Below are 57671 nucleotides of genomic sequence, written 5' to 3'. Positions count from 1 at the left end.
ACCGAACAGCAAAACAACCCGCTTAGCTGGCTGGTTCGCTGATAAAGCCTAACTTTAATAAACCCGATTGCTGCACAGCCGCCATAGTTTTGAGTACATGTTCATAAGGCGCGGCTTTATCACCCCGTATATGCACTTCAGGTTGCGGCTGCTTTTGCGCTTGTTCAGCGAGTTTTAGCTCGAGCGCAGCAGCATCAATAGCCGTATCGTCCCAAAATACAACACCATCTGCTTTGACTGTTAAAGTGACAGTTTGAGGTTTAATTTCCTGCTTTTCATTGCTGACACGAGGTAAATCTACCTTCACGCTGTGAGTCAACACCGGCACTGTGATAATAAAAATAATCAGCAGCACCAGCATCACATCGACCAGCGGTGTCATATTAATTTCGCTCATCACTTCATTGTCTGGATCAAAACCGCCACCAAAAGCCATTTATTTTGCCTCCTTTAATGGCACTACCACTTTGCTGCTTTTTGGCGCTGCGCCTGTCAGAAAATAGGCATGCAACTGATGAGCAAAACGATGCATTTTATTCAGCACATCTTTGTTACCACGCTGCAAAGCGTTGTAACCAAGCACAGCAGGAATAGCCACAGCCAGACCAAAAGCCGTCATGATCAGCGCTTCCCCAACAGGGCCAGCGACTTTGTCGATGCTGGCTTGTCCCGACACGCCAATACCCACCAGTGCATGATAAATACCCCAGACGGTGCCAAACAAACCGACAAAAGGCGCAGTTGAGCCGACAGACGCCAGAATGGCCAGACCCTTTTGCATCTGCTCAGCACTTTCATCTATGGCGCCGCGCAGGCAGGAGGTCAGCCACTCGGTTAAAGGTAAATTGCCATGTAAATCCTGCTGATGACTTTGGTGGTGATCCAAAGCTGCCTGGCCTTCATCAGCCATATAGCGAAACGGATTCATAGGTCCTGTTGCTGAATCGGCTGAACTTAAGATCCGCAAACCTTCGGTAAAACTGTGCGCATGCCAGAAATCATTGCTGGCTCTGCTAATACGTTTTAAGCGCCATAAACTGATGGCACGGATCACAATCACAGACCAGCTGGCGACAGACATCAGCAACAGCATCACAGCCACAGCTTTGATAACAAAGTCGCCTTGTGCCCAGAGTGCGGCAACGCCATAGGGATTTTCTTGCATGATTTACTCGCTAATGAATTGAATTTAAATTAAAAACTACAGGCTGTACAAACCAGTAATCTATCGGCTGGCCTAGTTTCAGCGCAGGTTGGTAAGTCCAGCCGCGCACTGCGTTTAATGCCGATTGATCCAGTCGTGCAAAACCCGAACTTTGTTTCAGTTTTAACTGCCCTACTTTGCCGTTTTTCAGCACCAACACCTGTAAATAGACTGTGCCCTGCTCTTTTAACCGGCGCGATAACATCGGATACAGAGGCGCTTTATTCAGTGCTTTATTGGCAGAGGCCACTGGTGGTGTTGCTTGAGGTTCAGGTTCTGATGCCTTAGCAGCAGCTTTGTTATTTGCCGCTTGCGCCACAGGTTCTGGTGCACTGACAGCTTTAGGTGAAGCTTCTGCCACTGGTGCTGGTTTTACCGGTGCTGGCTTTGGCTTAGCCACTGCTTTTTTCGCTTCAGCTTTTTTCTGTTTCAGCGGTTTGGGCTTTGGCTTTTTAACAGGTTCAGGCTGAACTGGCTTAGGTTTAGGTTTTTCTGGTTGTGGTGCTACAGGAGCCGGAATAATAACTCCTTCAATGGCTTTTTCGACCGCTTTGGCTTGAGGTTCACTGGTTTGACTGACCACAGCAGCAATTAAACTCAAATGCACCATCAGCACCATTAAAAACAACGAGACAGATCGTTTCACAGCTCAGCCCATAAACGCACTAAGTTATGGTAATGCCCGGTGAGCGCCAGCACTTCTGCCGTGTCGCCATGCTGTGAGCGTAGCTGTTGTATGGTTTGATCCAGTTCAAACAACATTGAACGCTGTTGATCGTTACGCACCATACTTTGGGTCCAGAAAAAGCTGCATACCCGCTCGCCACTGGTCACAGGCAATACCTGATGCAAACTGCTGGACGGGTATAAAATCAAATCTCCGGCAGGCAGTTTAATTTCATGCAAACCAAAGGTATCCATGATTTGCAATTCGCCGCCCTGATAGTCATCAGGCTCAGACAAAAATAAGGTCGAGGACAAATCTGTTCTTAAACTCAAACCAGAACCAGGCAAACCACGGATAGCACCGTCGATATGCAAACCATAATGTTCGCCGCCCTGATAGCTGTTAAATAAAGGAGGTACTGTGCGAAGCGGAATGGCAGCCGCCATAAAAAGCGGATGCTGATACAAGGCTTGTAAAATTACAGCCCCCAACTGTTTCGCCAGCGGGGATTCGATGGGTAACTGTTTATTTTGTTTAACCAAAGCACCTTGTGGCCCAACGGTAGCACGACCGTCAGTCCAGTCTGCTGCATCAAGTAATTGCCTGAACTCTGCCACCTGGGCTTTGCTTAGAACTTCCGGTATATGGATTAACATGCTGAAATCCTGCAAAGGGCCTCAATCAAGAGGCTTATACCCAAACTGCGTGATGTTGCAGGGCGGCGACAAGCTCGCAAGACCCCAGGAGCATAGAAGATCCTATGTGACTGGGGCGAGTGAGCGCAGTCAACAAAGCTGCAGCTTCACGCAGGAAGGGTATTGTTATTTAGAACTGTACATTGACACCCAAACGGAATGAACGTGGTGTGCCCAGATAATAACGCGAGCCACCATTGTTCAGAGCTGACATATACTCCTCATCTAACAGGTTATATACGTTCAACTGCACATCGACATAAGGAGTTACAGGGTAAGAAGCCATGGCATCTACCACCCAATATTCCGGTACTTCAACTACTGAAGTCTTCGCCAGATTTAAAGTAGTGCTGCTGGAACGGGATACGGTATCAACATAACGCACGCCGCCACCTAAGGTCAGGCCTATTGGCAACTCATAGGTATTCCATAAGGTGAAGGTCACTTCAGGTGTCCACTGGATCACACCGCCATCTGTAGGGTTGGTACCAGCCTGATTACCACGGCTAATTTCAGAGTCCATATAAGCGGCACCGGCACTGATTTGCCAGGCTGAGGTAATAGCACCCACTACACCTAACTCAATACCACGCACCTGACGCTCACCTACTTGCAGTGCAGTGCCATCCGGATCCGTGGCAATTTCGTTTTCGTTCGTGCTTTCAAACACTGCAGCTGTCACCGCCAGTTTGTTATCCAACAGATCCCACTTAGTACCCAACTCTAAATTGGTGCCTTTTTGTGGATCCAGATTTGGATTATTGATGTTGTTGGCTGTTGTGCTTAACGTAAAGTTAGCACCACCCGGTGGTAACTGGCTGGTGGCATAGGACAAATACACACTGCCGTTTGCTGCAGGTTTATATAAAGCACCCAGTTTGTAGCTGGCCAGATTGTCTGATGCTTCTACAGCAGAACCTAGCTTAGTGCCTACAGGAATATTCTGTGGTGTTGAGGTACCCTGAATAGTCACTATATCGGTTTCAGTTTTGTAGTGCTCAAAACGCGCACTGGCGTTTAATTGCCACTGCTCGTTTAAATGAATAGTATCAAGTAAGTAGATACCCGAAGTTAAAGTACTGCCATCAGTGCTGGCACCGGTATGCACCGGATTAACAAAAGCATCATCCGTACTTGGGTTGTACAAGTTAGCTGCCACCTGAGTCGTACCTGCAGGCAAAGCCAGGGTATTGTTACGCTGACTCTCATAAATAAACTCTATACCTGAACTGATATCGTGCGTAAGGCCAGCCACTTCTACAGAAGTTGTCAATTGGGTCTGGTTGGTTAAGATCTGGTTTTGCTGATCTTTACCCTGACGGCTGCGGGAAATGGTCCAGTCAGCAGGATCTGCGATAGCTACCGCAGCAGCACCAGTGCCCGTTGTCGTCGTAATGGCATTTACACCAGTCAGTAAATAATCCTGCGTGGATTGGCCAAAACGTGAGGTGTTACGGATAGTGGTTTTATCGCTTAAGTCATGCTCAATTTTGGCTGTGACCATAGTAGCTTTGACATCGTCAAAGTCATTTTTAGAACCGTAAAAATTGCTGGTATCCACAGGAGCCAATGTTTTACCGGCGTTAGGGCCACCATTAGGGAAATTTGTACTAGAGTCAGCATCAAAAGCAGCGTTGTAATAGCCTTCCAAACCTACAGTTGGAATACCACCGTCTGGCAGATTCTTTTGATCAACATGAAACAGGTTTAAATAAGCACGGGTTGTTGTGCCTAGACCTAAGGCCAAAGAAGTGGCAATACCGGTTTTGTCATCTTCCACTTCATCACGATCTACAACGCCTGAATCCTGTTTTAACAGGTTCACACGAATGGCTGAGGTATCAGATAACTGACGATTCAAATCGACAGTGGCTCTTTTGTGCGAGCCAGAACCTAAAGTCAGATTACCTGTAGTGAATTCTTCTTGTGTGGCTTGCTTGCTCGACAAGTTAATGTAGCCGGAAGAAGAACCACGACCATTATCAGCACCGGCAGGGCCTTTGGCGATTTCAACTTGTTCAGTATTAAAAGTATCACGGCTGATGGTGCCTAAATCACGGATACCATCGACAAAAATGCTGCCTTGGGTATCAAAACCACGCATAAAAATGGAATCACCAGTGGCGGTGTTACCATTTTCACCCATCAGCATAGTGATACCAGGTGTATTGCGTAAGGTATCGGACAAGGTGGTTGCAGCCTGTTGCTGGAACAACTCTTTTTTCACCACAACCAGAGTTTGTGGAGTGTTCACCAAAGGCTGAGTCAGCTTGGTTGAACTTGCTTTTTCAGCTTTGTATTTTGCTTCCACTGCATCTGCTGTAACAACCACAGCGTCCAGTTGAGTGTCATTTTGCGTTGCAGTATTTTGTTGATCAGCAGTTGCTGTTGCCGGTAACGCCAAAGCGAAAGCTGAAGCTAACAAAGTGGTATTAAAACGGGCCACCTGCTGATGCTTTTTAGCGGTGATAAAAGCCATCGAATAAAGTCCTTCTATGAAAATAGAGTGTTAACAACAAGGTTTTCGGTATCGGCGCTGATCCTGCTGCGCATGCTATCGAGAATCATTCTTGTTTGCAAACAATTTTCATTAAGATGGAACTTTTTTTAAATCTGCTACGGCCTAAGTACTAAGCAGTCTTTAACAACGACGGATCAGTAACCTGACACCCACTACTGTGGTCAACATGAGTAAGATTAAGCCAAGCACACCCAGTACCTGATCCAGAGTTTTTTGTCCTGTCCATTGCAGGTAATGAGCTTTGTACAAATTGTTAATTAATTCAGTATCTTTTCCTTGCTGTGACAGACTTAAGCTGGCCCAGTCCAGTTGGATCTGTACTCCGGTATCTGTGACAAAACCCTGCTCTGTTTTCAGCAGTTGTTCGCCATATCGCTTTGGATCAACACTGATTGCGTCTTTAACCAGCAGTTGTAAGTCATCAGCCGAAGGTTGGGGTCGCACTGTAAAATCCTTCGGGCTCAGTTGCTGCCAGCTGCCTGCCTGTTTCACCATCAAATGGGTGCCCAGCACAGTTTGTAGCAATTTGATTTCCTGCCACTCTGGTTGCGGCTTCAGCTGAATAGCAGTGTTGATGGGGTAAGTTTTAACAACAAGATAAGAGAACGCAGCCTGATAACCGGGCTTTATAAAAAATACTAAGCCAGTTAGAGCCCAGACAAAAAATGGCAGAATTAAACACCAGCCTAAAATACGATGGATACGACGGGGTAAGGACATAAGAATACATAGCTCAACTGCATGAAAAACAAAAGTTTAACAGCAATAAGAACAAAGTTAACCGTAATTTTTCCCGCTTGAGTGTGGCAGGTCTGGTGCAGTGTAAAGCTGATTACCTCCTGCTTGTTTAGCCTTATACATAGCCCGGTCAGCCGCTGCTAACAAACAAGCCTGATCCTGACCATGCGCTGGAAATAAAGCTATACCTATGCTGGCGGAGAGTTGTAGCTGGTGCTGTTCAAATAAAAAAGGCTGCTGAAGTTTAGTTAAAAGATGCAGCAAGGTGCTGACTACGGCTGATGGCTCTGTCACCGCATCCATCACAATAACGAACTCGTCCCCGCCTAAACGGGCCACTGTGTCGGTTTCACGCACTGAATACAGCAGAAGCTCTGCTACTTTTTTCAGACACAAATCACCAGCGGCATGACCATACTGATCATTCACTTCTTTAAACTTATCTAAATCAACAAAACACAAAGCCAACATGCCTTGCTCACGCCGGGCGCGCGCTAATGACTGCTGCAACCGGTCGTCAAACAAGGCTCTGTTGGGTAATTGGGTGAGTGGATCGTAAAAGGCAATATGCTGCAACTGCTCTAACAGTTGTTTATGTTTGGTGATATCACGGGCTACAGCCACCCGCACCTTTTGATCTTCAGACCAACGAGCCGACCATTGGATATAAGCAATCTGTCCATCTTTACGGATATAACGATTTTCAAAATCAATTTTCTGATCACCAGCCATAATTTCGCTGGCAGCAAGCAAGGTGCGCTCCCTGTCGTCCGGGTGCACTAACTCAATCATAGGCCTGCCAATCATTTCGCTACTTTGATAACCAAAGATCCGCTCACAGCCGGAACTCAGATACAAAAAGTGGCCATTGGCATCCACTACACAAATAGCTTCAAGTAACTGATCGATATAATCACTTAACGAGGCTAACGACGGGCTTGGCATACAACTCCTGCTTGATTTGTTGAACTGCAATAACAAGTGCTATTACAAGCTCAACCAAAAATGACTCAAAGCCTTGTAACTATAGGTCAGCTTCAGTGCTCATACAGAGGAAAATAGCAGAGTAAAAATAAAGAAACAATGAATATGATAAAATTGAAACAAGAGTGAGAGTGAGAACCAAAGCTGATTAAAACAAAAGAGCCAGATCCGGCTCCTTTGTTGTGTCGTTAAAGGCTACTTTTGTACAAACGATTAATCCCAGTCAGGCGCAAAATCCGGATTGGCAAGGCGCTCGTTTCTGTCTAACCCAGACAATGCATTCATATTCCCAGCCGTTAGCTTCAGCTCTACAGCCGCTAAGTTTTGTGCCAGGTTAGCTCTTTTGGTCGATGATGGGATCACAACAAAACCCTGCTGTAATGACCAGGCTAATGCCACTTGTGCCGCTGTTACCTGATGCTCTGACGCTATTTGTTGTATCAAAGGCTCAGTCAAAACCTTGCCATAAGCTAAAGGCATATAAGCGGTAATTTGAATGCCCTGCTCCTTTGAATACTCCACCAGTTTGCGGTTTTGTAAAAACGGGTGCACTTCCACCTGATTGGTGGCTATCTCCGCCACACCCACTGCATCTATCGCAGCTTTAGTTTGCGCAATGGTGAAGTTGGATAAGCCCATCAGCCCAGTTAAGCCAGCTTGTTTAGCTTCAGCCAGAGCTTCCACATAAGACTGCACAAGAACAGCATCCGGCAAAGGCCAGTGCACTAAAGTTAAATCAACTTTATCCAGCTGCAACTTTTCCAGACTTTGTTCCAGACTGGCTTTAAGTTTGTTTTTGCTTAAAAACTCAGTCCAGATTTTTGTAGTGACAAAAAGCTCTTTGGCTTTTATACCGCTGTCGCGAATAGCGCGGCCTACGTCCTGCTCATTGCCATAAATCTGAGCTGTGTCTATATGGCGGTAACCCAGCTCTAAAGCGGTGATCACTGACTGATAGGCATCATCCCCTTTTAAACGAAAAGTACCGGCCCCTAACACAGGGATAGTGTTTGCAAGAATAGTGTTCATGATCTGGTTCTCCGTTGAAGTTGGCAGTAGCATACAACAAGCAAGGCTTTGAATAATCCAGGCCATCAACAAAACACTTTTGCTCTGACGGCAACAAAGGTTCTGATTTATGCGATTTAACAACATAGTTGTGCTGACAGGGGCTGGCGTATCTGCACAATCGGGTATTAAAACTTTTAGGGATAACAATGGCTTGTGGGAAAACCATCGGATAGAAGACGTCGCCACACCTGAAGGCTATCAACGCGACCCAGTCTTGGTACATCAGTTCTATAACCTGCGCCGTGCACAGTTATTGGACGCAAAACTAAAACCTAACGCGGCTCATTTGGCTCTGGCGCAGTTTGAACAGCAGCATAAAGCCAAAGGTGGCCGCTTTTTATTGATCACCCAAAATGTGGATAACCTGCACCAAAGGGCTGGATCAGAGCATGTTATTGCGATGCACGGTCAACTGCAAAAAGTGAAATGCCCTGTGACAGGCAAAAACCAAAGCTGGCTAAAAGATTTAACTGCCACTGACTTATGCCACTGTTGCAGAACACCACAGCCGCTTAGACCCGACATTGTATGGTTTGGTGAAATGCCTTATCAGATGGATGAATGTGTAGATGCGCTGATGCAGGCTGATTTATTTATTTCTATCGGCACTTCAGGCCAGGTTTATCCGGCTGCTGGTTTTGTACAAATAGCAGCAGAGTCAGGCGCTCATACGGTGGAGCTGAATATGGAAGCCACCCGTGGTGATTTCGCCGAAGGGTATTATGGTCCGGCCGCTAAAATAGTACCTGCTTACCTCGCCAAATTAAGCTGAAACTATTTTTCAGCTTCAGCTTCGTATCACCTCAGCTTACAACAACTGAAATAAATTCTTTCGCATTTGATTTATCAAAAAAAGGGACTATGGTTTTGTAGCCAATCCAGCTAATGTTTCTACGATAGAAACTTAAGCATCATGTTTACACTACAAAAAGGATCCTTGTATGCGTTCCGCTCTGCTCAAAAAATCACCTAACAAAAACAGAGGCCTGCAGCTGGCTTTGAGTATTCTGCTGCTGTACTGCACACAAGCTGTTGCTGACGGCTCTTATCGTATCAGCGTAAAAGATTTCTCCGCCGACGCTGCCAAGGTAAAAGCTCTGCGACAAGGTATAGAACGGATGAAAGCTGCGGGTCAGGCTAATCCAACCTCAGCTGATTTTCGCACCAGTTTTACCTACTGGGCTAATACCCATGGCTATTTCGGTACCGGGCCCCATGCAACCAATCTGCAGACTTACACAGAAGCCAGAATGCAGCGTTGCCTGAAGATCTACGATAAAGCGACCTGCAACTCATACTATGCTCATCTGGCCAATGTAACTGTGCCTGAAGATGGCTTTACCAAAGATGTTTGGGGCACCTGCCAGCATGGTACCTCTGAGTTTTTGCCATGGCACAGGATGTATTTGTATTTCTATGAAAAAACACTAAGAAAACATGTGGGTGATGCCGGTTTTTCATTGCCCTACTGGGATTATCTGCAAAATGTGACTCCTGATGCGAAACGCATGGAACTGCCGCTTCTGGTAAAAGGCCAGCAAGCCGGCTCTTTGTATGATCCATTTCGTACTCCAGGATTAAATGAAGGCACCACCTTCATGGACCCTGATGACGCCAGCGCAGCACAAGCATTTGAAAACAATACCTTTACTGGTTTCTCTGACAGCCTGCAAGGCCAGCCACACGGCACTATGCACTGTGCTGTAGGCAAAGTCTGCGGCATACCAAATATGGGTTTTGTGCCCGTTGCAGGTAACGATCCGGTATTTTATATGCACCACGCCAATATAGACCGCTTATGGCAGTGCTGGCTGAATAAAAAGGCAGCTGGAAAAACCATAGACTTGGCCTGGGCCAAAGCGAACTTAGGTATGCCAGAAAACTGGTTTAGCACCAGCTATAGCTTCGCCGATGAGAATGGTAACAAAGTCAGTATGACCATAGCCGATGTCTTTACTCCAGGGAAAATTCCGGTGCGTTACGACAAAGATATGAATTGCGCTGTTCAGCCTGGACAGAAACAAGAGCAACAACTACTGAGTCAGGCAGCCACAGCATTCAAAGCTCATGCTCCGGTCAACAGCAATAAAGTGGTGACGCTGCAAGGTTTAACCACCCAGGTGGCTTTGGATCCGCAGCAGCCAGCTCAGTTGAAGGCTGCAGAAAACATTTCAGCTCTGGCAGTACCTTCAGCCAATACCTATCTGATTTTACAAGGCGTAAAAATGCAGGGCATGCCTGCTGTTACTTACAAAGTCTATCTGAGCAGTGAAAAACAACCGAAGCAAAAGCTTTATGTAGCCACCATCAGTTACTTTGGCATTGGCGATCATGCACACGAAGGTCATGACACAGGTGATATGGGAACTTTGGTCTACACAGTAACAAAACAGGCCAGACAACTGGGCACTGCAGCGGCTGATCTGATGGTACATTTTGTACCTACAGACCACAGCGCAACCCCAGTGCAAGAAACCCTTTCAGACAGTGGCCTCACTGTCGAACAAATCCGACTGGAAACAGCACCAGCTAAGTAACACAGGTATCAGACAAAACCCGGAGTATTCCGGGTTTGTCCTATGTCATTCACACAGGAGTTTTTATGCCAGACCTTATTCTTCGCCGTGCAGTTAGTCTTGCACTTACAGGGGCTGCTTTGTGCAGTTTTGTATTGCAGGCCGATCAACCTCGTCCCTTGCAAGACCCGCCCCTATTGGATATTAAAAGAGCCTTATTGGCACCACTGACCAAAGCACAACAACAAGCCGGCGCGCCACAACCTGATGAAGCCAGTCTGAACTGGGATGTTGTGTTTACCCCCAGTCAGTTGTGGAACCCGAACACCAACAGCTGGGATAAGGTGAATTTACGCAGCTATCAGGGCAGTAAAATTGATCCTAAAGCGCCTTTTGTCGCTCCTACTTTGCGGGTATTTCCTGGCGAAACCATCAGAGCAACCTTAAACAACAAGTTGCCTGCAGATCCAAGTTGTATCAGTCATGAGAAAGGCGTCAATGTGCCACACTGCTTTAACGGTACCAATATGCACACCCATGGCTTATGGATTAATCCAGCCGGCAACAGTGACAACGTGCTGATATCGATAGACCCTACTGTGTCTTTTCAGTACGAATACAATATTCCGGCTGATCATCCGGCTGGTACCTTCTGGTATCACCCCCACCGTCACGGCTCTACAGCCATTCAGGTGGCCAGTGGTATGGCCGGCGCTTTAATTATTCAGGGCACCCGCCAGCCGACGAAAGACCGCACTGGTGACATCGATCTGTTGTTAACCAGCTCTGCCAACCAGACCTTTAAAGAACGCACCATGGTGTTTCAGCAAATTCAATATGGTTGTTACACCAAACCGACCAAACCAGGTGAAAAGCCAAAGCTGAAAATGGACCCAAATGGTGCTTATATCTGTGATCCGACTGATGTCGGTGAGATACGGGATTACGCCGGATTTGGTCCGGGCGGCTGGAGTAAATCTGGCCGCTACACCAGTATCAATGGTGCAGTACAACCCTTTTTTGCCGACGCCAAAGCAGGTCAGGTCGAACGCTGGCGTATGGTGCATGCCGGGGTGCGGGATAGTATTAACTTAAAAGTCGTAAAACTGACTGGCCAGCCGTTGCAAGGCCCGGTTTCTGCTGCTGATGAGCAAAAATTACTGCAAAAATCCTGTACCGGTGCTTTAGTGCCACAGCATCAAATTGCAGCAGATGGCTTAACGCTCAGCGAAATAGATTCCACTGAAGTCACTGTATTTCAGCCGGGTTATCGCTGGGATACATTGATGATGTTTCCTGAAGGCGGGCAATATTGTGTCATAGACGATGCAGCCGCAGCGTCGGCCAACGTTGATCAAACGCCTTCAGAACCGCAGCTGCTGGGCATAGTACAAGTGGCAAATTCAGCAGGGCCAGTGACCTCTACTATAGGTCAGCAACTGATCCAAAGCGCAAAAGTGAATATCAGCCCTGATATGCAAAATGCCGTGATAAGCGATCTGCAGGCAGGCCTGAAACTAAGTCATTTTGTGCCACATCAGGATTTGCCGGAAACCCCAAATAAACAGCATCTGGAGTTTAATATCGAGACAGTGGTGGATAGCGAAACTAAGGAAAAAGTGACCCTTTTTGAAATAGATGGTGAACCTTACAAACCTGGTCGTATCGACCGCGACCTGATTTTAGGTAATACGGACGAATGGATTTTAACTTCAAAACTGGCCAGCCATCCGTTTCATATTCATGTGAATCCGTTTCAGGTGGTAGCTGTATTGGATCCAAATGGCAAAGACGTCAGTGGCGATGACGCTGTGGATGATTTTGATACCAGCAAAAAATTTCCAGATCCTCAGTACAGAGGCCTAAAAGGTAAATGGAAAGATACCTTGTGGGTAAAAAATGCCATGGGCAAATCTTACACTGTGATAGTCCGCACTAAATACCAGCGCTATATCGGTGATTTTGTATTGCACTGTCATATTCTGGATCATGAAGATCAGGGCATGATGCAAAATGTCCGGATCAACTTGCCAAGCGCCACGGGTGGAGTCAGCAAAGGCCATCACTAAAATCCAGTACGCAGTGTGACAAAGCTCACACTGCGTTTTCTTCGATTCAATCCACAGCTGCCATTTGTCATATAAATGTCGAATAGACGTCTTTATTTTATCAACAAAAAGTAACCTTACTGAAACAAGCAACAGCTCTAATGTCGCGTGCAGATTTTTAATTAAACCGACATCGGAGTCAAAATGCAGAACAAAAATTTCCAGATTGATAACTCGGGCATAGATCCACAAACGAACTTTTCAGATAACCCGGATTTTCAATCCGTTTTGGCTTCACGCCGCAGCTTTTTAAAAGGCTCATTGGGCGCCGCCATAGCCACCATTATGGGCACAGCTTTAGTAGGTTGCAGCAGCGATACCGCAGAACCTGCCACAGGCCCTGTGGCTGTAAAACCTGAACCTGTTCCGGTATTATTAGGTTTTACTGCTATTGCAGCCAACCGTTTAGATACGGCAACAGTTCCTGCTGGTTATACGGCACGTCCATTTTTACCTATGGGCACCCCACTTTTAGGCAGTTACCCGGCTTATCTGGTTGATGGCAGCAACAGCGGCGCCGATATGGAACAGCAAGTGGGCGCACACCACGACGGTATGCACTTTTTCCCGTTAGATGCGCGCAGCAGCAATAAAAATAGCGACGAAGGTGTACTGGTATTTAACCATGAATACCTGGATGCCAACGTATTGCACCCTATGGGTCCTACAGGTTTACCGCGTCCTGCTGATGAAGTGCGTAAGGAAGTGGCAGCACACGGCGTGACTGTGGCTCATATCAAAAAAGACGCACAAGGCCAGTTCCAACTGGTTCAAGGCAGTCCGCTGAATCGTCGTATCACTGGTGCAACCCCTATGGATATAACAGGGCCAGTACGTGGTGATGCCAAAGTCGTCACTAAGTACAGCCAGGATGGTACCCGCACCCGCGGTACCTTAAACAACTGTGGTAATGGCTATACGCCTTGGGGCACTTATTTAACCTGCGAAGAAAACTGGGCAGGTTATTTTATGAATGCCGATGCCACTAAACCTCGTGAACACAGCCGTTATGGCGTCAGTAGCAGCAATGGCCGTTATTTTTGGGAAACGGCAGATTCAGGCGCCGATCAGTACCAGCGCTTTAATGCATCCAGCCTGGGCGCTGATGCAACCGAAGATTACCGCAACGAGCCAAATACTTTTGGTTGGATAGTAGAGATTGACCCATTTAACCCGGACAGCGTGCCACAAAAGCGCACAGCGTTAGGCCGTTTTGGCCACGAAGGCATTATTTTTGGACCAGTAGTTGAAGGCCAGCCCATCACAGCTTATTCAGGTGATGATTCTACCTTTGAATACATCTACAAATACGTATCCAAAGCAGCCTACTTTGCCGCTACAGCTGGTGGTCATTTATTAAATGACGGTACTTTGTATGTGGCTAAGTTTAATGCTGACGGTTCTGGTGAGTGGCTGGCATTAGATATCAATAATCAGGATCTGATGGCGAAAGCTGCTTTAGCTGGCGTTAGTTTCGACAGCCAGGCCGACTTATTAATCAACACCCGTCTGGCCGCCGATATCGCTGGCGCGACTAAAATGGACAGACCTGAGTGGGGCGCAGTGCATCCAACGACAGGTGAGGTGTATTTTACACTGACCAACAACACAGGCCGTAAACCAGAGCAAATCGATGCTCCTAACCCACGCGCCAATAACACCACAGGTCATATCATTCGCTGGAAAGAAAACGCTGCGACTCAGGGTTTAAGTTTTAACTGGGATATCTTCTTGTTGGCTGGTGACGTAGGTACTGCAACACCGGGCACTAATCTGACGCTGACAGCAGATAACCATATGGCAAGCCCGGACGGTTTAATGTTCAGTGCCAACGGTTTGCTGTGGATCCAAACCGATATGAGTGGCTCTCAACAAGGTGAAGGCCCTTATGGTAATAACCAGATGCTGGTCGCAGACCCTGTAACCCGCACCGTAAAACGTTTTTTTGTTGGCCCAGTGGATGCAGAAGTAACAGGCATAGCTTTTACACCAGATTTAAAGACTATGTTTATAAATATCCAGCACCCGGGCGATCGCTCAACCCCAACCCAGTTCACCAGTAACTGGCCAGCCAATGACGGCACCAGCAGACCACGTTCTGCAACTGTGATTATCACCAAAGATGATGGCGGCGTGATAGGTTCTTAAGACCTTCTTGCTATGATAAAAACGCCGGTTTAATACCGGCGTTTTTTTGTGCTTTTATTGCTGAGTGACGTTTAAGGTGTTTCGACAATCAACGCAGTCAACTTGCGCACCAGTGGTAATATCAACAGCAACACCGGATAAGCCACTACCCAGGACAATCCCCAGGCCCCCAACCAGATATTCAGCTCAAAACCGCTAAAGCCAGTACTTTTTAATGTACTGATCAAAGATACAATACAGCTCATAATAATGGATAAAATCAGTGGCATCACATAAGCCATAGAGCGGGCAGGCAGTTTTCTAAATACAGATTTTGACATGTTCAGGACCAGGTAACTAAATAAGCCCTTATGATAGGGTTACCCTCTTCCTTTACACACCAGACAAGATAGATTTGCGACTAAAAGATAAAAACACAAGGTGGTTTCTGACGTTTTGTCTTTATCGCAAATGAATAGCTAATCCAGGCCAGAGTATCCGACAAATCAAGCTGCATTAAACAACTGTGACGACAGCACTTCTGCCTGCTACAGTTTTTCTAATTCACCGACGTTTTTTGAACACAAAGCAAAATGCAGCAGGAGTATGCTTATGTTTAAAGTCAGATTTCACCTTTTATGGCTAGCATTGTTCCTATCCGCCTGTGGTGGTGGCTCGTCAGACAACACAGCACCAACTCCCCCACCACCTGCCAGCACCAATGTGATTTGGCATGCCACCTCTGGCAATGGCTGGCAAAGCAGCACGGCAGAAGCAGAGAACTTTAATAGAACAATTCTGGACCAAGCCTTTCAAAGTGGGGAAAACCTGCCCTCCCTGTATGCGATGGTCGTGGTTCGCAACGGCTTATTAGTAGGTGAAGCCTATTACCACGGCAAAACTTCAGCAGATTTATTACAAACCCGTTCTATCACTAAAACTGTGATGATGTTATTGATTGGAAAAGCCATTTCGCAAGGTCATATTCAAAGTATTGAGCAACCCATCTCTGACTTTCTGGAGGAGGATTATGCGGCTTTACTGACGGACAAAGCGGATATCAGGATACGGCATTTATTGACCATGACGTCAGGCATCAGCTGGGATGAAAGTACCACTGCAGGTTACAACAACTGGGTCTTGTCGGAGGATCCAACCCGCTATGTGTTACAGCGAGCGATGAGTAGTGCAGCTGGTGCCAGCTTTAACTACAACTCAGCAGCAGTGCATTTGTTGTCGGTCATAGTGCAAAAAGCGACAGCGATGCCGACCTCAGACTATGCACAACAGGAATTATTTAGCCCTTTAGGCATCAACAGTGCGGAGTGGGAATTATTAAAGGATGGATACATTAATGGAGGCGCAGGTTTAACCATCAGCGCCCGGGATTTGGCCAAAATTGGTTTATTGATACAACAGCAAGGTCAGTGGCAACAGCAGCAGCTTGTTCCTGCGAATTGGTTACAGCTGGCAGCCAGCCCACATACTACAGCTCGCAATCAACTCGCCAACCTGAACCTGTCCAACTATGGTTATTTATGGTGGTTAGGCAGTTTGTCAGGGCAACAGGCGCAGCTTGCCTGGGGTTTTGGTGGTCAGTTTATTTTAACCTTGCCTGAAAAAAATCTGACGCTGGTGCTCTTGCAAAACCACAGTTCAGGCACCAGCAGTCAACAGCAGCAACAAGGCATGCAGCTGCTACAGCAAATTTTGACATCAGCGCTGTAAAATCTTAATCCAGCTTTGGTGCATCAAAGTTTTCTGGTTCATCCGTGTAAACACAGACATTCCAGTCCTGAGCTAAACCCGTCTCAGCCAGGCAATAGGTCTGGAAAAAGTCTTTAATTTCATTGCGTTGGCAATGGGCTTCAAAGCTTTTCATATCAGCCCAAATTTCATTAAAGACAATGGGGAAACTTTTACCTTCGGCAAAAGGGCTTGGAATGTGACGGGTGACTCTGTAGTGCAGGCAGGCATCTTCACGTAAGGTATTGGCTTCCAGGCCTTGCAGCACTTTAAAGAGTTCAGCTTCTTTGCCGGGCTTAGGTAAAAACTGGGCGATGCAATAAACTTTTTTAGACATTAGTTTTCCTTCGACTCTGTAGTAACAGGCCAGCTTTGTAGCTGGCGGCTTGATTCAAATTGATGATCCAATCCAGTGGCCGGATCGGTAAAACTTAAGTGCCTCGCCAGCAATTGCAAAGGTTGTGTGAAATCCAACTGCTGCCCTGGCTCTTTTGGTAATAACTGTGGGTAGTATTTATCAAATAAAATAGGGCAACCCAAAGACAGCATATGCAAGCGCAACTGGTGAGTTTTACCTGTATGGGGGCTTAATTCAAACAAACCAAGTTCAGCACGTTTGTCTACCAGACTAAGGCTGGAAAACGCATTGACCTCCCCTTCCACTTGCTGCATTAAAAAAGCTGGTGTGGATTTTTCCAACCGGTTTTTAACCTGCCAGTGCTGTCGTAAATCCAACTGCTGTAGTGCTTCAGATAAAAGGGCGACTGCCTGATAACTTTTACGGATCTTGCCATCAGCAAACAGCTGATAATACAAAGGCCGGCTTTGGCTATTGACAGAAAACAGCACCAAACCCGCTGTTTCTTTATCTAATCTATGCACTGCGACTACATCCTGTAATCCGGTATCCCGCTTTACCCGTTCGAGCAGGCATTCGTTGACGAATTCACCACCAGGTGTCACAGGTAAAAAATGCGGTTTGCAGGCGACAACTATATGTTCGTCCTGATAAACAATCTGATGCGCAAAAGGAATAACAGGCTCAGCTGCGACTTCACGGTAATAACAGACTCTGCGGCTGGGTAAAAAGGCGGTGTTGGCATGGATCACTTCACCACCAAACCAATGCACTTTGCCATCCGCTACTCGTTGTCGCCAAATGGCTTCGTCGATGCGGTTGAATTTTTCAATCAGAAAATGCAGCACAGTACCCCAACCCAGATCTTTGGGTGGCAAGGTAATTTCGGAAGCTTGCTTTGCTTTGACTGTATTGCTGCTCATAAGCCCTCGCATTAGAGGGCCCAGAGTTAAGACGTTTCAAAGGGTTGAGTCAACCAGTTTTAGCTTTTCTGGTCAAATAAAGCGGGCAACATACGTTTTAAGGTGTTGTCTTTTAATCTGTAATGATGCGCCAGCGCACCCAAAGTATGCACTGCAATAAGCACATAACCTGCAGTGCCTATTAACTCATGAATTTCTTTAATGGAACCAGCCAAATCAGGATCCGGCCCTATCAGCGGCGGCAATTGAAAACCCCAGAACGGGATCACTTTATCGCCAGCACTTAATATCAGCCATCCAAGCAATGGCATCAGCAGCAAAAAGCCATAAAGTGCCAGGTGCATCAGGCCAGAAATTTTAATAGCCATAGCCGAAGGCGTCGGCTCTATTGCAGGAATAGCACTAAAACGCCGTACCACAAGACGCAGCAAGGTAATCAACCACAAGCTTAACCCCAGCACAAAATGCACCTCTTTGATCAGGTCACGCTCTGCTGTGCCTTTTTCAAAAATGCCTCTGAATTCAATACTGGCATAAATGGCGATAATCAACAGCGCCGTTAGCCAGTGCAAACGTACCATCCAGTTGCTGTAACTTTGTTGTGAACCCGACATACCTACCTCTTGTTTTAATTACTTCTTTAATTCTGCAAGTGAAAACTTAAGGCAAACTGAGCTTCTGCTTGCGTAATGTGTTTGCTTTTAGCTAAAACGAAATAACAGAAGCCCCACTAGCCCAAGCGCAAACATGGCCGCTGTGATACGCAGTGCCAGAGTCTGAGTACCGACCACCCATACCATGGCTGTTTTCACCAGTGAATTACTTAAGATGGCAATACCAATAGCGGTGGCGGCCAAATCAACAGCCTGACTGCGACCTGCATAATCCGCTAAAGATAAACTAATGGCATCGACATCCGTTAAGCCTGCTAAAGCGGCTAACCAATACACCCCCTGACCCGGCGCATAATGCTCTGCCAGCTTCACCAACAGCAACACCAGCGCAAAAAGCAAAGCAAACTGAATAGCCGACCATAAGCTAAAAGGATTTTTCACAGACACATCAGCCGCCGATAATGCTTGCAGCCTGTGTCCTGCCAGAAAAAATGCGGTCGCCAAGCCTGCCGTTAATAAAGCCAACCCCAGCAAAGGCCAGAGTAATTGCTGCATTAAAGGCACAGAGACGGCGGTCACAATCAGCAATACCCGGCCAAACATCACCAGCCAGGACACTAAAATTCCGGCTGCTAATCTGTTGGCTGCGCCGCTGTCGGTTTCTGTTTTACTGCTGCGGGCGAAACTTAAGGTCATAGCGGTAGACGACACCAGGCCACCAGTCAGGGCTGTGATCATAGTGCCTTTCACTGAACCAAAAAAACGTACCGCTATATAACCCACTAAAGATAAACCGGAGATTAAAATCACCAGTAGCCAGAGTTTATAAGGATTCAGTGCTTGCCAGGGATCGACGGCTTCATTAGGTAATAAGGGCAACACAATAAAACTGGCAATCAGAAGCTTTAAACCCGCGTAAAGATCATCAGCACCAATTTTACTGACCAGTCCGTGCAAAGGCTCCCGAAAAGCCAGAATAGCCGACGTTAAAATAGCCAGAGACACGGCAATTTCGGCAAAACCAAAAATCACAGCGCCACCTAATAAACACACAGTAATAGCAGACAACTCACTTGTTAAACCCAAAGCCACAGGGTTGTTTTTATTTTCCAGATAATAAGAGCTCAGCACTATCACAGACACTGCAGCTAAAGCCGCGATAAACAACCAGGGGCTTTGTAAAAATACCGACAACCAAGCACTGACGGCGCCTAGCTGAGCAAACAGAATATAAGTACGTACGCCAGCAAAAGAGCCAGGATGGTTATTGTTTTTGTGTTTTTCCCGCTCAATCCCGACCAAGGCACCAATCAGCAGAGCAATCAGGAAGTTCTGCGCCAATGTAACGTCAAATCCGGCCATAATTCATAGTCTTAGTTGTTTAATCCCAGCATAGCTGAATTTAGCCCTGTTCTATTGATCTGCCGCAACTTCACAGTGTCTTACTAGCTTAACTTGCTTTTATCCATCGCAAAAAACGGAGTGCTCAGCTGCGAAATCGGACTAAATACAGCAAAGCACTTGAATCCATACCTCTGCGCACCCATTGCACTATTACTTTTATACCAAACGGTATTGAATGCAATATTCACAGCATAGCGGAGCACTGATGATCCCTTTTTCTATTTTAGATTTAGCCCCTGTCCCTTCAGGCAGTACCATTAGCGATAGCTTTGCCAACAGCAAAGCCTTAGCACAACAGGCAGACAACCTGGGCTACCATCGCTACTGGCTGGCTGAGCATCACAATATGCCGGGAATTGCCAGCGCTGCGACTTCTTTGTTGATAAGCCATCTGGCGGCTGCCACTTCACGCATCCGTTTAGGAGCTGGTGGCATCATGCTGCCAAATCATTCACCTTTGGTCATCGCCGAACAATTTGGCACTTTGGCGACCTTGTATCCGGACCGCATTGACTTAGGTTTAGGCCGGGCACCAGGTAGTGATCAGCTGACAGCACGGGCTTTGCGGCGCAACAGAATGGAAACTGAAGATCAGTTCCCAAGCGATATCCTTGAATTGCAGCAGTATTTTGGTCCAGTCAAACCAAATCAGGCGGTACAGGCCGTACCTGGGCAAAACCTGAATGTGCCTTTATGGATTTTAGGTTCGAGTTTATACGGCGCTCAACTGGCGGCCCATATGGGTTTACCTTATGCATTTGCCTCGCATTTTGCCCCAGCCATGATGGAACAGGCGGCAGCTTTGTACCGCAGAGAATTTAAGCCATCGGCTCAACTGGATAAACCTTACCTGATGCTGGCGCTGAATGTATTTGCTGCTGAAACTACAGCAGAGGCTCATCGACTCTTTACGTCACCGCAACAGCAGTTTGTCAATTTAGTCCGGGGCGTACCAGGTTTACTGCCTGCGCCAGTCGGGGATATGGATCAGATTTGGCAAACTCATGAAAAAGCCTATGTGGAAAAAGCTCTGGCCTGCTCTGTCATTGGCAATCCGGCTGAAGTAAAACAAGGTATTCTGAATTTTATTGCAACACATCAACCGGACGAACTGATGCTGACAGCAATGATGCACGACCCCAAAGCACGGCAAAAGAGTTTTAAAATTGCAGCAGAACTGATCGCTGATTAGTCCTGCTATTGAGCAGTTTTTTGCATTTCTAAGATCGCTTGCTTTTTTACCAGTCTAAGCGGTCTGCAGTCATTTTTCGTACAAATTGCTGTACATGCTACCGCTTACATTTAATTACATTTGAAAACAAAGTTTAATAATTTGATTGATTTTCCATAGCAAAAAATGGCATTTAGAAGTTGCTGATACACAGCACGAATGCGACAAGACTCCAATTTATTGCGACAAAAGCACAACAGATGCATAAACGCAGTGGAGAATATAATAATAAGCAATGGGAACAACTCAATGAAAATCAGTAAGTTAAATAAAATTTCATTCGCTACTTTAATGGCTTTAGGCTGCACCACTGTGGCAGCAGCAGATCGGGTCATTATTCAGGTCGACAATGCCAACAAAGGTATCATCACAGCGTTAACAAAACAGCTGGGGGGTGAAGTAAAAGTGGATGCAGATGGTTTTATCGCCGCTCAGTTTAATGGCAGATCGGTAGATGAAATCAAAGGTATTTTGAAGAACCCTCATATCAAACTGGTTGAAGAAGACTTAGTACGTAAACCAATGGCGTTATTTAATGACGACGCTGGTGACCCAATGCAACAACAAATCACGCCTTATGCTGTGTACCAATCTCAGGCCAATCAGGTGCAATTTAACCCTGGTGCAGGTATTAAAGTCTGTGTCATCGACTCAGGTTTAGATCAATCCAATCCTGACTTTAACTGGGGCAGCATCACTGGTGATAACGACTCAGGCACTGGCAACTGGAACGTCAACGGTGGTCCACATGGTACTCATGTTGCCGGAACCATTGGTGCTGCAGACAATGGCGTTGGTGTTATTGGTATGGCCCCTGGCGTACCTATGCATATCATCAAAGTATTTAACGCTGAAGGCTGGGGTTATTCGTCGGATCTGGCTTATGCAGCGCAAAAATGCAAAAACGCAGGTTCTGACATTATCAGCATGAGCCTAGGTGGTGGTGGCGCCAATACCACTGAATCCAACGCCTTTAAAACCTTTACCGACGCTGGTGGATTAGTGATAGCTGCCGCTGGTAACGACGGCAACAACGTCCGCTCTTACCCTGCAGGCTACCCTTCTGTCATGATGATCGGTGCTAACGACAATAACAACAATATCGCAGACTTCTCACAATTCCCAAGCTGTACTGCTAACGGCAAAACGGATGAGACTATTTGTGTGGAAGCCACTGCAGGTGGTGTAGATACCTTATCCACTTACCCTGCCGATATGGCAACCAGCGCAACCTTAAGCGCCAACGGCACTCCTTATGCAACTTCTGCGATGGAAAACCCAGGGACTGCCAGCGCCGCCACATTTTTTATGGGTACAGCAGAAGCGGTAAATTCAGGCGCTGCCGGTAAGATTTGTATGATTGACCGTGGTGTGATCTCTTTCCACGATAAAGTGAAAAACTGTCAGAACTCTGGCGGTGTAGGTGCTGTGCTGATCAATAATACGGCAGGCATGTTATACGGCACCTTAGGTGAAGGTTCAGCCAATACTACATCCATCCCTGCTGTAGGTGCAGCTTTTGAAGATAGAACTGCGCTGCTGGCAGCAACTACTGCTTCAATCAATATTGGCACCAGCGATTACGGCCTGATGAGTGGTACTTCTATGGCAACACCTGCAGTTTCAGGTATTGCTGCTCTGGTTTGGTCAAATCACCCAAGCTGTACCGGTACTCAGATCCGTAATGCATTAAAAGCTACAGCTAAAGACTCTGGTGCTGCAGGTAAAGATGTGTACTTCGGTTACGGTATTGTTCAGGCAGCAGCTGCGCACCAATACCTGACGACCAACGGTTGTGGTGGTGGAGCTACGACTCCGGGCATCAGTCTGACATTACAAGCTTTTACCAGTAAAGGTAAACGTTATGTCGACCTGACTTGGGGTAGCGCGACAACCAGTTCAGTTGACTTGTACCGCAACAACGTAAAAGTACTGACTACGACTAACGACGGAGCTCACCGCGATGGCCCGTTAAACCGTGGCAGCTATAGCTACAAAGTCTGTGAAGCGGCAAGCACAACCAAGTGCAGCGCCAGTACTTCTATCAGTCTGTAATTGATGACTCAGGGGCTGACTACTCAGCCCCTTTTTTCAAAACTTAGCGCCTATGCTGAGTTTTTGATGTAAATCACGACTGTCTGCAGATAGTCCGGAGTATTCAGGCAATACCACATCAATTTTTGACCAGTCTAAATCGACTGAAAATGACAAACGAATACGCTCCGTCAGATAATAATGCAAACCTGAACTCAGGTTTATTTCCTGTTTGAATTCAATGTATTGCACCGGCTGATTAACAGGTTTTAAGTAACTGCCTTCACTGAATACCTCAAAACTGCTCTCAGGCCATAAATAACGCAGATCCCATTCCAGCTGCACATGGCGAAAATCCAGGCTTTGCCTGTCACCAAGAAACAGCTCAAGACCCTGCGTTTCTTTAAAGTAAGTTCGCTTTAAACCAGCCAACGCAATAAATTCAACCCGCAATTCAGCTGTGTCATAAAAGCTGTAACCCACACCTGAGCTCAGATCCATATTTTTATAATCGGATGCAATAAAGTCCTGCGCATAATCCACTTTATTCCGCCAGAACAGTTGCGGCTGGAAAAAATAGTCAGCGCCGGGATTGAGCAGATACTTGTGAGTTTTCTTTAACGAGTTACTGGTTTCGTAATCGTATTTGCCATCAAAGGTCAGCCGCATATTGTCATCACGTTGCTCAAAGGCGGTTTTAAAGCCTAAGTTGTCGGTGCTGCTACTACTGCGTTTTTTTCCTGCGGTTAAATCCACACTGTATTGCCTAACCGGCTGATTTTTAATCACCACAGCTTCAGTTTCAACAGCGACAACTGCGGGGATAACAGGAAGCAGCTTTTGCTGTTCAATGCGCTCAATCTGAGTTCTGGGTAATTGCACCTGTCCCGAATAAGGCAGGTTTAAAAATACGATATCTTTGTCTTGTTGAGTGATAATGCCTGTTAATCTGTCGCCATTCTTCATCCAAATCACAGCACTGTGCCCTGTCGAAGCATGACAAAAAGTGCACCACAATAGAAGAGTTAACAGCAGCGCTCTACTCACAGCCATCATCCTTGTACAGATAAAACTAATATTTAATAACATCAGTTTAACAGCAGTGAATTAGTCTACGCAGCTCCCCTCACCAAAAAGGCAAAGAAAAAAAGGAGCACAAGGCTCCTTTACTCTGATTAAAAAGCAACTATTCAGGTAAAACGACAGAGTCAATCACGTGAATAACACCGTTACTGGTTTCAATATCAGTACTGATCACCTTAGCGCCATCGACATAAACAACACCCTCTTTAACCGCAATGTTCAGCTCTTGTCCTTGTACTGTTTTGGCCGATGTTAACTTCACTACATCAGCAGCCATCACTTTACCTGCCACCACGTGATAGGTCAGTACATTGCCAAGAGCCGCTTTGTCTTTTAACAACGCCTGTAAATCTGCTGCCGGAATTTTAGCGAAAGCTGCATCATTCGGAGCAAATACAGTAAATGGACCTGCACCTTTTAAGGTGTCGACCAAATCTGCTGCTTTTACGGCAGTCACTAGCGTGTTGAAGCTACCTGCAGCCACTGCAGTATCAACGATATCAGCTTTGGCTGACGCATAAGATGCAGCAGAGACGACTAAAGCTGCAGAGAGCACGGTTAAATTCAATAATGAGCGAAATTTCATTCTGATTTCCTTTTAGTTGAACATAAAACCCGCAATAGAAAACGGCGTCGCTGTTTAAAAAGATCAGAAGTATATTTATTAATTTTCGGTAAACTTAAGTTGAAAAACCTCGTACTACGTTGCGAATATCAGATGGTTTATTCGTATTGAATTTTAGCAATTTAGCTTTTAGGCTCCGGTGTTTTCGGAACTTTCCAGCAGCGTGATTCATGTCGGGTCACAGAACCAAAATTGATCGAAAAGCCTTGTTTTACCAGTCCAGCCAAAGCCTCGTTTTCATCGTTAGTCGGATGAAAAACCTCAGTGGACGTAAAGGCATTTAAACTTTTTAAAGTCTGCTCTACTTGCCAGCGCCCTACAGAGTCCGGCGGTAGCAATACGTATTCCAAAGCTAAACCCCGCTTTAAATCCAGCTGTAATAATTGCTCTATCAATTTCTGGTTTTGCACCGCAGTGACTGACCACTGGCGCAAATCCACAATACGAGCCCAAGGGTTACCATGCATAGCCTGGCAGAACAGCTCTAAGGCTTCGGCATAACGGGCCGTCAGATAATCTTCATGAATGCCGGTAAAACACACATAAAGCGCATTTTCGCTACTACGAAGTTCCAGTGACGATAAAAAACTATGCATACCCATTCCCGCTCACTGTGCCTGCTTTGAACGTCTGTTTTGAGCATAGCAGCAGACAAATGTACCGGGCAGAACAAAATAAAAGTTGCATATCGAATAGTGACGATATATATTTCGCTGCATCGCGATATATAAATATGGATTAAACGATGAGCTCTGCAGAACTCGACGAGATGATCAAAGCCCTGTCCCACCCAGTGCGACGGGAAATTTTAAACTGGCTGAAACAACCTGAAGTCTATTTCGCCGATCAGGAACACCCGCTAAGTATTGGGGTTTGTGCCGGAAAAATAGACCAGAAAACAGGTTTGTCTCAGTCCACCGTATCCGCCCACTTGGCCACTTTGCAACGTGCTGGTTTTATCAGCAGCAAAAAAGTAGGCCAGTGGAATTTTTTCTCGCGCAATGAAGAGGTTATTCAACAGTTTCTGGCGCGGTTAAATGATCAACTTTGAGGAGTTACAGATGCCAACTTTATTTGATGTGATCACCCTGGGTGATTTAACCCTGAAAAACCGTATTGTCATGGCGCCTTTAACCCGTTGCCGTGCTGACGAAGGCCGTGTGCCTAATGCCATGATGGCTGAATACTATACCCAGCGCAGCGGCGCAGGTTTAATTTTATCCGAAGCCACAGCAATCACACCTATGGGTGTAGGTTACCCTGATACACCAGGTATTTGGTCGCAAGCGCAGGTTGAAGGCTGGAAACTGGTCACTGACGCAGTGCATAAAGCAGGCAGCCGGATTTTCCTGCAGTTGTGGCACGTAGGTCGTATTTCTGACCCAGTTTATCTGGACGGCGCAAAACCAGTAGCACCGAGCGCTTTGCGCCCTTCAGGTCACGTCAGCTTGTTACGCCCAATGAAAGATTATGAAGAGCCACGGGCTTTATCTTTAAACGAAATCAAAGAGGTCGTAGAAGCCTTCCGCCTGGGTGCGGTCAATGCCAAAGCCGCAGGTTTTGACGGCGTGCTGATCCATGGTGCCAATGGCTATTTACTCGACCAGTTCCTGCAAGACAGCACCAACTTACGGGATGACGAATACGGTGGTTCTTTAGAAAACCGTGCCCGTCTGATGCTGGAAATCACAGACGCTTGTATCGAGGTTTGGGGTAAAGACAGAGTGGCTATGCATTTAGCACCTCGTATGGATGCGCACGATATGGGTGATTCCAACCGCACCGCCACTTTTGGTTATGTAGCAACTGAACTGGGCAAACGTGGAATTGCTTTTATCTCTACCCGCGAACATCCGGCAGAAGACAGCATTACACCGCTGATTAAACAGCTGTTTGGTGGCCCTGTGATCGCCAATGAAAAATTCAGCAAAGCAGAAGCCAACGCCTGGTTAGCTGAAGGTAAAGCCGACGCCATCGCCTTTGGTATTCCCTTTATTGCTAACCCGGATTTACCAAAACGTCTGGAAACCGATGCTCCACTAAACCAGCCGCGGCCAGAGCTGTTTTATGGCAAAGGCCCGGTAGGTTATACCGACTATCCTAGTCTGGGCTAAGCCACTCTGAACCTCAGTTAAAAACCAAGGCCAGTTTTCCATCTGGCCTTTGGATTTTATGGAGTCCTGCCAAACCCAACCTCAGAGCCACCAGCCAGAGGCCATTCTGAGCTGCTCCACACAGCAAAGTAAGGCCATCGCCAGAGCATTTATCACCTATTGTTTCTGTGCTTTGAAAGTTCATAAAAATGCAGTTGACGACTAATTCGAAAAAACAGAAGATCGCACTGATTTTTTTTCGGGCAAACTGGAATAATTTCCTGTATATTGTCGCACTATTTTCAAACCCTAGCTTATCGAGATGACTATGTCAGCAGATTTATCCTTATACAGAAATATTGGTATCTTCGCCCACGTTGATGCCGGCAAAACTACTACTACCGAGCGTATCCTGAAACTGACCGGTAAAATCCACAAGCTGGGCGAAGTTCACGAAGGTGAATCGACCACTGACTTCATGGAACAGGAAGCTGAGCGTGGTATTACTATCCAGTCAGCTGCTGTCAGCTGCTACTGGAAAGGTCACCGTTTCAACGTTATTGATACACCAGGCCACGTTGACTTCACAGTTGAAGTTTACCGTTCTCTGAAAGTTCTGGATGGTGGTATCGGTGTATTCTGTGGTTCTGGTGGTGTTGAACCTCAGTCAGAAACTAACTGGCGTTATGCAAACGACGCGAAAGTATCTCGTCTGATTTTCGTAAACAAGCTGGACCGTATCGGTGCTGATTTCATCCGTGTAACTGAACAGGTGAAAAAAGTATTAGGCGCGCACCCATTAATCATGACTTTACCAATTGGTCGTGAAGATACTTTCGTGGGTGTAGTTGACCTGTTAACTGAAAAAGCTTACGTGTGGGATGACTCTGGCCAGCCAGAAAACTACACAGTGACAGATATCCCAGCTGATATGGCTGACGACGTTGCAATGTACCGCGAGCAGTTAGTTGAAACAGCTGTGGAACAAGATGACGACCTGTTAATGGCATATATGGAAGGTGAACAACCTACTATTGAACAGATCAAAGCTTGTATCCGTAAAGGTACACGTGACCTGGCTTTCTTCCCAACTTACTGTGGTTCAGCCTTTAAAAACAAAGGTATGCAGTTAGTACTGGACGCTGTTGTTGATTACTTACCGTCACCAACTGAAGTAAACCCACAGCCACTGACTGATGAAGAAGGTGTTGAAACTGGCGAGTTCGCTATTGTTTCTGCTGATGAGCCGTTCCGTGCTTTAGCATTCAAAATCATGGACGACCGTTTCGGCGCCCTGACCTTTATCCGTATTTACTCTGGTGTACTGAACAAGGGTGATACTCTGCTGAACTCATTCACGGGTAAAACAGAACGTATCGGCCGTATGGTTGAGATGCACGCGAATGACCGTACTGACCTGACCACAGCTCAGGCTGGTGATATCATCGCGCTGGTAGGTCTGAAAAACAACACTCAGACTGGCCACACTTTGTGTGATCCAAAACACCCTTGTACTCTTGAACCAATGGTATTCCCAGAGCCAGTAATCTCTATCTCTGTAACACCAAAAGACAAAGGTTCAGTTGAGAAAATGGGTATCGCCATCGGTAAGATGGTTGCTGAAGATCCAACATTCCGTGTTGAAACTGATCCGGATTCAGGCGAAACCATCCTCAAAGGTATGGGTGAACTGCACTTAGATATCAAAGTAGACATCCTGAAACGTACTTACGGTGTTGAATTAGTAGTGGGTCAGCCACAGGTTGCTTACCGCGAAACTATCACTCGTGAAATTGAAGACAGCTACACGCACAAGAAACAATCTGGTGGTTCAGGTCAATACGGTAAAATCGACTACCGCATTCGTCCAGGTGAGCAAGGTTCAGGCTTCAAGTTCATCTCTTCTACTGTTGGTGGTAGCGTTCCAAAAGAATTCATGCCAGCAATCGAGAAAGGTTTTGCTTCAATGATGAGCACTGGTACTTTAGCAGGCTTCCCGGTATTAGACGTTGAAGTTGAAGTATTCGACGGTGGTTTCCACGCAGTTGACTCTTCAGCCATCGCGTTCGAAATCGCTGCTAAAGGCGCTTTCCGTCAGTCAATTCCAAAAGCTGGCGCGCAACTGCTTGAGCCAATCATGAAAGTTGACGTCTTCACTCCTGAAGATCACGTAGGTGATGTAATCGGTGACTTAAACCGTCGTCGTGGCATGATCTCTGGTCAGGAAGCTGGCGTAACTGGCGTACGTATCAAAGGCGACGTACCATTGTCTGAGATGTTCGGTTACATCTCTACACTGCGTACTATGACTTCTGGTCGTGGTCAGTTCTCTATGGAATTCTCTCACTACGCACCATGTCCACAAAACGTGGCTGACACAGTGATTGCAAAAGAGAAAGAAAAGAAAGCTGCAGCTGCTAAGAACTAATTAGCCGCTAATGCAAAAAAGCCCCGCTGGTGAAAACCGCGGGGCTTTTTATTAACCTTTAGTCCGCTATTGCATTTTTTTCCCCGCTTCGCTGGCTTCCATTAATTTAGCCAGTCTGGATAAACGGGTTTCAGCTTTTTTAGCGCCACAGATCCAGTGCAGCAGCACCTTTTGATAACCTGGCGGTGTAGCCACAAAAAACGACCAGGCTGAAGTATTGCTTTGAAAAATCTGTAATTCTTCTGCAGTTAAACTGGCCACAGTCTCCTGTTCATGCGCATATATTGCAGATTTATGTTCAGTTCTGTAGGAAAAAGCTAACTCCCCTGCTGCAGTCATCCGGCCTTGAGAGCGCAGGTTTTCCATCTTATCTATATTGATTTGACTCCAGATGGAGGTTTTTTTGCGAGGTGTAAAACGTATGCTGTAGCTCTGTTCATCTATACGCTTACGTTTGCCATCGATCCAGCCAAAACATAAAGCTTCATCCACAGATTCAGACCAGCTCATACAAGCTTTATCCGTCGCTACTTTATGAAAACCTACCAGTAACTCTGTTGCTGTAGCTGCGTGTAATTCCAGCCAGGATCGGAAGGCCTGTGGGCTGTCAAAAAATAATGGGGCAGTCATCAGGCTCACCATTTCATTAGAAAAATGCACTCTAACTGACTCAGTGGCTGAACAACAAGAAGGGAAAAAGAAAACCCCGGGACTTTATAACCCGGGGTTTTACATCAAAGCCACGATAAAAGTGTCTATCAGAACTTATAACGTAGGTTGGCACTGACAGAGCGGCGCTGACCGTAGAAACAATCACCCCGAACCAGGCAGGAGGTGATCACTGTTTTGTCGGTCAGGTTTTGCACCTGCAAGCTTAGATCGTAATCTCCCAGTTCATAGCCCAACATGGCATCCAGCAGGGTATAAGAAGGAGTGGTCAGCGGGTCGTTCAGCACCACACCATTCATGGCGACATAAGCGCTGCCGTCTGATGTTTTACCTACATGGCGCACACCGCCACCGACTTTCATACCATCAACCATAGCCAAACGCCAGGTCGCCCAAACAGAAGCCTGTTGTTCCGGCACTGCAGATAAATCAGCCCCTTCTTCACCCAATGTATTACTTTGACTGACATAAGCGTCGGTATAGGCATAGCTGGCATAAATATCCAGCTGCTTCCATGCCAGCTGAGCTTCCAGCTCCACACCTTTAGCTGTCACTTCCCCGCCCTGAATTTGACCGTTTGGATCAATCAGATCCGGGTCACCCAACTGGTCAGCTGCTAAAGTGGTAGTGCGGTTTTGCTCGTTAATTTGATACACAGCAGCCGTCAGTAAATGTTCAGTACCTTGAGGCTGGTATTTCACACCGGCTTCCCACTGCTCTCCGGTTTGAGGTTTAAAGGCTTTACCATAAGCGTCAGCGCCCAGCAGTGGCTCAAAGGATTCGCTGTAGCTGATATAAGGCGAAACACCGCCATCCATCAGATACATCAGGCCCAGACGACCTGTAGTGGCATACTGAGATTCAGCATCGGCCCCCTCGGTACGGCTGACAGTGCGGTCACGGCGCAACGCCGCAGAGACCATCCAGGTATCAGCAATTTTCATATTGTCTTGCAGATACAGACCACTCTGATACACCTTGTTTGCCGCATAGTCAGTCACATCAGCATCTGTTGGTAAATCTGTCACCTGACCATACACAGGGTTATACAGGTCCAATAAACCACCTGCACCATAAAATGAATCATTGTCGGTGTAGGCGTTCTGGTAATCAAAACCCATCACCAACTTGTGTTCTACTGTGCCTGTTTGTAAATCGCCATGTAACTGAGCGTCACTGGTGATTGAGCGGGCATCGGCGTTACTCAAGTAAGCCACACGGGAGATAGTACGGTTATCGTCCTGTAGTACAGGAGGCCAGCCATACATAGTGTCGTAATCGGCATGACTGTCGCTGTACCGGCTGGCGACACGTAAACCCCAGTCATCCGTCAGATTGTGTTCAACGATCACAGTGGCTGCTTGTTGCTCTGTGTCATAACGGTCAAAACCTGGTTCGGAGACAAAACGGTTACTTGGGATCTGGCCAAACTCATTGGGTAAAATAGTGCCCTGATGCGGGAAAAACTGCGTACTGGTGCCAGATTCCTTTTCCTGCCAGTTACCCAGTACTGTCACTTTAGTGTCGTCACTGGCCTGCCAGCTGAAGGATGGTGCTAAAGCTTTGCTGTTATCCGGCACAAAATCAGTCTGAGTATCACTGTCGCGCCATACGCCGACTAAACGGCCTTGCAGTGTTTCATCGTCATTCAGTGAACCTGTGATATCACCAGCCAGTTGTTTACGTGAATAGTTACCCAATTGAGCCCATAACTGACCGCTGGTGGCCGCTTCAGGTTTTTTGCTGACTAAATTGACGATACCGCCAATAGAACCCTGTCCATACAAGACTGAACTTGGGCCTTTGAGAATTTCAATTTGCGATAAGCCAAAAGGCTCTGTGCGTACATTGTTGTAATAACCAAACAAAGACTTCAGGCCGTCCAGATATTGCACCGGCGACACACCACGGATCACAGACCAGTCACCACGGGTATCCAGGCCATAAGGACCGTTGTATAAACCCGACACATAACCCAAGGCATCCTGAACCGTCAGCGCGCCTAAATCAGCAATACGCTCTTCCGTCAGTACAGACACAGACAGCGGAGTTTCAATAATAGGAGTGTCTGACTTCGCACCTGATGCGCTGACATAAGAAATCAAACCACGCTGGCTTTTTACCGTGATCACTTCGATTTCTTTTTCATCAACAGCTTTACTGTCATCTGCCAGTACGGTTGCAGAATAACAACTTGTGGCAACAGCCAAAGCAACTAAGGATATTTTGTGGAGTTTAAACAACGACATGGCACTTCCCTCTGAATACAGTGCCAGAATTTTAAATGAAAATAGCTCTCAATTGCAAAGCAATTAAGAACTATTCTTGTTTATATCTAATAAATCGCACCAACCTGCCTTGCAGTCATAAAAACAGAGCTGGTCCCCTGCTTTTCACAATGAGCGCTGATTTTCCGCCTGCAACTGCTGCATAAATGCATGTGCATCAAAGTTATCCTGACTACTGAAAGCACTGAGCTGTAACCAAAAGTCTTTCGTCACATAAGGTTGAAGTACATCAAGAAAAACAGAGGCTTGTGGACTTTGCCCAGCCTGCACTGTGGTGTTAAACAACGACCATAGTCTGAAGAGACTGATTGGCTGTTTAGCCTTTTGCAGCTGCATATTGATAGCATGGTTCAGTAACAAACCACAGCTGTAATGCAGTTGTGAATTGGCTGCGGCTGCTTTGGCGTAGTTATGCTCTTTTTCCAGACCCGCCACACAATCTTTGCCTGCCTCTGTCAATTTATCCTGCAAAATCTGCCTATTCTGCTGCACTTCTGCCGAAGCCACACCGGCCAGATACTCTGCAGCACCTTCATGGAGCCATGCATCCTGAGCAAGTTCAATAGCGCCTGCTTGTCGCTGATACAAATGAGCCACTTCATGTGCAAAAAACCAGAACACAGCCTCAGGTTGCAGCTGTTTTATTGCAGTACGGCCATACCAATGCATAAAGATTTGTCCAGGCAAGGTTCCGCCCTGATGACCATAACTGCCATTCTCTGTGCTGCTGTATGATGCAAATAACGCAGGTCTGACATCCAGTGCGCCCATATGTTTTGTAAACCAGGCCATCAGCACTGGCAACTGACTGCTGATTTGTTGCTGCAATGCTTGAGGTAATGCCGGATCAATCAGACTGATAAAATCAGCTCCGGCTAAAGGCTGTGCTTTCCCCAAATATACCTTTGAACCACTGTCCTGCTCTTGCCAGGTCACTTCGTTGTGATAAAGCTTGCCAGCCACAATAATTTTTTCTCCAGCAGGCGCTTTTAACGTCAAAGTCCAGATGTTGAGCTCTGGCCCACAATGCTCTGCGCAGGCAAAAAAACGGCCCGAATGCAGCAGCATGCCACCATCAGAAAAAGGAGAAAAAGCAGCATATTCTTTAGGCAAAGGCGAATAGGTAGCAGGAAGGCGGAAACTCACCTCGTTAAAAGATTGGCCATCGGTTCTGAGCACAGTTTCGACACCATCCAGGACCTGAATTTTATAAAGCTCCGATTGTGCTATCCATTGCTTTGCCCTTGAATCATCCGGATTACGCTGAAATACAATACGCTGCACAGGCGTGGTGGTGCTGTACCTGACCCACCATTGACCCTGGGTATTTTTTTCAATCTGGGTCACCACTTCTGTGGCCGCCAGAATGGGCGTAAAGAGTATCAGGGCCAGTAAAGCGCTGCGTTTAACCATCTGAATTTCATCCTGTTTCAGTAAAAGCAATCCACTCCATTGCATCACAGCTGAAAAGCAATCAGCAAAGCGAAAAGCTTAAATCAGGGTATTAAACTGTAAGGTTTTGTTACTCCAGAGTCTGGCTGCGGAAATAAGCAACCAGCGCATTCGCATGACCATGGCCTATACCATGTTCGTCTTTCAGCCAGGCCACCATTTCCATATGCTTCAGTTGCTGCTGGTTTTGCAATAAATCAAACCAGTGCTGAACCGCAAAGCCGTACTTTTTTTCGATAGAAGGAAAATACGAAGCTGGGCCTTTCACCTTTTCTGTATCAGACATCTGTTCACCTTTGTTTTTAATTTACTGATTAAAACCTGTAGTCGAACAATGCAGTCCAAATTCGACAAGGTAGATCAGATATTTTTTAGTGTGGAGGTAACAGAATAAAGGGCAATTGAGCTCAGCGCAGAACATTTAAGTCCTTATGGAAAAACTCAAGGGGCAGTCAATATGTTTCAACATTTGATTCACTATAGGGGGCAGAGCAAAGCTTGTTGTATCAACTGCTTTTACGCTGACGAAAATATCGCAGTGGTTGACATTCAGGCCCTGACGCACATAAAACATGTTGATCGCATCTAGATTCGCTGCAGTGAGCGCTACCAAAGCTTCAAAACTACGGGGTTTCAGATTATCTTCATCTGCCGGGTTTTCAGCATAAGAAACGTCTTCGAGTTCACGGCATAATGTCAGCACCTGCATTTTGTTGAGCTGACGAAAACGAAAGCTGATTTCCAAAGTTAAATGATCCATCTTTCCTGCTTTTTAATCTGGGTTTATCGCTTTAATCAGGCTCATTCAACTGCCGGAACAACGCCACCTGCGCCACTGTGCCTTTTGCCTTATACATAGCCTTATCTGCGTGTTTGATAAGAAGGGCCGCAGTTTCACCGTCAGACGGCGAAAGCGCAATACCTATACTGATTTTTATATGCAGTATTTGCCCACTTAAATCAACGGCTTCTGCGACACGCTGGACTAACTTGCTGGCAAGACGCAGCACGTCGTTTTCGTGCTTTACTTCAAGCAACAGACAAACAAATTCATCGCCGCCCCAGCGACTGACCATATCCCCATCGCGAATAAAGGAATTTAGCCGGTTTGCTACTGTTAGCAGCACCCTGTCGCCGACATCATGACCATGGCTGTCGTTAATATTTTTAAACTTGTCGACATCAATAAACATCACTGCCAGTCCCCAGCCCTGACGTTTAGCCTGAGCCAATCCCTGAGTCAGTGCCTGATCAAAGGAGGCGCGGTTTGGCAAACCAGTCAGAACATCAGTCAGCGCAAGCTGTTGTGCTTGCTGGCCTGTTACCTGAGCTTGTAATAAGTCGTCACGTACTGTGGCTAAATCTGTTTTCATGCTATCGAGTTCGGATTCAATCCCTATGCGAACCGCTATTTCATTGGCCAGTTTAATATTCACCCGTTTCAGATCATCAGCCGCTTTCGCCACCATATCTTCGGCATCTACATTTTGTGTAAGCGCTGTTTTCATCGCCTGAACTGAAGCAGTTTCTTGCCGCAAAACATGATTAGCCGAGGCAAGTTCACCTGCGGCTCTGGCCACATCTATTTTAATTTCCTCATTTTTTTTAAGTACACCATCCAGCGACACTCTCTTGACGGTAACCTTTTTCACGTGCGCTTTCGATTTTGCTGACATGGCTACCTCTTGATAAAACACAGAACAACGCTTGCACGCAGCCTTAAAGGGTTGGCAGTGTAACTACCGGAATTGCAGCCACATTTTTAATCACTTGACGCTGCGGCAGATAAGGCAGTAATAACTCAGTTTCTTTTTTTACCACTCCATAGCATTCGCAGCTCATGGCTTCGAGTTTGTCCCTGTCCAGCACCTTAATCAGACCACGCGAATAAGAAATCACACCTTGTTGTTGCAGCTTTAATGCAGCTTGTGTCACGCCTTCACGGCGCACCCCCAGCATATTGCCAATAAATTCCTGCGTCATCGTCAGTTGATTGTGTGACAAACGGTCCATAGACAGCAGTAGCCAGCGGCAAAGCTGCTGATCAATCGAATGATGCCTATTGCATACCGCAGTTTGCGCCACTTGTGTGATCAGAGCCTGGGTATAACGCAGCATCAACAGCAGCAACTGGCCATGTCGGTTAAATTCGTCTTTCACCATAGGCCGTGGCAAACGATAAGCATGACCAGCACTTTGTACTATAGAGCGGCTAGGTGTGCCCTGACCTCCCATAAATAACGAGATACCTAACAAGCCCTCATTTCCCACAACCAGAATTGCTGTGGACGCACCGTTTTCCATAATGTATTGCAACGACACTATAGAGTCTGTTGGGAAATACACATGGCGCATGGTGCGGCCAGATTCGTACATCAAAGAACGTAGTGGCAAGGGCACTAACTCCAGATGTGGAAACAAACGAGCCTGAACATCAGGTGCTAACGCCGCCAGCAGATGATTTTGCTGTGGATGCGGTTTGGGTTTTGTTGACATAATCCCTCGGTAAATTGGCATGGAGGTCAGGATCCGGCTAAAACCGGCTGAAGATACTGCGTAGCTCAAAACAACTTCTGTGCGATATCGCACACAAGGTTAACTTCACCTGACAAAACACCAATTCAAAATACGGTGCGGATCGTTATTGCGGTAAAGGGCAGAACAGGAGACGTTGTGAATGAAGATGCCACTGAACCCCCCTGTTGGTTTGTTCAGAGACTGAAATAAGACATTATCGAAATACAAAGCCCGGGCGGGATAAGGGCGAAGAAATGAATAACAGCAGTTAACATAACACACTAATGAGGTGAAGCTGCTTATATATTATTCAGCCAAAGCACTCTTTTAGTGGAAAACTCATAGCTCTCTTCTTTTACGGGTTTTCAAATGCATGTTGACCACATTTGGGGCAATGATCTGTTGCTAATGCAAGATCGGCCAAATCGCCAATAAGAAGGCCATTACAAGAAAAACAACGTAAATCTGAGTTGCTGATCTCCCGTTGTTGTAACTTTTTAATCCATCGGATAGACATAAATAGGCTACAAAAAAGCAGGATTAGATAAGTCACAAGCCAGGATTCAAGCAGTGCATCAAAATAGCTGACAAGCAACCAATTTAATAAAAGTAAAGCAACAAAAGCTACGGCGTAAAAAATATCATTTTGCTCGAATTTTTTATCGAATAGTTTTTTCTGCTTTATAAACTCTTGTTTTGTCATTATATGTTCTTATTGTCTTCTAACGCCTAGCCGTGCGCTACCGCTTAAACTAAAGCCGCATCTATGTATTGAGCATAGCCGAAACGTAGCAGAAAACAGCGGGCTGCCTTGTTGTTTTCTGCGATTCAAAGTCTGTTGTTAAAAAATAGCTATTATTCATCCAACTTACTATAACGACGGATCACTGATACTTTGCCATTTTCAAGCTCTAATACATCCAATGCGCTCTTGGCATAACTGAACTCTGAGCCGTCAGCTCGTTTTCCCTTGGCTGCAAACTTATGTTTAATAGCCACAACATTGTGACCAAACTCATAGCTTATCAGCTCAGATTTGTATTCAGTATGCGCGCCTAAATAGTGAGTCATGCCTTTTCGCATCAATGCCTTGCCGTCGGGCTCGCGTGAATCATCAGGCGCATTTGGCAAGTGTTGGTTACCTACGTCGTCGGTCAAAAAAGACAGGTAGTGCTCCAAATCCTCTTTGGTTGCATCAGGTTGCTGAGTGACAACCTCTGCCTGATAATAAGCCTTCACAAAGGCATCGTAATCAAAGCTATCTGCCGCTACCTGAGCATGATAAATCGCAATAAAGCTAACCAAGGCTAACACTAACTTTTTCATCTAAGTTCCTTTTATTAATTTGCCTGAAAGGCTCACAGTAGTTTTATCCAGCCAGAGTCAGCATGTTCGCTGATTGTATCTAAAAGCCCTAGCGCGCGTATTTTTCTTCGAAATCGCTCATAGTGACTAGCGTGTATTTTTCGATGAAAACGGCCGTAGCGCCTGGATTATTAAATGTATTGGCAAAGGACTCTTCCTTGCCACTTTTTGTACGTGAAATTTTTACTGAATAGCTGTCGGCGTCTTTAGACACTGTGACCTTTGTGTTGTCTGCTCCGTGCTCTTTTTCGACCACCAGCACAGATCCATAACCCAACAAGGTATCCAGTAAAGCTGCTTTTCTATGATCTTTATCATTCAACCAGATAGCACTATCGGCTTTGCCATATTGATACAAGGCATAAATAACAGGAAGGCTAAGCAGGGTCGCCAGCATGACTTCAATGGATTGGGCCCATTCGGCCCAAAAGGCAGCAACCAGCTGTATCAGGGTGGCAATAGATATCAGGTAAAACAACCGCCGCCAGACTGCAGCACTCCAGATAGCCTTTTGTAAGGCATAGCCAAAAAATCCCAGTAAATAAAGCATTGAAAGTAAAGTGCTGATTAAATTGGCCACCGAAAACTGCCCCACTAAAATGCTGCCATAGACACTGAACGCAATAAGCAGTAAATAGACAATACCGTAGCTGATGAACGCAATTTTCTTCACTTAAAACTCCTTCAATAGGGCCTTTATTTTAATCGTCATGGGTCTTTAGCTTTTACACAACATGCTGACTAGCGAGCCGATTTCTCTATCAATAATTTCAGCTCACTCAGCACCCTAAACCGGCTATCGGAAATGTCGTTTGGGTCGCACCAAAAACCAGCTTGCCAACACCAATAGCCCAAAAGCGCTGTAGAGCAGTATAAATACCCACTCTGGCGCAGTGTAAAACAACAACTGATGTAACCAGTGCTGAATAAAAGATCCTGCGTAAGTGCCTGCCCCTGCTTCTTTCCTCAGTGCCATCTCCCAAATGGTTAATGGGCAGATCACACCAAGCCAGGACTGCAGGACCACTATGCCTATAGCGAGTAAATGCAGTAACCGGAAACTAAGATTACGAACCCACAGCCAGTTCAGAAAATAGCCCAAATAAACTGCAACAAGCCCGAGTACTACAAAACAGACAAAAAGAACATGCACGACCAAAATCGCATCAGCCAGCAGTAAAAGTAGTAATTCTCTGGACACGGCAATTCACCTTATACAAAAAAGTGCTGATTATGAATAACTAAATCATAAGGTTAGGCAAAAGAAAAGCTGCAAGCCTGAAGATAAAGCTCAGGCTATATGCTCAAAACTTAACTCTTTGGCACTGACAGCTTTGTTGTTTCGCCCCGGATAATTGAGCCAGGTCATTGCAACGTTAAGTTCCAGAATAATGCAGGAAGCCTCAATACGGGAGCCATCAGAGAGCAGCATATCTTCTGTGGTATGGCAGTCACTGACCAGCGTCAGGTCGTAGCCACGCTCCAATGCAGCATAGGCGGTCGAGCGGATACACCAATTCGTGGCAGCACCAGCCAGGATAATATGACTAGCTCCCATAGTGGCCAGATTCTGATCCAAACTGGTTTGTTCGAAAGACGAGTGGAAATGTTTATGGATTTGTAGTTCATCTTGTAATGGAATAAGTTCCGGTACCCATTGCCATTGTGGGCTGCCGGACTGCAACTGCTCGTCCGAGTGCTGGACCCAAATAACAGGCACCTTATGCTGGCGCGCACTGTCGACTGCATGCTTAACATTCTTCACAATACGCTGAATATCCCAGGCATCTTTGACAACGCCAACCTGAAGATCGACCACCAGTAAAACGCTTTTATTGCCAGTACGGATAGTTGCCACTGAATCTCTCCTTGATAAGCCTTTAGTCTAACGACAAAGTCGCCGCACCGGGATTGAAGTCTGATGGCGTGTTACGCCATCAGCGCTGCGAATAAGCGCTTCTCCTGCCAAAGAATCTGAATGGCAGCATGATCAGAAAATTCAACAGCAGAGCAAATACCACAGCAAAAGCCAAACCACTTGGATTCAGAGGTATGCCCAGTTTGAAATTCTGCGTTACATCTTTCAACACGTGAATTCTGTCGGGATGCAGCATAAACAGCATTTTTTCCAACAAGTTGCCGGTGGCAAAGGTATCCATACCAAGGCGGAGATCGGCCAGCAACTCCACTGTCGCCAGTTTTTGCTCTGCATCTGTGCGCACGCTGGGCTCAGCGTTTTTCAGATGGTTCTCTATCATGACCTGAGCGTTAGCAAACTGATGAGTTTTCGCTGTCGCTTCATAACCATCCACCTGCCATTGGGTGGCTTTGTACCAGCCAGATAAATACTGATGGTAATGATCAACCAGCAACGGCATCTGCAGCGCTACAATAAGCGCTACACCAAACACTAATTTATCGAGCAGTCTTCCAATCAAAATAAATATTCCTGTTGCTACTTACTGTAAAAAACTTTTCATACGCTAAGCGCATAAACAATGACGAGGATAAAAGCGGCCAATCCCCAGGGGAATGGCGATGTCCACCAGCTGAAATACTTTTCCCGTTCAGCTGTTGAAATTTGCTGCCACTGTGCTGACTTTTCATCACTCTGCTCAAATCTCGCTTTTAGCTGGGGTCCCGGAAATAAACCAAAAGTAATGCCAAGCACTATCGCATACCAGCCGATGTGCGAGCCATGCGGAACAAACCACAGCATCAGAATTCCGAACATCAGCAAGACGCAGCAACTGCTCAATTCACTTTTTGTTGGCAACTGCATGGTATTCAACACTCCCTGTTTTATACCTATCTGAAGATACCTGACTTTATGCTTCGAATCGAGTTTTAGCTATCCGTATCCATCTGTGTTTTGCCCCTTTAAAACCCGAATTGTCACTGATCACTTAGCCATAGCCCAATCGTGCAAAAGAGAATAACTCCGTTAACGGATGCGGCCGTCGCTCGATTTGTGCACGCAATAAGCCAGCACCCAGCATACTGTAGGTAATGCCGTTGCCACCATAAGCTAAAGCGAACAGCACCCTTGGTCCATACTGCGAATGTTGGCCAAAAAGGGGCAGTCCGTCTTTGGTTTCAGCAAAGGTGCCCGCCCAGGCAAAGGCTGGTTTTGCCTGAAGTTTGGGAAATAGACGGGCCACTTTACGCTGTAAAGTCGCAGCTTTACGGTCGACTAAACAGTCTCTTCGCGCCGGTATATCCCGGCCTTCGTCTTCACCACCCACCAACAATCGTCCATCCCCGGTGCTGCGCATATAGATATAAGGTCGTGAAGACTCCCACAACATAGTAGTGGCCAACCAGCCAAGCTCAGAAGGTGCAACTGGGTCTGTGATATAAGCAAAGCTACTGCGATTTTGCGCAACCTTCTGACTTAACCAGCACTGTGCTTCATAACCGCTAGCCATCACCAGATGCTTTGCTTTAATCAACATGCCTTTGTCTGTCTTCAGTTGTACCGAATGCCCGGTAGCCTTGATGCTGGTTACCGCAGTGCGGTCAAACACAAGCGCCCCCCGTTGCTGCATTCTGTACAGCAGTTTTGAAGCTAGTCGATAGGGATCAACCCGCGCTGCTATGGTGCTCAGAATGGCCGCAGGCGCTGTTAGTTGGTACTCATTCTTCAGCGCTGCGCGGCTGAGCCAGCGAACCGGGAAACCATGCTGTTTGCGCCAGGCAAATTCATCCGCTAAATCCTGGTGATCAACCCGATGACTGGCGTAATACAGGCTTTCGCAGTTGGCAAAATCAACATCGCCAAGCTGATGAGCCAAAGCCCCCACTTGCTCAATAGCATGGAGGCTGGATTGATAAGCCAAAAGCGCTGCAGCCTGGTCGTAGCGCTTTGCTATTTCTGTGGCATGGGCATCGATTTCATATTGCAATAAAGCGGTGCTGGCCGATGTGCTGCCCCAGCAGATATCCCGCTGATCCAGCACCACAACATCATGCCCATGTGTGGCCAGTTCATCGGCAATCAGTGCACCTGTGATGCCAGCTCCAATGACCACCACATCGCAACTCAAATTGGTATCCAATTGCGGAAAGGCATAAAGCAAACCATTTTTGACGGCCCAATACGGATAGCCACTTTTTAAATCCACCATTCCCCCCTAACCCGGCGCAAGACGAAAAGTCACTGAAGGTAGTCAAGCCTCAACGCTGCTGATCTTGTGTATCACTCTCTGGAGTCCCAAGCAGCACTTTGGCTGGCGTAAGTAGCCGCAGGGTAAAAAACGTTAGAGCACTGAGCACCAGCGCAATTTCAAGCCGGCCTGTGGCGACGGATATGCCAATGGCCCCGGTTAACCACAAACTGGCTGCAGTTGCAGTACCAGAAACAGACCCTCCACCTTTGACTTCATTTTTTAAAATAGCACCACCACCAATAAAACCTATGCCGGCAATAATGCCCTGCATCACTCGTGATTCGTCATTGGTAGACCCCAACACATCCATACCAACCAACATATAACCACATGCCGCAACAGCCACCAGCGGAAAAGTGCGAAGGCCTGCGGTGCGCTCACTTTTTTCCCTGTCCCAACCAATCGGCAGCGCCAGGATAAAGGCGAACGCTAAGTCGCGAATATGCAGTAACACCATATTCCACTCCAGATCAGGCATCAGTTCCATAGGGCTCCGCTTGTAGATGAAAAAACATAATGAGAAATCGCTGTTTTGCTCAGATGCACTGCACAGTCGCTTAAGACTGAAGGAGCCGTGTTGCCAGGTCGGTGCGTTGTCACACTCAAAGTAAAAAAGGAACAGGCAGGCTAGGTAAGGGACACAGCCTCATTGCAGGGAGAGAGTTCGTTATCGAACAGACTTAGTATCTCTGCGGCATAAGAATCGATACAGGCAGGTGGTTTGAATTTCTATCTTCAATAGTCCCCACCTCAGCGGAGAACACTTATGGCTAGCAACAAAAACCCAGATCAATCGTCGCGAAAAAAAGGCAAAGACGATTCCTCTGTAACAGCAGCACAAGGCAACAGCCCTGCGCTCAAAACAAACGACATAGTGGCAGAGCAAGCCAAAGCCAGCGAAAATCTGGTCGCGGCAATGCCTTACAACAGCACTAAAGCGCTTGAGTATGGTTACGACAACGCCATAGCACCTATAGCAGGAATAACAGTAGAGCTGCCTTCTATCGCACTAACGGCAAGTACGGCCACCGAAGATACTGGCACTGCAAAAACTGGCAGTGCTGTGCGTCCGGGAACAAACCCAACAGTTGCGTCACTGAATCGGGTGCGGGTGGATGCAAGCGCAAGGCCTTTAACTACCAACCAAGGCGTTCAGATCAGCGACAATCAGAACAGCCTGAAAGCAGGTTTACGTGGGCCAACTTTACTCGAAGATTTTATCCTGCGGGAAAAAATCACCCATTTTGATCACGAGCGGATCCCTGAGCGCATAGTTCATGCCCGCGGCTCAGGTGCACATGGCTACTTCAAAGCCTATGACGCTTTAACCCAATACACCAGCGCAGCACCTTTTGCCGAACAAAGTAAAATCACCCCTGTGTTTGTGCGCTTTTCTACCGTAGCAGGTGAACGGGGTTCAAAAGATACAGCCCGTGACGTACGTGGTTTTGCCGTGAAGTTTTATACCGACCAGGGCAACTGGGATTTGGTGGGTAATAACATGCCGGTGTTTTTTATACAGGACGCGATGAAGTTTCCTGATCTGGTGCATGCCGTCAAACCTGAACCTCACCATGGTATGCCTCAGGCGGCATCGGCCCATGACACTTTCTGGGATTTTGTCTCTTTGATGCCTGAATCGACTCATATGTTGATGTGGCTGATGTCGGACCGCGCTATCCCCCGTAGCTACCGGATGATGCAAGGTTTTGGCGTCCATACCTTTCGTTTAATCAACGAGCAAGGTGAGTCTGTATTCTGTAAGTTTCACTGGAAACCATTGCAAGGCACCCATGCCCTGCTGTGGGATGAAGCGGTGAAAATATCCGGTGCAGACCCTGATTTTCATCGCCGTGATTTGTGGGAAGCTATCGAATCAGGTGAGTTTCCGGAATGGGAGCTTGGACTGCAGCTATTCACCGAACAACAAGCTGATGGTTTTAGCTTTGACGTGCTGGATGCCACTAAGCTGATACCGGAAGAGTTGGTGCCTGTTTTGCCTGTTGGGCGTATGGTGCTTAATCGCAACCCCGACAACTTCTTTGCCGAAACCGAGCAGGTCGCCTTTTGTACAGCCCATATTATTCCCGGTATCGACTTCTCTAACGATCCGCTGCTCGCAGGTCGGATCCATTCTTATGTGGATACACAAATCACCAGACTCGGTGGTGCCAATTTTCATGAAATACCCATCAACTCGCCGCTGGCCTCGGTACAGAACAATCAACGCGACGGCATGCATCGTCAGGCTATAAATCGCGGCCGGGTAGCTTATGAGCCGAACTCACTGGCCGGTGGCTGTCTTTTTCAGACCGGGGCCAGTCCGGGCGGATTTGTATCCTTCCCACAGAGAATGACTGAAGACAAAGTCCGTGGCAAAGCACAAAAATTCGCCGAGCATTATCAGCAAGCGACCTTATTTCTCAATAGTCAGACGGCTGTCGAAAAGGCCCATATTACCGATGCATTCCGCTTTGAGCTCAGTAAAGTCGCAGTTCCGGCTATACGCAGGCGCATGTTGTCATCGCTGATGAATGTATCAGCTGAGCTGGCCGCAGATGTTGCAGCAGGTTTAGGTATGGCGGTACCAGATGCTATGCCCAAAGCCATCCTTGAGCCACAACAACCTGAAGTCACTAAATCAGTCGCCTTATCCATGATGGCGTTACCCGGTGAATGTGGTATCCGCACCCGACAGATTGCTGTGCTGGTTGAAGAAGGCGTACACCATGCCTCTATCGCAAGCCTTTATCGCGCTCTGGCAGAAGCCGGAGCTGTGGTGCATTTCGTCGGGCCCCGCATCGGTATTTTTACCAGCTCCTCGGGTGAAAACATTGAAGCAGACAAGTCGATGGAGAACTCTCCGGCGGTGCTGTTTGATGCGCTGGTGTTGCCCGATGGCAATAAAGCGGTGATGGCACTCGCAGGCAATGCACATACGGCTGACTTTATAAAAAACACTTATCAGCACTGCAAAACCATTCTCGCTTTGGGTGATGGCCGCGAACTTCTGGAAATGGCTGGTGTTGGCCCAGGTATGGCTGAAGACCAAGGTATTTTGCTGGCGGATAGCGCGAACACTGTTGGGGTAATCACTGCTTTTATTGATGCAATTGCTGCCCATCGCCATCCATCCCGCGCCCTGGCAACCCAATGAAACAGCGCGATCAGCGCAAGCTGCCTGCCATTGATTAATGCTGGCACCAAAAAGGAAATAGTGATGAAAAAGAAGGCTTACAACAAAAAACAACTGCATGAGTTGTTGTATCAGTCGCTGGAGACGGAACGTGGTGGTTTGAGGATTTACGAAACAGCGCTGTCTTGTGTGCTGAACGAAGATTTGAAAACTGAATGGCAAGAATATTTCGAGCAAACTCGCACACACGAACAGGTGCTGGTGGATGTATTTGGCGAGCTGGGTCTGGACCCAGACACCATGACCCCTGGTCGTGAAGTAGTGGCTCATATCGGCGATTCGCTGGTGAAGGCGATGCTGATGGCCAAGGCGCGGGGTAACGCCATAGCAGCGCAGCTAGTAGCTGGTGAATGCGTGGTGTTAGCTGAAACCAAAGATCATCAGAACTGGGAGTTGATTGGGCATGTGGCTGAACACGGCCTGGGTGAGGAAACCAGTGCACTTCTGGCTGCTTACCAATTAGTTGAGCAGGACGAACACCATCACCTTTATCACACCAAAGGATTCCTGCGCGAATTGTGGATTGAATCATTGGGCTTACCTGCTGTTTTGCCACCGCCCGAGGAAGTAAAAAAGGTTGAAACCGCCATAGGTGCAGCGCGGGCCGAGTTCAAGCGCGATGAGATGCTGGAGTCCGGACGCTCATGAATATCAGCTCAGCACAGAGAAACAACAGCTGCAACAGCAGTGCCAAAGCTCCAAATAACTCTTTTATCTTATTGATCGATCACAGCAATGGAGAACACTATGTCAAATGTTAATCTGGGTTTAGATCCGGTGATAGAACGCCGGATTCCAATAAGTACCATGGATGCCCCCTGCGCAAACAGCGCTGTATCATGGGCTGCTATCTTAGCCGGAGCGGCAGGCGCTGCCGCCTTGTCGTTGCTACTGATGATCCTCGGCACAGGGCTGGGTTTCTCCGCTGTATCGCCGTGGCGTATGGAAGGCATCAGCGCCACTACCTTTGGTGTTGCGGCTATAGCATGGTTGAGTTTTACTCAGCTTGTAGCATCAGGCGTTGGCGGTTATCTGGCTGGCCGGCTGCGTACCAAATGGATGGATGCACATACAGATGAAGTGTATTTCCGCGACACAGCCCACGGTTTTCTGACCTGGGCTATCGCATCGCTGTTAACAGCGGTGATCCTGACTTCGGTGATGAGCAGCATTGGTAGTGGCGTCCGCGCAGGTGCAGAAGTGGTTGGTAAAGCCGCAGGTGCCGCAGCGGGTTCAACAGCTATGATGGCTGCAAGAGGCGCCGACGCTGATGAAACAGGCAACTCGTTAGGCTACTTTATTGACTCTCTGTTCCGCGCAGATAACGGCAGTTCAATTGGCAACACAACACCGCAAGCCAAGCCTACTTTGCAAGATCCACTGGCTGACCAGGCAACACCACAAGCAAACGAACCTGCTCCTCAAATTCTCGCTGGTAGAGAAGCTCCTCCAGTAAATACTGTTGTGCCCGATACTATGCCTGACAGAGCTGCTCCTGAGGCAAACTCTAAACCAAACCAACAGTCCTCTGAAAACTTGCAGCTGCCAACAGCTGAAGTCACACGGATATTCGCACGTGCGCTGTACGCGGGTTCGTTACCGCAAGAAGACCAAAGCTACATAGCTCAGCTTATCGCACAGCGCACTGATTTGAGCCAGCAGGAAGCTGAACAGCGTGTATCTGAAGGCTTTGAGAGAGTGCAAACTATGCTGAAAAATGCTGAAACTACAGCTCGCGAAGCCGCAGATGAAGCCCGTAAAGCATCGGCTTACGCTGCACTTTGGATGACGGTCGCCCTGCTACTTGGCGCCTTTGTGGCAAGTCTGATGGCTGTGTTTGGTGGTCGTCAACGCGATGCTTAAATCGCACCCTGTGTATTAAATTTAAAGGAGATTATTATGCGTTCAGTCCTACTGTGGATCATCGGGATCCCAATTCCTATCATCATTTTAATAGCGCTGATTTTCTAAATCATGCGTCCCTTTACCAAGGAGCGTGTTGCTCTTTGGTAAAGGTTTTTCCGATAGCAAGAATAGAGTCGATGGTCGTCAAGACGACAATGAATTAAACACGCAGTCTGGCAAACAGATGCTCATCATAAAATTGCCCCTGCTTCTGCACCGACTTCCTCAATATGCCTTCCAAGCTGTAACCGGCTTTATTCATCACCTGGATAGAAGCCAGATTTGGTGCAGACACCACGGCATAAAGACGTTGAATATCAGTGATTGCAAACACCAGTTCGGTGAATTCAGTCACAGCTTTGGATGCAATTCCTTTGTTCCAATACTCCTGAGCGACCCAATAACCTAGTTCTGCGGCATGCGCATACTCAGCCTCTTTGGTGTACACACCTATGACACCGCAGAATGCATTATTAAAGGTGATAGCTCTGACAAAAGCGCCCTTTTTACTGCCCACTTCAACCCACCAGCTTGCGTCTTCAAAGCTGTAGGGCTGTGGGATTCTGGACGCCAGGTATCTGACCAGCTGTTCGTTGTTCAGATAACGAACAAGCCATTCCCTGTCATCACTTTTCAGCTCACGTAGCTCTATCACAAAGTGTCCTTTATCTGCTCAGCTCATACGATATTTTTATAAAGCTTATCCGTCGCTTTATTAAGTTCTGCATAAGGCAAAAACCAGCACTATTCAGGCATAACCACATTCGGATCCATATAGTTCAGTCGCCAGGCGTTGCCATCGGCATCAAGAAAACCATGTGTATACACAAAACCTAAATCCTGCGCAGCATCATAAACAGATCCACCTGCAGCAATAGCCCGTGCTACCAGATCGTCTACTTGTGCTTTGCTGTTGCAGTCCAGACACAATACGACAGCTGTAGTTAAAGAAGGGTCATTTATTGGTTTAGGTGTGAAGAGCTGCAAGCTGCTATCGAGGTGAACCATAATGCGAATTTGCTCGGTGACCATCATGCACTGGCAGTCTGGGCCACGAAACACCGGATGAGGTTCAAAGCCTAGTTGAGTATAAAAATGTACTGCACGCTCAAGTTCCTGAACAGGAATATTGATGGTAATAGTTGCCGGATTCATAACATTTTACTTCCTTGATAGTGCAAATTTGCATAGCCCTGATACTGCAATCAAAGGCGTGCCGGGGTTAGTAGCTGTTTTTCGTTTTGCTTGCCAGTGCGCACTCAAAAGCAACAGCATTTTCGAGTTTTTCTATTATTTCCGGGCCAGGCAAGCAGCTGTCATCCACAAATTTCATCAGCTCAGGGACAGGATCACAAAACAAAATATCCAGTGATAATCGGTCTCTGCCGTATATACCTCTATGGATCATAGTCGCACTAAATATCAGCAGGTCGCCAGCATGCAATGGAACAGCTACGCCAGAAGATAATCTGTCATCATTTTTTCGGCCATTTTGCTCTAACCGGACATCGAGTTCTTCCTCACTATCCCAGCGTTTGTGGCTTCCGGGTATTAACTCCACACCTGGTTCATCGAACAACGGGATACGAAAATGCACGACCTTTGGGCCGGACAAGGCTTGCTTCTGTTGTTCAACAGACAAATGATATTGGGTGTCTCTATGCCAGTAATTTCGCTGCGCTTTATTCACTGGGTCAAAAAACAACTGAGTATTCATAAAGGCCGGACGTTCACCCATGATGGAAGTGACTATAGTCATCAGCTTCGCTGAGCCGATAAACCTGAACAGATATTCCCTTTCTGGATCCTTTAAATATTTTTTGGCGGTCAGATAAGCTGAGTTTATAGCGCTCTCAGCGTAAAATTGTGCATTCTGCAGCTTCCACTCCTTATGGAAATGCGCAACGACTTGCCGCAGTGCATAAAGCTCAGTCTCGCTGAAAAAGCTTTTGAGAACGAGATATCCACTTTTTTTGTAATCATCATTCATAGGCAGATCAATGCTCAGCACAGTTGCGAAATGCACTGAATTTCAGTGCACGTTATTGTTGTTTTCCATCTGAAGAACTAACTGATTCAGCGTGCTTAGTTTTGAAATTGCCAGCCTTTGCAACAGCCTCTAAGTCTTCGGATATACTCAGCGCATTTTGTGAGCGCTTAAACGCTAAACGACTATGGTACTCAGCAGCTTCCCGTAAATCCGCATTGCCACTTGCTGCCAGTGCGCCAAGCGCTTTTTGTAACCTCACCGCAACCTCAACAACTCCGGCCCCATCTCTGGCAATTGCCGTAAAGGCATCATCGAACATATCCCGCGCTGAGAGCTCTGGTACTTCGACGCGATCATATTTAGGAGCCTGTTTTCCACCAACCGGCTCAGGTTCGCTCCATAGCGTAAAAAGCCGTACCAGTGTTCCAACAACGCAAATAGCAGTGCCAGGGTCGTTAACTGCGGGCGATAAAGCGCGCCCCGCTATTTCCGACAACACCACCAAACCAAAACGCGGATCATCGTCAAAAAGACGAGCTCCACCTATCTGAAAAGCTAAAGCGACAGCAGTAGAGTCAATATCGGTTCGCTCAGCCGAATCCGCTATCACATAAGCTAATATGTTGTTGGGCGCAGCGAAAGAACCAGGCAAAGCAGCCACCACCACCCGCACTTTACTCTGTTCTGCCCATATCTGAAGTGCGGCCATATCTATGTATTGGACATATCCTACATTCGCAGCGTATACCGCCAGGCCTTCAAGGTTCGAACGCACAGGAACCCCACAAAGATTCGGTGCATTCAATCGCCGTCTCAAAGCAGCAGCTGTGGCATGTTCAACTTTTTCAATTGTTGTGCCCATGCGCCCAAGGCGCGCAATACGATCAACCCAGCGCACAAAGGTCACCACCACCAAACCAAATATAAATACAGTCAAAACAAAGAGAATAAAAAGCCCTGCTTTCTCAAAATACTCATTCTTAACCGCTGTGATGGCTACGATACTGAAGATAAACGCCCCAACAAAAGTGGACAGTGCATTTTGAGATGCATCGTCAGAAACCACCAAAATGAATGAACGCGGAGTGGCAGTGTTAGCAGCAGACGCATAAGCAGACACCATAGAGGACACAGAAAAAGTGGCGATCACCAGCATACTGGACGCCATAATAGAGAGTAGTGCTTCTATCGAATCGAGCGATATCTGCGGTGTAAATTTTGCCATACCAGTGCCATCGGCAAATTTTGCGACAAAGGCGACTGCTATAGAGAGCAAGCAAACTGCCAAAGGTTTTACCCAAAGCCGATCACGAAACCTGTTCAAGAGAAACCTAAAACGTTCAGTTAACACAACCAAGCTCCTTTTCGTTTCCATTCACTCTGGTTTTCTACTACGGCTAAAGCACTCAGAATAGTTTCGGTTTTAGATAAACAAATTTCAAAATCAAACACTTGCAAACTCACGTTGTATTCCCTGATAGGCAGCGCTGACTGGCTGTCTTATGGTTCTAAACTATAGGTCGGGTAAGCCAATGTAAAGTGTTGGGCTTTACCACCCGGCAAAGCAGCGCTGAAACACTTGAGGTGCAGTCTTAGTTCTAAACCATAGTTAGTGCAAAGTAAGCGATTTTTAGGGGGGAGATAAACAGACTCGCTTTTATGCGTCAAAAAAGCCAGGAGCAAGCACTAGCTGCACTACTCACCCAGCCTGTTTTTGCGCTCTGTGGTGTAAGCCCACCATGGTTTTGGCATATCCCCTTCTATAAAGTGGGTCACAGAGATAAATACATCTATGACGCAAGGGTCATGCTTTTGCGCCGTTATCTGACAAAGCTGCTGGTACATTTGATAGGGATCACGGCCTTTGAGATCATCTGGCTTGTGGATACCAAGTAAAACCAGATCCGCAGCTCCTGCCTTGCCAATATTTGGCAGGTCAGTCAGCTTTATTGTCTTTTCGCGGATCACTTTATCCGGATTCATAAGTACAGCCCTTTGACAGAATAAACGCGTTGCCAACAACTAGTTCCCAGCTAATCTATGACTTTTTCCTTTATTAAACAAGGATTCAACCGGCTCCTGCTACATCCCCAAGGTATAGCTGCATGAAACTCTTTAGCTCCGATCTACAAACATCTCATCTTGCGAAAAAATGGCAGTTTCTAATAAGAAAGATGAGGATTTAGGGCACAAAAAAGCCCCGATATCGGGGCTCTGGTATAGCGGTGTGACTAAGCGCGTTTTAAGTTAAGAGCGCTGAGGGATACGCTGAAGTACTGCCAGCAATAATTCCCAGTACTGACCAACAGTAGTGATATTCACCATTTCATCCGGTCCATGTGGGAAACGAATAGTTGGGCCTATCGATACCATATCCATATCCGGATAAGGTTTTTTAAATAAACCACATTCTAAACCGGCATGGATCACCATAATCACTGGCTCTTTGTGGTAAATATCCTGATAGGTATCGCGCACTATCGCCATCACTGGTGAATCCGGGTTAGGTTTCCAACCAGGGTAAGCACCGCTGAATTTCACCGCAGCGCCTGACAGCTGTGCCAGTGAACTTAACATGCTTTCGACCTGCTGACGGCCGCTGTCTATTAAAGAGCGGATTAAGCAAAGCACCTGAATGCTGTGCTCTTTAGTGCTGATCACACCCATGTTGAGTGAAGTTTCGGTTACACCTTCTACTTCATCACTCATCCGCATCACGCCGTTAGGGCATAGATTAAGTAAGTGGATCAGAGTGTGTTGTGTAGCAGCCGTTAACACTTGTCCCGGAGTCACAACTTCGGCCAGACCCAGTTTTAATGCAGGTTCAACCGCAGCTAATTCAAACTGCAACAAGGCTTCAAACTCTGCCACAGCCTGTTGTAACTGCGTCAGTTTTGCCGCAGGAACCGTCAAGCTTACAGTGGCTTCACGAGGTATGGCGTTACGTAAAGAACCGCCGCTAAAGCTGGCGATAGTTAATTCCAGTGCTGTTGCATGATCAGCTAAAAAACGCGCCAGCAGTTTATTGGCATTGCCACGTCCCAGGTGAATATTCACACCTGAGTGACCGCCTTTTAAGCCTGTTAAACTTAAATCAAAAGCTATGACGCCAGAAGCTGTGTTCTGCCATTGTGCAGGCACAGTAAATTCAGCATCCACACCACCGGCGCAGCCCATGTAAATTTCGCCTTCCTGCTCAGAGTCGGTATTGATCAGTATCTCTGCGTCCAGCATACCTGGTTCCACACCAAAGGCACCTGTCATCCCGGCTTCTTCATCAACAGTCAGCAGTACTTCTAACGGGCCATGCTGAATATCATCACTGCCTAAAATAGCCAAAGCCGACGCCATACCTATGCCGTTGTCGGCGCCAAGTGTTGTGCCGCGGGCTTTTACCCAATCACCATCGACATAAGCATCAATAGGATCTGTTGTGAAGTCATGGATTTTGTCAGCATTTTTCTGCGGCACCATATCCAAATGCGCCTGAATCACCACTATTTTACGGTTTTCAAAACCTGGGGTTGCCGGCTTTTTAATGATCAGGTTACCCACTTTGTCTTCAATGACAGCTAAACCTTTGTCACGCGCCCAGTGCTGAATATGCTGGCTTAAGGCTTGCTCGTGTTTAGAAGGATGTGGAATGGCACAAATTTGACCAAACCATTGCCATAACGGCTGTGGGTATAAGGATGATAATGCTGACACAACAACTCCTGATTAAGACGCTCAGCTAAAAAACGCCGACATTTTAGCACAAAGAGCAGCAGGCACAGAATGGCAGAAACGACTGTCGGTCTGTGGAGTGCGAGAGCAGCATACACTTGGTCAGAGCGACAAAAAATCTTAACTAAATTAACGATAAAAACTATATACATATCAAAATCAGAAGGTTAAACCTGACTATCAGAACCTGGCTGCAACACATTCACTTTCAGGGTGCCATGCGGTGATGACAAAAACTGTGCAATTTTCTTTACTTTGCTTATTGAGCTTATTCAGCGCTTTCGCCACTTCCGCTGTTCCAGCTGCCACTGATTCAAAACTTTGGTATCAGCAACCAGCCACTTTATGGGAAGAAGCTTTGCCTTTAGGCAATGGCCGTTTAGGCGCTATGGTGTATGGCAAGCCGTCAGACGAAATTATCCAGTTAAATGAAAACACCTTTTGGGCTGGTGGCCCCCATAACAATCTCAATACAGCGGCGCTATCATCATTGCCCAAGATCCGCAGCTTAATAGCCAGTGGCGACTATACCGCCTCCGAAGCTCTGGCAGCTAAAAGCATTACCAGCCAAGGCCCACAAGGCATGCCTTATCAAAGCGCCGGCAACTTGCAGCTGGAGTTTCCGGTTCATACCTACTATCGCAATTATTATCGTGACCTGGATATAGCCAATGCAGTGGCCAGCACCCGTTATCAGGTTGGAGAGGTGATCTATAGCCGTGAAGTATTCACTTCATTAGTTGATCAGGTGCTGGTGGTGAAATTAACCGCCAGCAAACCTGGTAAGCTCAGCTTTAAAGCCTATTTGTCACATCCGGCCAAGGCGGCTTTTTCAAAGCAAAACGCCAGCACAGTGCTGATGCAGCTGCAATCCGCTGATCACGAAGGTATCAAAGGGCAAGTGCAACTGGCGTCGCTGCTGCAGGTGCAAAACAGTGGTGGCAGCCTAAGCCAAAAGGATCATCAGATCCAGGTGGAAAACGCCGATTCGGTGGTGCTATTGGTGTCCATGGCGACCAATTTTATAAACTACAAAGATATCAGCGGTGATGCGCTATCAAGTGCTCAGCAGTATCTGGCGAAGGCACAACAGCAGTTCCAGCAACACCAGTATGAAGCCCGTAAAACAGCCCACAGCAACTTCTATAAAAACTATTTTGACCGGGTGACATTAAATTTAGGCAAAGGTGAATTTAGTGCCGAACCCACAGATCGGCGTATCCGTTTATTTACAGAGCGGCACGACCCGGAACTTGCCAGTCTGTATTTTCAGTTTGGCCGCTATTTATTGATTTCCTCCTCACAACCCGGTGGTCAACCCGCCAATTTGCAAGGCTTATGGAATCATAGACAAGACCCACCATGGGACAGCAAATACACCTTAAATATCAATGCAGAAATGAACTACTGGCCAGCGGAAGTCACACAACTGACGGAGCTCCATCAACCTTTTATCCAGATGATCAAAGAGCTCGCAGTCACAGGACAGCAAAGCGCCAAAACCATGTACGGCGCCCACGGCTGGATGGCACATCACAACACAGATATCTGGCGTATCACGGGTGGTGTGGATCACAGTTGGGGTTCCTGGCCCACCAGTAACGCCTGGCTGAGGTCTACCCTGTAATGAAAGCTGCAGTACAGTTTTTTGAAGATTTTTTAATTGAGTCACCGGATAAACAATGGCTGATTGTGTCCCCTTCCATGTCACCGGAAAATGTTCCTACAGCAACTGGTACTAAAATCGCCGCTGGCGTGACTATGGATAACCAGCTGTTATTTGACTTATTTTCCAATACCATAGCTGCCGCAACTATTCTGGAGGAAGATAAAAACCAGATCCCCGCCTGGCAGAACATACTGTCCCGCTTGCCTCCTATGCAAATAGGTAAATATCATCAGTTGCAGGAATGGCTGCAGGACTGGGACGATCCACAAGACAAACACCGTCATGTTTCGCATTTGTATGGGCTCTATCCCAGCAATCAGATATCGCCTTTGCGCTCACCTGAATTATTCAGTGCAGCCAAAGTGACGATGGAGCAGCGCGGCGACCCGTCCACAGGCTGGTCGATGAACTGGAAAATCAATTTGTGGGCCCGCCTGCTGGATGGCGATCGTGCTTTTAAATTAATGCGCGACCAAATCAAACCTGCGCTGAATTCTGATGGCAAGATATCCGAAAGCGGCGGCACTTATCCCAATATGTTTGATGCCCATCCACCTTTTCAGATTGACGGCAATTTTGGCTTTACTTCTGGCATGGCAGAAATGCTGGCGCAAAGTCATGACGGCGCTGTGCATCTGCTGCCAGCTTTGCCACAAGAATGGCCCAATGGCGCAGTGACAGGCCTGATGATGCGTGGCGGTTTTGTACTGGATATGAGCTGGCAAAACGGGCAAGTTTGTACATTAAAAATTCACTCACGCTTAGGGGGTAATTTACGCCTGCGTAGCCATTCACCATTGCCGAAAGTTACGGCTTTTACAGTACATAAGGCCACAGACAACAACGAAAACCCCAACCCATTCTACCAACAGGCACAGATCAAAACGCCACTTAAACACACAAGTAAAACCCTGCCACAACTCTCTTTGGCCAATAGTTATTTGCTGGACGTACCAACAGTGGCAGGTCGGGATTACCAATGGAGTTGTAAAGAATAAGCTTGTCAGGTTAATTATTATTGGCCTTCATCTTTGATGTCTTCTACAACTTCTTTTGTCTCTTTTCCAATAGCCTTCACAGCATCCCTTGAAGTATGCCCAATTTTTTTTGTCACATCTCTCGTGGTATGACCTATTGCTCTGCCCGTTTCTTTTATTCCGGCACAGGATGCAAGCAAAAATACAGCCACAGAGCTAAGGATAATTTTCTGAAAATGATTCAATCTATAACTCCTAATCCACAATTGTATAAAACCTACCATAAAAGCGAATAACACCTTTAAGCAGCTTCCCGGCTAGCTCGCGAATAGCCTGAGCGGCCGGTTTTACTGTATAAGCACCAACATTAGTTTCACCGCCCAATAAACGCCTATTGCCAGCTGAGCGGAAAAAAACATAAACCGAACATTAACGGCCATAACACTGAGCGAGGCAAGATGTGCTAACGATTGTGCTATTCGGGCAGCCAAAAATAAATAGCACAAAGGATCAGTGATCGAAGTCTGATCCGTAATCAAGGCAATGATGAATAGCCCTCCAAAAACCGGCAACCCCTCAAGACAATTCGCATGAGCACGGGCCAATCTTTGCAAAAATGGCCCGAGATTGGAATTATCTGTTTTGAACTCGTTTGCCGGAAACTTCTTCACCAAAACCAGCCAGGTGCGCATCACTTCCATAACAATAAGTAAAAACAACGTCCATAAGATAAACCCGACTAAAGCAACAGCTGTAGAACTAGCCACAATAAACTCCTTTTTCCAGATGTAACTTACAAGACCATCAATACGGTTTTCGAGGGATAATTAACGTTTACCTGTGTTACACAACCTGTAGCCCAGAATTTATTGTTATCCAGCACACAGAACAGCTTGAATAAACTCGCTTTTTGCATCCGTATAGGCTTCCCGATCACAACTAAGTTCGTTTGCTAATTGATACTTTAACCTGACGTAGGCCTGACGCACTGCTGGATCTTGCTGCAAGATATCGCGAAAACGAACTTTCTTCGACCACTCTTCGCTCGTCCGCAGAAGAAGGTGAAGATGGTGAGTACGACAACCATTTTGTTGTCGCATGAGCCAGCGTTTGTCAACAAGGGAAGCATTAAACTCCACAGATGTTGTGTAACTGTTCACGCATAATACAGTCAGAAGCTCGTCAGCGTCCTGAAGCGAATTAACCGCAGCTATGATGTCGATAATTGGCTTCGCTGATAGTCCGGGAACAGCAGTACTGCCTACGTGCTCAATTCCGATCAGCTTATCGCCGCAAAGGTTTTGCAAACGGCGGCGCTCCGCCTCAAATAGAGATGGCCATTGAGGATCATAATCCCGAATTTTAACTTTCTCGTTGATAGCTCTTTGCAACTCATCTTCTCCACTTGATGACACCACTAACTCAGCCCCATAACGCCGTCGAAAAGGCGAATAACTTGTTGAAAAAAACCGAAAAGAAGCTTCGACTCGAATAAATGATCATGCTGCAGTTGCCTCAAGCAGTTGCAGCAAAATCTGTTCAGAGCGTCGCTGTCCATAGCCTTGCCCGTAAGCCGTCGACGTAATGGCAACTACAAGATCATACTGAGGCACAACATAAATTTTGTTACCGCCGTTACCAGAAGCAAAGTGAACGAGAATAGAGCGTCCGCCGAGTTGGTATCGCTTCGAGTACCACATGTAGCCATAGCTGTCGGCGTACGGGTCGTACTTTGCTATATCAACAAGAGGCGATAGAGCTTGAGCTATCCAAGTACTAGTGAGAATTTGACGCTGGTCAATCCGCCCTTTGTTCAGCAATAACGAACCTATTTTCGTCATGTCGCGGGCGCTGATACTCAAATTGCCCTGCCCTACACCTTCTCCTTTTGGACCACGCCGCCAGGCAAAATCTTTAATACCCAATGGCCCGAACAAATGCTGCTGTGCGAAGCTCTGCAATGGCATGTCCGAGACATGTTCCACCATAGATCCTGCCAGAAAGGCATTCAGCGAAGAATAGACGTATCGCTGACCTGGCGCATATTTCAGCGGCACTGCGTATGCAAAATGCAGCCAGTCGGAACTCTCATCAAGCTTATCTTCATTGCCTAAGCTTTTGGCGTCGTCATCGTCTGAATCAAGCCCTGAACGCATAGTAAGAAGGTCGCGAATTCTGATCTGTTGTTGTGGGGCTGGCACACCTGTAGGCAGAAACTTAGCAACTGGTGCGTCAACTCCCGGCAGCAGGCGCTGTTCAATCGCAATGCCCACTAATATGGCGGTGATGCTTTTGGCGGCAGAACGAATATCCCGCAGCGACTCTGGCCCGTCACCATTAAAGTAGCGCTCGGCTGTAATACAACCATGGCGGCTGACCACAACCCCTCTCAAATCTTTTGTTGTATCCCCTTCCAACTGATTAAACAGCTTTTCGGCTTTTGCTGTGTCAAAGCTCTCTCCTGTTATCACAGCGCAACCTGAAGAGGCGTTACTGTCCTGCTGCGAAGGTTGTGGCTCAGCCACTGCACAAAACGACAGAAATACGCACAAAAAGAAGTGTAACAGGCTCTTCATTT

At 46.9% G+C, this 57671-nt stretch carries 56 protein-coding genes and 1 pseudogene; 15 read left to right on the top strand and 42 right to left on the bottom strand.

Going from position 1 to position 57671, the window contains the following annotated elements:
- Positions 1-22: 22 nt before the first annotated feature.
- The 8 genes from LSG34_RS12240 to dkgB all read right to left on the bottom strand — a co-directional run bounded on the left by LSG34_RS12240 (position 23) and on the right by dkgB (position 7838).
- On the bottom strand, positions 23-436 hold the full coding sequence (locus LSG34_RS12240) for an ExbD/TolR family protein (protein ID WP_233009388.1): 414 nt from the start codon (positions 434-436) through the stop codon (positions 23-25).
- Positions 437-1165, bottom strand: coding sequence for a MotA/TolQ/ExbB proton channel family protein (locus LSG34_RS12235; protein WP_233009387.1), 729 nt, complete (start codon positions 1163-1165; stop codon positions 437-439).
- Between the two features lie 10 nt (positions 1166-1175).
- Positions 1176-1850, bottom strand: coding sequence for an energy transducer TonB (locus tag LSG34_RS12230; protein ID WP_233009386.1), 675 nt, complete (start codon positions 1848-1850; stop codon positions 1176-1178).
- Positions 1847-2527 carry a Fe2+-dependent dioxygenase gene (locus LSG34_RS12225; RefSeq protein ID WP_233009385.1) on the bottom strand — a complete coding sequence of 227 codons (681 nt, stop codon included), beginning with the start codon at positions 2525-2527 and terminating at the stop codon, positions 1847-1849. The genes LSG34_RS12230 and LSG34_RS12225 overlap by 4 nt, the downstream gene beginning before the upstream one ends.
- Before the next feature lie 169 nt (positions 2528-2696).
- Positions 2697-5045, bottom strand: coding sequence for a catecholate siderophore receptor Fiu (locus LSG34_RS12220; protein WP_233009384.1), 2349 nt, complete (start codon positions 5043-5045; stop codon positions 2697-2699).
- Between the two features lie 162 nt (positions 5046-5207).
- Positions 5208-5807 (bottom strand): PepSY domain-containing protein, encoded by a 600-nt coding sequence (locus tag LSG34_RS12215; RefSeq protein ID WP_233009383.1) that lies wholly within the window; start codon positions 5805-5807, stop codon positions 5208-5210.
- A 57-nt stretch (positions 5808-5864) separates the two neighbouring features.
- Positions 5865-6770 carry a diguanylate cyclase domain-containing protein gene (locus LSG34_RS12210; RefSeq protein ID WP_233009382.1) on the bottom strand — a complete coding sequence of 302 codons (906 nt, stop codon included), beginning with the start codon at positions 6768-6770 and terminating at the stop codon, positions 5865-5867.
- Between the two features lie 252 nt (positions 6771-7022).
- Complete coding sequence (dkgB, locus tag LSG34_RS12205; protein ID WP_233009381.1) at positions 7023-7838, bottom strand: 2,5-didehydrogluconate reductase DkgB; 816 nt, start codon at positions 7836-7838, stop codon at positions 7023-7025.
- A gap of 109 nt (positions 7839-7947) precedes the next feature.
- Between dkgB and cobB the strand changes: the two genes are divergently transcribed.
- From cobB to LSG34_RS12185, 4 genes are all read left to right on the top strand, one after another.
- Positions 7948-8652: a Sir2 family NAD+-dependent deacetylase gene (cobB, locus tag LSG34_RS12200; RefSeq protein WP_233009380.1), complete on the top strand. Its 705-nt coding sequence runs from the start codon at positions 7948-7950 to the stop codon at positions 8650-8652.
- Positions 8653-8821: 169 nt separating this feature from the next.
- Positions 8822-10417, top strand: a complete 1596-nt coding sequence (locus tag LSG34_RS12195; RefSeq protein WP_233009379.1) for a tyrosinase family protein — start codon at positions 8822-8824, stop codon at positions 10415-10417.
- A gap of 65 nt (positions 10418-10482) precedes the next feature.
- A complete protein-coding gene (locus tag LSG34_RS12190) occupies positions 10483-12465 on the top strand; it encodes a multicopper oxidase family protein (protein ID WP_233009378.1) in 1983 nt (660 codons plus the stop codon).
- A 183-nt stretch (positions 12466-12648) separates the two neighbouring features.
- Positions 12649-14652, top strand: coding sequence for a PhoX family protein (locus LSG34_RS12185; RefSeq protein ID WP_233009377.1), 2004 nt, complete (start codon positions 12649-12651; stop codon positions 14650-14652).
- A gap of 71 nt (positions 14653-14723) precedes the next feature.
- Here the strand turns inward: LSG34_RS12185 and LSG34_RS12180 are convergent, their stop codons facing one another.
- Positions 14724-14972: a DUF2798 domain-containing protein gene (locus tag LSG34_RS12180; protein WP_233009376.1), complete on the bottom strand. Its 249-nt coding sequence runs from the start codon at positions 14970-14972 to the stop codon at positions 14724-14726.
- A 271-nt stretch (positions 14973-15243) separates the two neighbouring features.
- Here LSG34_RS12180 and LSG34_RS12175 point away from each other — a divergent pair, with 271 nt between their 5' ends.
- Positions 15244-16359: a serine hydrolase domain-containing protein gene (locus tag LSG34_RS12175; protein ID WP_233009375.1), complete on the top strand. Its 1116-nt coding sequence runs from the start codon at positions 15244-15246 to the stop codon at positions 16357-16359.
- Between the two features lie 4 nt (positions 16360-16363).
- Here the strand turns inward: LSG34_RS12175 and LSG34_RS12170 are convergent, their stop codons facing one another.
- The 4 genes from LSG34_RS12170 to LSG34_RS12155 form a co-directional block, all read right to left on the bottom strand.
- On the bottom strand, positions 16364-16714 hold the full coding sequence (locus tag LSG34_RS12170) for a putative quinol monooxygenase (protein ID WP_233009374.1): 351 nt from the start codon (positions 16712-16714) through the stop codon (positions 16364-16366).
- Positions 16714-17658 (bottom strand): pseudouridine synthase, encoded by a 945-nt coding sequence (locus tag LSG34_RS12165; RefSeq protein WP_233009373.1) that lies wholly within the window; start codon positions 17656-17658, stop codon positions 16714-16716. The genes LSG34_RS12170 and LSG34_RS12165 overlap by 1 nt, the downstream gene beginning before the upstream one ends.
- Positions 17659-17717: 59 nt before the next feature.
- Positions 17718-18272, bottom strand: a complete 555-nt coding sequence (locus tag LSG34_RS12160; RefSeq protein WP_233009372.1) for a cytochrome b — start codon at positions 18270-18272, stop codon at positions 17718-17720.
- 87 nt (positions 18273-18359) lie between these two features.
- Positions 18360-19634 carry an MgtC/SapB family protein gene (locus LSG34_RS12155; RefSeq protein WP_233009371.1) on the bottom strand — a complete coding sequence of 425 codons (1275 nt, stop codon included), beginning with the start codon at positions 19632-19634 and terminating at the stop codon, positions 18360-18362.
- Positions 19635-19881: 247 nt separating this feature from the next.
- Here LSG34_RS12155 and LSG34_RS12150 point away from each other — a divergent pair, with 247 nt between their 5' ends.
- Positions 19882-20868, top strand: coding sequence for an LLM class flavin-dependent oxidoreductase (locus LSG34_RS12150; protein WP_233009370.1), 987 nt, complete (start codon positions 19882-19884; stop codon positions 20866-20868).
- Between the two features lie 288 nt (positions 20869-21156).
- On the top strand, positions 21157-22962 hold the full coding sequence (locus tag LSG34_RS12145) for a S8 family serine peptidase (protein ID WP_233009369.1): 1806 nt from the start codon (positions 21157-21159) through the stop codon (positions 22960-22962).
- A gap of 36 nt (positions 22963-22998) precedes the next feature.
- Here LSG34_RS12145 and LSG34_RS12140 read toward each other — a convergent pair whose 3' ends face one another.
- From LSG34_RS12140 to LSG34_RS12130, 3 genes are all read right to left on the bottom strand, one after another.
- Positions 22999-23988 (bottom strand): DUF481 domain-containing protein, encoded by a 990-nt coding sequence (locus LSG34_RS12140; protein ID WP_233009368.1) that lies wholly within the window; start codon positions 23986-23988, stop codon positions 22999-23001.
- 139 nt (positions 23989-24127) lie between these two features.
- The gene (locus tag LSG34_RS12135) at positions 24128-24610 is read right to left on the bottom strand and encodes a fasciclin domain-containing protein (protein ID WP_233009367.1); all 483 of its coding nucleotides are present in this window, start codon (positions 24608-24610) and stop codon (positions 24128-24130) included.
- 161 nt (positions 24611-24771) lie between these two features.
- Positions 24772-25245, bottom strand: coding sequence for a hypothetical protein (locus LSG34_RS12130; protein ID WP_233009366.1), 474 nt, complete (start codon positions 25243-25245; stop codon positions 24772-24774).
- A 149-nt stretch (positions 25246-25394) separates the two neighbouring features.
- On the opposite strand from LSG34_RS12130, the gene LSG34_RS12125 reads away from it, so the two are divergent.
- The 3 genes from LSG34_RS12125 to fusA all read left to right on the top strand — a co-directional run bounded on the left by LSG34_RS12125 (position 25395) and on the right by fusA (position 29170).
- A complete protein-coding gene (locus tag LSG34_RS12125) occupies positions 25395-25700 on the top strand; it encodes an ArsR/SmtB family transcription factor (RefSeq protein ID WP_233009365.1) in 306 nt (101 codons plus the stop codon).
- Between the two features lie 10 nt (positions 25701-25710).
- A complete protein-coding gene (locus LSG34_RS12120) occupies positions 25711-26763 on the top strand; it encodes an alkene reductase (protein ID WP_233009364.1) in 1053 nt (350 codons plus the stop codon).
- A gap of 301 nt (positions 26764-27064) precedes the next feature.
- Entirely contained in the window at positions 27065-29170 is a 2106-nt protein-coding gene (gene fusA / locus LSG34_RS12115; protein ID WP_456300275.1) for an elongation factor G, read from the top strand.
- Between the two features lie 66 nt (positions 29171-29236).
- On the opposite strand, the gene LSG34_RS12110 is transcribed toward fusA, so the two are convergent.
- From LSG34_RS12110 to LSG34_RS12035, 16 genes are all read right to left on the bottom strand, one after another.
- Positions 29237-29800 carry a YdeI/OmpD-associated family protein gene (locus tag LSG34_RS12110; RefSeq protein WP_233009362.1) on the bottom strand — a complete coding sequence of 188 codons (564 nt, stop codon included), beginning with the start codon at positions 29798-29800 and terminating at the stop codon, positions 29237-29239.
- A gap of 128 nt (positions 29801-29928) precedes the next feature.
- A complete protein-coding gene (locus LSG34_RS12105; RefSeq protein WP_233009361.1) occupies positions 29929-32088 on the bottom strand; it encodes a TonB-dependent siderophore receptor in 2160 nt (719 codons plus the stop codon).
- A 144-nt stretch (positions 32089-32232) separates the two neighbouring features.
- Positions 32233-33540, bottom strand: coding sequence for a hypothetical protein (locus LSG34_RS12100; protein ID WP_233009360.1), 1308 nt, complete (start codon positions 33538-33540; stop codon positions 32233-32235).
- A gap of 109 nt (positions 33541-33649) precedes the next feature.
- The gene (locus LSG34_RS12095; RefSeq protein ID WP_233009359.1) at positions 33650-33865 is read right to left on the bottom strand and encodes a DUF4287 domain-containing protein; all 216 of its coding nucleotides are present in this window, start codon (positions 33863-33865) and stop codon (positions 33650-33652) included.
- A 135-nt stretch (positions 33866-34000) separates the two neighbouring features.
- Complete coding sequence (locus LSG34_RS12090; RefSeq protein ID WP_233009358.1) at positions 34001-34339, bottom strand: hypothetical protein; 339 nt, start codon at positions 34337-34339, stop codon at positions 34001-34003.
- 31 nt (positions 34340-34370) lie between these two features.
- On the bottom strand, positions 34371-35255 hold the full coding sequence (locus LSG34_RS12085; protein ID WP_233009357.1) for a diguanylate cyclase domain-containing protein: 885 nt from the start codon (positions 35253-35255) through the stop codon (positions 34371-34373).
- 43 nt (positions 35256-35298) lie between these two features.
- Positions 35299-36075 (bottom strand): Crp/Fnr family transcriptional regulator, encoded by a 777-nt coding sequence (locus LSG34_RS12080; RefSeq protein ID WP_233009356.1) that lies wholly within the window; start codon positions 36073-36075, stop codon positions 35299-35301.
- Positions 36076-36451: 376 nt separating this feature from the next.
- Complete coding sequence (locus LSG34_RS12075) at positions 36452-36799, bottom strand: hypothetical protein (protein ID WP_233009355.1); 348 nt, start codon at positions 36797-36799, stop codon at positions 36452-36454.
- A gap of 152 nt (positions 36800-36951) precedes the next feature.
- A complete protein-coding gene (locus LSG34_RS12070; protein WP_233009354.1) occupies positions 36952-37422 on the bottom strand; it encodes a nuclear transport factor 2-like protein in 471 nt (156 codons plus the stop codon).
- A gap of 88 nt (positions 37423-37510) precedes the next feature.
- Complete coding sequence (locus tag LSG34_RS12065) at positions 37511-38134, bottom strand: hypothetical protein (protein ID WP_233009353.1); 624 nt, start codon at positions 38132-38134, stop codon at positions 37511-37513.
- A gap of 123 nt (positions 38135-38257) precedes the next feature.
- A complete protein-coding gene (locus LSG34_RS12060; RefSeq protein ID WP_233009352.1) occupies positions 38258-38662 on the bottom strand; it encodes a DUF2784 domain-containing protein in 405 nt (134 codons plus the stop codon).
- 90 nt (positions 38663-38752) lie between these two features.
- A complete protein-coding gene (locus LSG34_RS12055) occupies positions 38753-39319 on the bottom strand; it encodes a cysteine hydrolase family protein (protein ID WP_233009351.1) in 567 nt (188 codons plus the stop codon).
- Between the two features lie 79 nt (positions 39320-39398).
- Positions 39399-39899 (bottom strand): DUF2937 family protein, encoded by a 501-nt coding sequence (locus tag LSG34_RS12050; protein WP_233009350.1) that lies wholly within the window; start codon positions 39897-39899, stop codon positions 39399-39401.
- A gap of 38 nt (positions 39900-39937) precedes the next feature.
- A complete protein-coding gene (locus LSG34_RS12045) occupies positions 39938-40243 on the bottom strand; it encodes a hypothetical protein (RefSeq protein WP_233009349.1) in 306 nt (101 codons plus the stop codon).
- 124 nt (positions 40244-40367) lie between these two features.
- On the bottom strand, positions 40368-41588 hold the full coding sequence (locus tag LSG34_RS12040; protein WP_233009348.1) for an NAD(P)/FAD-dependent oxidoreductase: 1221 nt from the start codon (positions 41586-41588) through the stop codon (positions 40368-40370).
- Positions 41589-41637: 49 nt separating this feature from the next.
- Entirely contained in the window at positions 41638-42117 is a 480-nt protein-coding gene (locus tag LSG34_RS12035; RefSeq protein ID WP_233009347.1) for an MgtC/SapB family protein, read from the bottom strand.
- Positions 42118-42396: 279 nt separating this feature from the next.
- On the opposite strand from LSG34_RS12035, the gene LSG34_RS12030 reads away from it, so the two are divergent.
- The 3 genes from LSG34_RS12030 to LSG34_RS12020 all read left to right on the top strand — a co-directional run bounded on the left by LSG34_RS12030 (position 42397) and on the right by LSG34_RS12020 (position 46689).
- Positions 42397-44787, top strand: coding sequence for a catalase (locus LSG34_RS12030; protein ID WP_233009346.1), 2391 nt, complete (start codon positions 42397-42399; stop codon positions 44785-44787).
- Positions 44788-44850: 63 nt separating this feature from the next.
- The gene (locus LSG34_RS12025) at positions 44851-45474 is read left to right on the top strand and encodes a hypothetical protein (RefSeq protein WP_233009345.1); all 624 of its coding nucleotides are present in this window, start codon (positions 44851-44853) and stop codon (positions 45472-45474) included.
- A 99-nt stretch (positions 45475-45573) separates the two neighbouring features.
- Entirely contained in the window at positions 45574-46689 is a 1116-nt protein-coding gene (locus LSG34_RS12020) for a hypothetical protein (RefSeq protein WP_233009344.1), read from the top strand.
- A gap of 202 nt (positions 46690-46891) precedes the next feature.
- Here the strand turns inward: LSG34_RS12020 and LSG34_RS12015 are convergent, their stop codons facing one another.
- The 6 genes from LSG34_RS12015 to LSG34_RS11990 all read right to left on the bottom strand — a co-directional run bounded on the left by LSG34_RS12015 (position 46892) and on the right by LSG34_RS11990 (position 52429).
- Positions 46892-47386, bottom strand: coding sequence for a GNAT family N-acetyltransferase (locus LSG34_RS12015; protein WP_233009343.1), 495 nt, complete (start codon positions 47384-47386; stop codon positions 46892-46894).
- An 89-nt stretch (positions 47387-47475) separates the two neighbouring features.
- Positions 47476-47886 (bottom strand): VOC family protein, encoded by a 411-nt coding sequence (locus LSG34_RS12010; protein ID WP_233009342.1) that lies wholly within the window; start codon positions 47884-47886, stop codon positions 47476-47478.
- A gap of 67 nt (positions 47887-47953) precedes the next feature.
- The gene (locus LSG34_RS12005) at positions 47954-48721 is read right to left on the bottom strand and encodes a phytanoyl-CoA dioxygenase family protein (protein ID WP_233009341.1); all 768 of its coding nucleotides are present in this window, start codon (positions 48719-48721) and stop codon (positions 47954-47956) included.
- 52 nt (positions 48722-48773) lie between these two features.
- On the bottom strand, positions 48774-50072 hold the full coding sequence (locus LSG34_RS12000) for a DUF2254 domain-containing protein (protein ID WP_233009340.1): 1299 nt from the start codon (positions 50070-50072) through the stop codon (positions 48774-48776).
- 344 nt (positions 50073-50416) lie between these two features.
- Positions 50417-50704 carry a helix-hairpin-helix domain-containing protein gene (locus LSG34_RS11995; RefSeq protein WP_233009339.1) on the bottom strand — a complete coding sequence of 96 codons (288 nt, stop codon included), beginning with the start codon at positions 50702-50704 and terminating at the stop codon, positions 50417-50419.
- Between the two features lie 264 nt (positions 50705-50968).
- Positions 50969-52429: an aminoacyl-histidine dipeptidase gene (locus tag LSG34_RS11990; protein WP_233009338.1), complete on the bottom strand. Its 1461-nt coding sequence runs from the start codon at positions 52427-52429 to the stop codon at positions 50969-50971.
- Between the two features lie 244 nt (positions 52430-52673).
- Between LSG34_RS11990 and LSG34_RS11985 the strand changes: the two are divergent.
- Together LSG34_RS11985 and LSG34_RS20905 are read left to right on the top strand one after the other, a co-directional pair.
- Positions 52674-54664: pseudogene (locus LSG34_RS11985) on the top strand (glycoside hydrolase family 95 protein); the annotation flags it as partial.
- Positions 54653-55114, top strand: a complete 462-nt coding sequence (locus LSG34_RS20905; RefSeq protein ID WP_408636169.1) for a glycoside hydrolase family 95-like protein — start codon at positions 54653-54655, stop codon at positions 55112-55114. The pseudogene LSG34_RS11985 and the gene LSG34_RS20905, both read left to right, overlap by 12 nt.
- 17 nt (positions 55115-55131) lie before the next feature.
- Here the strand turns inward: LSG34_RS20905 and LSG34_RS11975 are convergent, their stop codons facing one another.
- The 4 genes from LSG34_RS11975 to LSG34_RS11960 all read right to left on the bottom strand — a co-directional run.
- Complete coding sequence (locus LSG34_RS11975) at positions 55132-55338, bottom strand: hypothetical protein (RefSeq protein WP_233009336.1); 207 nt, start codon at positions 55336-55338, stop codon at positions 55132-55134.
- A gap of 102 nt (positions 55339-55440) precedes the next feature.
- A complete protein-coding gene (locus LSG34_RS11970) occupies positions 55441-55860 on the bottom strand; it encodes an MAPEG family protein (protein WP_233009335.1) in 420 nt (139 codons plus the stop codon).
- A gap of 105 nt (positions 55861-55965) precedes the next feature.
- Positions 55966-56484: a GrpB family protein gene (locus LSG34_RS11965; RefSeq protein ID WP_233009334.1), complete on the bottom strand. Its 519-nt coding sequence runs from the start codon at positions 56482-56484 to the stop codon at positions 55966-55968.
- A gap of 108 nt (positions 56485-56592) precedes the next feature.
- A partial coding sequence (locus LSG34_RS11960; RefSeq protein ID WP_233009333.1) for a serine hydrolase domain-containing protein occupies positions 56593-57671 on the bottom strand: 1079 nt, incomplete at its 5' end.

It is taken from the genome of Rheinheimera faecalis, assembly GCF_021290965.1.
Lineage (GTDB): Bacteria > Pseudomonadota > Gammaproteobacteria > Enterobacterales > Alteromonadaceae > Pararheinheimera > Pararheinheimera faecalis.
This window is presented reverse-complemented; position numbering and strand designations above follow the sequence as displayed.

Bases quoted from the DNA above. Each gene is read 5' to 3' on its own strand.
- LSG34_RS20905 (WP_408636169.1), top strand. From the start codon at position 54,653: ATGTTTGATGCCCATCCACCTTTTCAGATTGACGGCAATTTTGGCTTT.
- LSG34_RS12075 (WP_233009355.1), bottom strand. From the start codon at position 36,799: ATGACAAAACAAGAGTTTATAAAGCAGAAAAAACTATTCGATAAAAAA.
- LSG34_RS12100 (WP_233009360.1), bottom strand. From the start codon at position 33,540: ATGGTTAAACGCAGCGCTTTACTGGCCCTGATACTCTTTACGCCCATT.
- LSG34_RS12235 (WP_233009387.1), bottom strand. From the start codon at position 1,165: ATGCAAGAAAATCCCTATGGCGTTGCCGCACTCTGGGCACAAGGCGAC.
- LSG34_RS12210 (WP_233009382.1), bottom strand. From the start codon at position 6,770: ATGCCAAGCCCGTCGTTAGCCTCGTTAAGTGATTATATCGATCAGTTA.
- LSG34_RS12120 (WP_233009364.1), top strand. From the start codon at position 25,711: ATGCCAACTTTATTTGATGTGATCACCCTGGGTGATTTAACCCTGAAA.
- LSG34_RS12155 (WP_233009371.1), bottom strand. From the start codon at position 19,634: ATGGCCGGATTTGACGTTACATTGGCGCAGAACTTCCTGATTGCTCTG.
- LSG34_RS12170 (WP_233009374.1), bottom strand. From the start codon at position 16,714: ATGTCTAAAAAAGTTTATTGCATCGCCCAGTTTTTACCTAAGCCCGGC.
- LSG34_RS11995 (WP_233009339.1), bottom strand. From the start codon at position 50,704: ATGAATCCGGATAAAGTGATCCGCGAAAAGACAATAAAGCTGACTGAC.
- LSG34_RS12045 (WP_233009349.1), bottom strand. From the start codon at position 40,243: ATGCAGTTGCCAACAAAAAGTGAATTGAGCAGTTGCTGCGTCTTGCTG.
- LSG34_RS12180 (WP_233009376.1), bottom strand. From the start codon at position 14,972: ATGTCAAAATCTGTATTTAGAAAACTGCCTGCCCGCTCTATGGCTTAT.
- LSG34_RS12190 (WP_233009378.1), top strand. From the start codon at position 10,483: ATGCCAGACCTTATTCTTCGCCGTGCAGTTAGTCTTGCACTTACAGGG.
- LSG34_RS12110 (WP_233009362.1), bottom strand. From the start codon at position 29,800: ATGACTGCCCCATTATTTTTTGACAGCCCACAGGCCTTCCGATCCTGG.
- LSG34_RS12215 (WP_233009383.1), bottom strand. From the start codon at position 5,807: ATGTCCTTACCCCGTCGTATCCATCGTATTTTAGGCTGGTGTTTAATT.
- LSG34_RS12125 (WP_233009365.1), top strand. From the start codon at position 25,395: ATGAGCTCTGCAGAACTCGACGAGATGATCAAAGCCCTGTCCCACCCA.
- LSG34_RS12095 (WP_233009359.1), bottom strand. From the start codon at position 33,865: ATGTCTGATACAGAAAAGGTGAAAGGCCCAGCTTCGTATTTTCCTTCT.
- LSG34_RS12070 (WP_233009354.1), bottom strand. From the start codon at position 37,422: ATGAAAAAGTTAGTGTTAGCCTTGGTTAGCTTTATTGCGATTTATCAT.
- LSG34_RS12135 (WP_233009367.1), bottom strand. From the start codon at position 24,610: ATGAAATTTCGCTCATTATTGAATTTAACCGTGCTCTCTGCAGCTTTA.
- LSG34_RS12035 (WP_233009347.1), bottom strand. From the start codon at position 42,117: ATGGAACTGATGCCTGATCTGGAGTGGAATATGGTGTTACTGCATATT.
- dkgB (WP_233009381.1), bottom strand. From the start codon at position 7,838: ATGAACACTATTCTTGCAAACACTATCCCTGTGTTAGGGGCCGGTACT.
- LSG34_RS12150 (WP_233009370.1), top strand. From the start codon at position 19,882: ATGATCCCTTTTTCTATTTTAGATTTAGCCCCTGTCCCTTCAGGCAGT.
- LSG34_RS12005 (WP_233009341.1), bottom strand. From the start codon at position 48,721: ATGAATGATGATTACAAAAAAAGTGGATATCTCGTTCTCAAAAGCTTT.
- LSG34_RS12020 (WP_233009344.1), top strand. From the start codon at position 45,574: ATGTCAAATGTTAATCTGGGTTTAGATCCGGTGATAGAACGCCGGATT.
- LSG34_RS12195 (WP_233009379.1), top strand. From the start codon at position 8,822: ATGCGTTCCGCTCTGCTCAAAAAATCACCTAACAAAAACAGAGGCCTG.
- LSG34_RS12080 (WP_233009356.1), bottom strand. From the start codon at position 36,075: ATGTCAACAAAACCCAAACCGCATCCACAGCAAAATCATCTGCTGGCG.
- LSG34_RS12105 (WP_233009361.1), bottom strand. From the start codon at position 32,088: ATGTCGTTGTTTAAACTCCACAAAATATCCTTAGTTGCTTTGGCTGTT.
- LSG34_RS12220 (WP_233009384.1), bottom strand. From the start codon at position 5,045: ATGGCTTTTATCACCGCTAAAAAGCATCAGCAGGTGGCCCGTTTTAAT.
- LSG34_RS12040 (WP_233009348.1), bottom strand. From the start codon at position 41,588: ATGGTGGATTTAAAAAGTGGCTATCCGTATTGGGCCGTCAAAAATGGT.
- LSG34_RS12185 (WP_233009377.1), top strand. From the start codon at position 12,649: ATGCAGAACAAAAATTTCCAGATTGATAACTCGGGCATAGATCCACAA.
- LSG34_RS12175 (WP_233009375.1), top strand. From the start codon at position 15,244: ATGTTTAAAGTCAGATTTCACCTTTTATGGCTAGCATTGTTCCTATCC.
- LSG34_RS12085 (WP_233009357.1), bottom strand. From the start codon at position 35,255: ATGTCAGCAAAATCGAAAGCGCACGTGAAAAAGGTTACCGTCAAGAGA.
- LSG34_RS12025 (WP_233009345.1), top strand. From the start codon at position 44,851: ATGAAAAAGAAGGCTTACAACAAAAAACAACTGCATGAGTTGTTGTAT.
- cobB (WP_233009380.1), top strand. From the start codon at position 7,948: ATGCGATTTAACAACATAGTTGTGCTGACAGGGGCTGGCGTATCTGCA.
- fusA (WP_456300275.1), top strand. From the start codon at position 27,065: ATGACTATGTCAGCAGATTTATCCTTATACAGAAATATTGGTATCTTC.
- LSG34_RS12010 (WP_233009342.1), bottom strand. From the start codon at position 47,886: ATGAATCCGGCAACTATTACCATCAATATTCCTGTTCAGGAACTTGAG.
- LSG34_RS12225 (WP_233009385.1), bottom strand. From the start codon at position 2,527: ATGTTAATCCATATACCGGAAGTTCTAAGCAAAGCCCAGGTGGCAGAG.
- LSG34_RS12145 (WP_233009369.1), top strand. From the start codon at position 21,157: ATGAAAATCAGTAAGTTAAATAAAATTTCATTCGCTACTTTAATGGCT.
- LSG34_RS12160 (WP_233009372.1), bottom strand. From the start codon at position 18,272: ATGTCGGGTTCACAACAAAGTTACAGCAACTGGATGGTACGTTTGCAC.
- LSG34_RS12090 (WP_233009358.1), bottom strand. From the start codon at position 34,339: ATGGATCATTTAACTTTGGAAATCAGCTTTCGTTTTCGTCAGCTCAAC.
- LSG34_RS12240 (WP_233009388.1), bottom strand. From the start codon at position 436: ATGGCTTTTGGTGGCGGTTTTGATCCAGACAATGAAGTGATGAGCGAA.
- LSG34_RS12030 (WP_233009346.1), top strand. From the start codon at position 42,397: ATGGCTAGCAACAAAAACCCAGATCAATCGTCGCGAAAAAAAGGCAAA.
- LSG34_RS12130 (WP_233009366.1), bottom strand. From the start codon at position 25,245: ATGCATAGTTTTTTATCGTCACTGGAACTTCGTAGTAGCGAAAATGCG.
- LSG34_RS12165 (WP_233009373.1), bottom strand. From the start codon at position 17,658: ATGAGCAGCAATACAGTCAAAGCAAAGCAAGCTTCCGAAATTACCTTG.